The following is a 57,671-nucleotide window of genomic DNA, read 5'->3' on the forward strand; positions in this document are numbered from 1 at the left end:
AGTCCAATCTGGTGTACAACATCGTTCCGTACTTCCAGAAGAGCGGGTTTCAGGCACGCGTGGCCATCAACCGCCGCGGCGACTGCCTCTTGGGGCTGGCGGACAGGCAGGTCAACGACACGTGGGTGAAGGCCCGCACGACGGTGGACATCAACGCCGGCGACCAACTTGAGCACCTTCTCACCCAGCCGGCCCTGATGGTGCAGAACCGGACCAACGCATCGGAGGTCGGATGCGCCGGGGAAATGAGCCTTCCTTTCATCACCTCAGCGGTCATCACCTCAGCGGCCGCCCCGTGTCGGTGGGGCTGCCGATGGGCCCCCAAACGTCATCTCTGAGATTGAGTCGGGCTCCAGCACGCCCCCCCTCCCTTCCCGCCCGGAGGAAAGGGGCAGCGTGTTGTTTTTTCTCTTCACTTTGCCGAAGCAAAGCCCACTTATGCAACGATTCGACGCGCCCCTTCTCGTCTGCGTATTACTCCTGCTGCCGCTGGGCCTGCTGGCGACCGCCTGCTCGACGCCCTCGTCGGGCTCGGCGGCGGAGGCCGAGGACACGACCCAGCCTACGTCGGCAGAGCCGCCCCAGCTGCCCTCGACCCTGCCTGGGCCCTACCCCGACCGCGTCGTGCTGAGCCACGCGGCGGATCCGTCCTCGTCGCTGAGCGTCACCTGGCGCACTGACAGCACCGTCACGGGCGCGAAGGCCCAGGTCGCCCCGGCCACGGGCGGCCCCTCCTTCTATACCCAAGCCCGTACCGTTGAGGCGGAGACCCAGGACCTCCACGCCCACAAGGTGACCGGCGAACACGCAAACGTCAACTACCACTCCGTCACCTTCAAGGGCCTCACGGCCGACACCCTCTACGCGTACCGCGTCGGCGATGGCGAGCGCTGGAGCGAGTGGTTTCACGCCCGCACCGCCAGCCAGCAGCCGGAGCCCTTCTCCTTCGTCTACGTCGGAGATGCGCAGAACAACGTGCGCTCCCACTGGTCCCGCCTCATCCGGCAGGCCTACACCGACGCGCCCGAGATGGCCTTTCTGCTCCACGCCGGCGACCTGGTCGACAACGCCCACCGGAACGTCGAGTGGGGCCACTGGAACGCCGCAGGGGGGTTCATCCAGAGCATGGTCCCAAACATCGCGGTGCCCGGCAACCACGAGTACGCGGGCCACCGCACGTGGCGGGCGCGCGACACTTTCCAGGTCGAGGTGGAGGCCAACGGCCAGGAGATGACCGGCACCATCCTGGAGCCGGACGGCAACCCCGAGCCGCTGGAGGCCACCAACAGCGGGGCCACGCCGTCGAGCGACCGCTCCCCGGCCGGCGACTGGGCCTACAACGTCGACAACGGCGAGTACGTGGGCACCCTCAAGATTGAGAACGGCGGATCCGGCTACAGCGCCTCCCTCGTCAGTGAGTATGGCCAGGAGTTCCCCCTCCGGGACGTGTCCGTCGACGAAACTACGCTGACCGGCCACTTCCTCATGGAGGTCGAGAAGGAAAGCCCGGAGCAGCTCTCGGTCCACTGGCATCCCCAGTTCGCCTTTCCCGAGAACGGGCCGGACGGGGTGAAGGAGACGGTCTACCACCTCGACTATCAGGGCATGCGTGTCGTCGGCCTCAACTCGGAGGCGGCCAAGATGGACGCGGAAGTGCTGCGCACCCAGACCGAGTGGCTGCGGTCGACGCTCCGGGAGGCGGAGCAGGATCCAAGCATCCGTTGGACGGTCGTCACCTTCCACCACCCGATGTTCTCCTCCGGCGAGGGCCGAAACAACAAGCAGCTCCGCGAGGCGTGGCGGCCGCTCTTCGACGCGTACAGCGTGGATCTCGTCCTGCAGGGCCACGACCACACCTACGCCCGCGGCCAGACGAAGAACCTGAAGCAAGGCGTGAGCGCCCGGTCGCCGGAGGGCGGCACCGTGTACGTCAACTCCGTCAGCGGCGCGAAGATGTACGAGATCAAGCCCGACCGGTGGGAGGATTTCGACGGCGTCGAGATGGAGCGCGGCGGGGAAAACACGCAGCTCTACCAGGTGGTGCGCGTCGGGGCGGACACGATCCAGTTCCGTGCCTACACGGCCACCGGCGCGCCCTACGACGCCTTCGACCTCGTGCGGCCCGGCGACGGCGGGCCCAGCCGCATGATCGAGCGGCCGCCGGCCCACCGGCCGGAGCGCACCCACGAGAACACCCTCGACTACACGCGGCCGTAGCCCCAACAGCCCGTCGGCTCTTTCCCCTTCCCGATCGCTTTTCGGGAAAACGCCCTTCTTCGACCCAGCGGCTCCCCTGCGTTCCGGCCAGGCCGTGGCGCCCCCTTCTGAACCGCTCTGCCCCCACCTCCCTCCTTTTCATGACGCCCGCTTCCGCCCATCCCATTGCGACTCTTCTGTGCCCCGCCCTGCTGGGCCTCATCCTCGGGGCGGCGTCTGGCTGCGCGACCAGCGCCGATGCCCCCGGCGAGACGGAGGACACCTCGCCTGCCCGCCAGACCGCCTTCCGGGTGCGCTCGGACATCGGCGCCGGCCTCAACGCCGACCGGGGCTGGGCGGGGCCGACGAACCAGTCCGTGACGCTGCCGGTCGAGGCGCCGTTCCGGCTTCGGTTCGAGGTGGAGACGCCCCCGGACGCGCCGTTCGTGGAGCGCTTTCGCCTCCAGTACCGCCGCAACGGCGGGGCGTGGCGCCCGGTGCCGGCCGCCGACTTTCCCTACGCCCCGTCGGAGGTCACCCCTCGGGTGAGCGTCGTCTCCGCCGCCTACGCCGATCGCGCAGACGCCGCCGACCTGCTCGACGGCTCCACGGCGTCGTACGCGGGTGGAAAAGGCATTGCCCTCTCCGGCACGGGCCCCGCCCTCCCGGATCACGGGGTGCAGAGCGAGTGGGCGTGGCCGCTGGTGATCCGACGCTACGCGGACGGGGCCGTGACCAACGAGCCGGGCGATCGGTTTGAGTTCCGGCTGGTGGACGTGAAGGGGCGTCCGCTGCCCGCCCCCGCAACGCCTGAGGTGACGGCCTCCGTGCCCCCCCGGCTCCTGGGCGGCACGTACCCCGAGACCCCGGGCCGCCTCGGGCCCTGGGAGGCCTCCGACGGCAGCCTGTATTTTCTCATGGAACCGGCGGAGTCCTACAACAAGTTGATGACCGTGAAGTCGACCGACGGCGGGCGGACGTGGCGGGAGGTGGACGGCGCCAACCGCCCCGTGGCGGGCGACCTGGAAGGATTTGCCTCGGCCGTCCACGACGGAACGATTCACATGCTCCACCAGATCGATGCGGGCGTGCTGCACCACGCCTTCCGGACCACGGACCACCCGCGCACTCCGGACGCGTGGGCCGTGCGGGACGACACGGTGGCCACGCCCGGCGCGCCCCCCGTGCAGGTCGCCTCGGTCGCCGCCCGGTCGGACGGCAGCCTCGTCGGGGTGTACGGGGGGCCGGAGCACCTTCACTACAGCATCCGCAGTCCTGAGGGAACGTGGGGCGATCGGAAACCGATCTCTGGCGGGGCGGGCGATGCCCGTTCGGGGCCGCAGCTGGCACGCGGCGCGGACGACACGGTGCACCTCGCGTACACGCGCCGCGACGGGACGGCGTGGTACCGCCGCATTCGGCCCGACGGCCGCCTCACGTCCCCCCAGCGGGTCTCCTCCAGCCTGGGGACGGCCGTGACGGACGTCGGCTCCGTGCTCCCGCTGGTGCACCTCCCGGAGACGAATACGACGGTCCTTCTCTACCGCCGGGCCGACGGCACGCTGTGGGCGCGGCGCGCAGACGCGGAGGGGCGACTCAGCCCGCCGGTGCAGGTCACCGAACGAGCGGTCGCCCAGAGCGCCGCCGACTCCGATCAGGTCGGGGCCGACGCCGTTGCCCTCGGATCATCGGTCCACGTCCTGTTTATCGAAGCGCAAACCGGCTCCCTCTACCACACCCGCAGCGACGAGCGCGGCTCCTGGGCGCCCGCCACGGTACAGGTCGACAGCGTCGACGCGCAGTGGGTCCGGGGGCAGCCGGTCTCGAAAGGGACGTCGTCCCCGACGGCGTACGGGTACGTCTACGACGCGGGGTCGAACGGCGGGTCGGGGATGAACTGGTACAACGAGGTGCCCGTGCGCCGGCGGTGAGACGGCGCCACCAGGGGTGGGCTACAGAGCACTGCCGGGCGCAAGGCACAAGGATCCGGCCGCGTCACTCGGCGGCTGAAGGGCGGGCCGCCGAGAAGGCGAGAATGCAGGCCCTGCTCTCGGATGCGCCCACGGAGGGTGCCTCCGCCCCGACGCACGCCATTCTCACACAAACAATTCTCACACAAACAAAAGCCCGAACGCGCCGAAGTAGAGCACCAGCGCCAGGAAGCTCTCGAATCCGATTCCGAAGGCCCCCCGGCGCTCGCGGCGCAGGAGGCCCATCAGCAAAATGCCCGTCAGGAGAAGCGTGAGGGCAATGATGAACACCTGCTGCTCGGTCATGGCGTGGTAGATCGAGCCCTCCTGGTAGCCAACATCCGAAAAGGCCACGAACAGGACATCGAAGCTGTTGCCGCCAATGATGCCCCCGACGGCGAGGGTCAGCGCCCCACGCCGCACCGCCGCCACCGACGTGACCAGTTCCGGGAGCGAGGTGGACACGGCCGTCATGAGCCCGCCGACGAGCCCTTCGGAGAGGCCCGTCCGGGCGGCCACCTGCCCGCCCGTCTTGGCGATCACGTATCCGGCGGCGCCGACCACGAGGGACAGGGCCACGAACTCCAACCAGAGCGTCGAGAGGGCGGCCGACTCGCGGCCCTCCGCTCCGGTGTCCTGGCGGGTCTTGTCGGTTTGGCGCGCCATCCAGTACGGGGTCGACCGGGCCTCGGCCACGAGGTGAATGCCGTAGAGGTAGCCCGCAACCAGCAGCACGGAGGCAGGGTGGATCCCGAACAGGTCGAGGCGCGGTCCGGCCATTCCGAGCAGGGGAATCGCCAGGAGGGTCGACAGCAGGGCGCCCTGCAGGAGGTTCTCGACAGAGGCGGCAGCGTGTTCGAGATTCGCGGGCCGGTAGGCCATGTCCGCCACCGCAAGGAAAACGGTCTGGGCGGCGATCCCGCCAATGGCGTTGCTGATGGCCAGGGACGGAAGCCCGTCCACCGCGGCCGTCACGGACGTCGTGATGCCGGCAATGGAGGTGGTACTGCCCAGCAGGACGGCCCCGAAGATCGCCTCTCCGAGACCGGTTTCGTCGGCGAGGCGGTCGGCGGCCCGGGTCATCCGCGTTCCGACGACGGCGATGAGTAGGGCCGAGGCCCCGAATGCCGCAGAGACGACCGGAAAGGAGAGGGTCTTCCAGGCAAAAAGGTCCATCAAGCGTCAGGTGCGGGCGGACGGACAGCGTCGAAAACTACGCGTGCATACCCTACACATGGTCCCCCACATGTGGGCTCGGTCTGGTTGTTGAGGCCAGCCCCCGTTTCTGACGCTGGGGCAGACGCGTCCGCCGGTGGAGCGACTCCCTGGGCGTCATCGGCAATGTCCGGCGCCGTGCCCCTCTCGGCCCGCCGGATCATCTCAGAGGCCCACCTCCAGGGCCAGGAGCACCAGATTTGCAAGGCCCGCCTACGGGCCGACCACCGCGAACGCGGGGTACACCCAGCGCCCCATGCCTTCCGGCATGCGGTGACAAGACAGGTCCACCGCTCCCCGAAAGAACTGCCCCAGCGTGACCGCCGTCCCGATGGCGGCAACCGAGAGGCCCCACACCGCCCCCCTTCGGCCCCGGCTTGCCTCCACGGCAGGTGGAAGGCGGCCATTCCCTTCCGGATCAGGGCCTGCGCTACGACACCGACGAACGCGACGAGAACGCCAAGTTGGCCGACAAGCCACTGCTGTGCCTGAGTCATGAGTCCGGGTCAGTTGATTGCCCTTGGGGGTTGAGGACGGGGGATTCGGCGGCCAAGTGCTTGGGGACCGGACAGTGGAACGCCAAGACATTGGACCTTTGACCCTGCGTCGTGTTCGACGGGCCAGGTGGCCGTCGGGTGCACCACGGAAAGGAGAGGACTGCCGAAGGCTGAAGGCCCAAAAGAGAGATCCCCGCCGCCCAGAACAAAACGGAGGCTGGACGACGGGGTCTCTCGTGATGGTACCCGTTCAGGCGCCGGGCCCTCAGGACTAAAGGTTGGGTACTTTCACCCACGAAACGTCCTGTCTTCCGGCGGGTGAGTCAGCTCGGGCCGGGTCGAACCGATCGGGGACGCCAATCGGTTGTCCCCATGTTCGCTTACCGGCTCTTGGAATCAGCGACTTCAGAATCAACTTTGCCAGACTCAAACACCTCTATCTTCTCGGACCCGTCCTCGCTGATGAGGAACTTGCCTTTTTTCGTCTCCTTGAGGCGGTAGATCTCCCCTTCGGCGTCGGCACCACTGACCGGCTTCCAGGCATCCCCCTCTACAGTGATCTTCGAGTAAAATGGGTAACTTGTACCAATGATGCGAGCATTGGTCAAGTACCTCGTATTTGATCCCGCATTTTCAAGCGCATTGTCTACGGCAGTTTTCAGGTCGGGTTGCCCGATGAGAACAGCACCGTCTGATCCTTCCGTCGAACCGACCTTCTGATACTCAGCATTCATATTCACGTTTTTCGTGGAGACCGTTGTGAAGTCCCCAATCCTGCTTGAGCAACCAGCCGCAATGAGAACCGCCAATAGTACCGTGGACAAAACCTTGAAGCGACGTTTCATAGTTTTGCTTATTTACTTACGTTTTTAAGGTTTAACTTCCCGTCCTGCAAGTGTAGAGATGAGAGAAGGTCAACCGAGTGTTTTTGGAAAGAGCTCTTATTTTACTTTTTTACACATTTGGACCGTCTCTTCGGTTGTTCTCTTCTAGGCCACACGTTTCCCGAGCCTTCCTTCCGTTCAGCGGCTGATGAACCGGCCGGTCACGGGAAAGCGACGCCCCCGTTCAAGACGATGGGTGCATGGGTCCTGCTCTCGGATGTAAACCTGTCGGGGCTGCGAAGCGGGGTCTCGGCCTCCCGCTCAAAGACAGCTTCGGAGGCGTCCCGAAGTGATTGTGAGGGGTCGGTCCCCACAACGGCAGCCGGGCTCGGCGGCGGTACACTGACAAGGGACCGGGCGGACGGTTACGGCCCGCAGAGGCACACGGAGCGGACCTGGTCAGCCCCTGGTCTTGGGCGGTCAGGGCTACTGCAGTGAAAATACGGCGACGGGTGTACCGCAGCCGGAATGCCGTCGGGCGTTGCGGTGATCCCCTTGAGGGATGCCGTCGTCTGGTGCACAGGGCCTTCGTTGAGAAGCACCCGATGCAATAATTTCCAGATACCGCCTGGTCTGCCGTGAAACCCACCTTCCGTAGAGGAGTGGGGCAGCCCACCGCCTGCCTGATTGTGGTCCTCGTGCTCCGGGGCTCCGCAAACGGCACGGCGGGCACAGGGCCCCGCAAACAGGAAGCTCGGCAAGCGCTCAAACATTCGTCTACTCGTACACTCATCGCTCCACCCTTCCGATGAAGAAATACGCCTACTGGGGATCGACCGTCCTTTTCGCGCTCATGATGGCCGGCTCCGGCACAATGTACTTCGTGTCCGAGAACATGGCCGCCAAGTTCGCCCAGCTTGGCTTTCCGGACTACTTCCGAATCGAACTCGGCATTGCGAAGCTTCTGGGGGCCGGGGCCCTCGTGACGCCCCTCCCCCGCTCGGTACTCGCCCGCACGGTCAAGGAGTGGACCTACGCCGGCTTCACGATCAGCATCGTCTCGGCGATGATCGCGCATGTGGCGTCGGGCGACCCGGCGACGGCACTCGTCCTCCCTGGGGGGGCGTTTGTGCTGGTGGCCACCTCCTACACGACGTACCATCAGTACTACCGGACGGAGGCCGGCGCGGAGGAGGCAGCCACGGCCCCCGCCACGTCGTAGCAATTTGCCGCGTGGTGGCAATTCCGTCCGCGCGGCGAGGGGTCGTGCCACGACAGATTTCGTAGACTCTGCGTCCCGTGCCTGAATCCAGCCCCACAGGGCCCGATGGCCCCTGCCTCGGAATCCCAACGCGGCTTCACGACGCGCTCGTGGCCCGATATCCCCGGCTCGTGGACACCTACGCCCGAAAGATCGAAACCAAGGGGGCCGAGGGCCACGCCGACTGGAGCGGGTGGTGCTTTGCGGCCGGCGAGATTGCGGCCACGATCGCAAGCAACCGTCACGCCGCAGCCCCGGAGACGGTCGGCGCGGGCCAGGCGTTCGAAGACATCCACCGCATTGCCGCCATCGCGGCGTGGCGCCCCGACCGGTGCGTGCTGGACCTCTCCGACCGCCCGTCGACCGCAACCGAGACGATTCCCGCAAAGGTGTCGCCCCCGCCTCGCCTTCGCCCCGATACGTTTGATCTGGGGGCCTGGTGCCCCTTTGTCTTCCTGGGACGCGGGGCCGACGGCCGGAACCGCGGGCTTTTTGTGTACCTGGATGACCCGGGGACGGACAGCGCCACGGACGGCCCGCCGATGCTCATCGGCGTCGTCGTAAGGGAGGACCTCGCATGCAGAACCGTCGCGGTCGCCTTGGGGCAGGGGAGTCTGGCGAGGGGCATCGAGACCGCGATGGGGGAGATTTCCGAAACGCGGACGGTCGACACGGACGAGGCGGTGGAGGTGGACGCGGAGGACCTCAAGAAAGAAGCTGTGCCCAAGCTCGGGAAGACGACCGATTACGCGAGGGAGGCCCGCATTGCGGCGACGGTTGCGCTGTTTGTCTCCCAGGCCGACTGGACCCCGCCGCCTCCGGAGCGTCCGCGTCGGACCATTGCTAGAGCGGAGGAGCCGACGGTCTGCTCTCTCGCGTAGCCCCCTCCCCTGCGCGGCGCAATCGCCCCGTTGCGCGAACCAGCCGGCCGTTCCGCCGCAGAAGTTCGTTGCGAGAACGCGTCACGGCACACTGGGCCCCGACAGCGGCCGTGCCAGCTCCCCTTCGACGATCGGTGTGCCCCGCATCGGTGCGTGCACGGGCGGCGAGAATCAGAATAGAACGCCCCGCCTGAATCGCCGTCTGTGGGCGTTCAAGCGGGACCAAAGGGTGCCCGAGAGAGGACTCGAACCTCCACGGCCGCAAGGGCCACGTGACCCTGAATCACGCGCGTCTACCAATTCCGCCACTCGGGCATCAAAATGTGGGCCCACCCAACGCCTACGACCGCCTGAAATGTTCCTTGAAATTACCGCGCACCCGACCGCCCCCCAAGACAGCGGCTCGCACTCGCCGCCCCCAGTTCATACATTGCGGGTGCTCATTCCCGTTTCACAACCGGCCCTGCTCTCCCATGCGTGGTGTGCGCCTTCTCGCAGTCATCGGGCTCGTTCTCGGCGGCCTCGCGCTGTCCGGCAGTCCCGCACAGGCCCAGTACGCCCAGGACTCCCTCGCCTTCGACCTGGAGCACGTCTTTGATCTGGAGTACGCGGCGGACCCGCAGATTTCGCCGAGCGGCGACCGGGTGGTGTATGCGCGTACCGTCATGGACAAGATGGACGACCGCCGGGCCTCCCGGCTCTGGATCGTCAACGCAGACGGCTCCGGCCACCGCCCGATCACCGCCCCGGAGACGAACGCGTCGCAGGTCCGGTGGTCCCCCAGCGGCGATCGGGTCGCGTACGTGGCCGGCACGGAGGGCGACGGGGCCGAGGTCTTCATGCGGTGGATGGACACCGGCCAGACCGCCCGGATCACGCAGCTTGAGGAGTCGCCGCGTGGACTCTCGTGGGGGCCGGAGGGGGACCGGCTGGCCTTCTCCATGTTCGTCCCGGCGGAGCCGGAGCCCTTCGCCCGCATGCCCAGCCCGCCGGAGGGGGCCGACTGGGCCGAGCGGCCCGACGTCATCGACCAGACCTACTACCGCTCCGACGGCGGCGGGTACACCGAACGGGGCCACACGCAGCTCTTTGTCGTATCGGCGTCGGGCGGCACCCCGCGACAGATCACAACCGGGCCCTACGACCACGGCGGCGCCCCCACCTGGACGCCCGACGGCGAGACGCTTCTGATCAGCGCCAACCGCCACGCGGACCGGCGCCTCGACCCGCTCAACACGGAGATCTACGCCGTGGACGTGACAAGCGGCGCGGTTACCGCTCTCACCACCCGGCAGGGCCCGGACGGCGATGTGGCCCTCTCCCCGGACGGCTCTACGATCGCCTACACCGGCTTCGACGACCGCGAGCAGGGCTACCAGGTGACCAAGCTGTACGTCATGGACCGCGATGGCACCAACGCCCGCCTCCTCACCGAGGGCTTCGACCGGGACGTCCAGACCCCGACGTTCACCGCCGACGGGGAGCACATCGTCTTCCAGTACGTGGATGAGGGGTCGACCAAGATCGGTAGCATCACGCTCGACGGCGAACGTCGCGTCGTGGCGGAGCACGTGGGCGGCACGTCTATCGGCCGCCCCTACACGAGCGGCTCTTTTAGCCTCGCGTCGAACGGCCGGGTGGCCTTCACGCACGCCACGCCCCAGCGCCCCGCCGACGTGGCGGTGGCCCAGGCCGGGCGCGAGGCACAGGTCCTCACCGCCCTGAATGACGATCTGTTCGATCAGGTCGACCTTGGCTCCGTCGAGCAGATCACGTACGAATCCTCCCACGACGGCCGCACGATCGAGGGCTGGATCGTCACCCCGCCGGGCTTCGATTCATCGGAGGAGTACCCGCTCATCTTGGAGATCCACGGCGGCCCGTTCGCCGCGTACGGCCCCTACTTCTCCGCGGAGGTGCAGCTCTACGCCGCCGCCGGCTACGTGGTGCTCTACACCAACCCCCGCGGATCAACCAGCTACGGCCAGGACTTCGGCAACGCCATCCACCACGACTATCCCGGGCACGACTACGACGACCTGATGTCTGGCGTGGACGCCGTCCTGGAGCGGGGCTACGTGGATCAGGACCGCCTCTACGTGACGGGTGGGAGCGGGGGCGGGGTTCTGACGTCCTGGATTGTGGGCCATACCGATCGCTTCCGGGCCGCCGTGGCCGCCAAGCCGGTGATCAACTGGTACAGCTGGGCGCTGACGGCGGACATGTACCCCTACGGCGTCAAGTACTGGTTCCCCGGCCTGCCGTGGAACCACGAGGAGCACTACATGGACCGCTCGCCCCTCTCGTACGTCGACCACGTGACGACGCCCACCATGCTACTGACCGGCGCCAACGACTACCGCACGCCGATGTCGGAGTCGGAGCAGTTCTACCAGGCCCTGAAGCTGCAAGAGGTGGAGACGGCGCTCGTCCGCGTCCCGGAGGCCTCCCACAGCATCGCCGCCCGCCCGAGCCACCTGGCCGCGAAGGCCGCCCACGTGCTGGAGTGGTTTCGTCGCCACGGGGGCCCCACGCCTGAACAGTAAGGCAGCGCGAGGCCCGCGCCGCCCCCTCGCCCCCGGCAGCGACCACCCCCGTGAAAAGAAAATCAATCCCCTGCCATAGAGGGGCCGAGTCGGGGCCAAAAGCCCAGCAATCACCCGGGAGGGTTGGAACCCGGCCCGGCACCATGCCGTTGCGCAAATCAGATATTTTGGGAGGCGGCTGCCCGCTCCACTTTTGATCCAATTCCTCGGTAGCTCAACGGTAGAGCATGCGGCTGTTAACCGCAGGGCTGCTGGTTCGAATCCAGCCCGGGGAGCCGAAAGCCTGATTGGGCGGTCCAATCGGGCTTTTTCTTTTGCCCCGCCGGATCGGGGGCCTCCTCGCCTGTATTCCCGGCCCCCGACGACCGCAGTCGGTGCCGCCCCGCCGGCCGCGACCGTCCCGATGCCGGCCGCCCTTTCCAATCGTCTTGCTCGGCCCTCAGGGTGTAGGGGCCTCGTTCCCATCCGCCTGCATGAAGCCCGACCCAGGCCGGGACGGTCATGCGTCTCAGATGTTTGCCTAAAGTCCCGATGCCCCCTGTACGGACGGAGACGCTGATCCGATGCGTCCGTCGACGGCCCACAGCGGCCGTCCTGGTCGTCGCGCTTGCGCTGGGCCTCGCGGCGTGTGCCCCGGACGCGACCGATGACTCGACGCCGTCGCCCCCCGCTTCCTCCCGTTCCCCGGGGGCCGACAGCACGACCATCCCCCGCATGCTGACGACCGACGATCGGTTTTCGACCCTGCGCGCCGCCCTCGACTCTACGGGCCTCGATTCCCTTCTGGCCACCAAGGGCCCCTTCACTCTTTTCGCTCCCCCGAACGGCGCGTTTGGGGCGGCCTCCGCCGGCCCCGTCGCGGATGTGCTGACAGGGGATCGGGCCCGCCTTCGCGCCCTCCTTGCCCGCCACGTCGTGGGGAGGCGCGTTGCGGTGGGCGGACGGCCGGGGCCGCGCTCGGTGGTCCCGATGAGCGGCGACACGCTCTCGCTGCGCCCGGCCCCCGACGGCGCCCGGATCGACGGGACCTTAATTCTCGACGCCAACATCGAGGCGGGGAATGGGCGTATCCACGTCGTCGACGCGGTGCTCCGGGCTCCCGGATCCGACGCGCCGTGACGAGGCCCCCACCCGGGGCCGTAACGATCCACGAATATGTATTCGTCCCGTCGAACCTGGGCGGGGAATTGGGTTTGGAGAAGTGTTCGTCTCTTCATAGCTCCCTCTCTAGCCCATGGCTTCTGATTCTCCCGTCTATCTCCTTCTCGGCGCCACCGGCGGCATCGGGTCCGAGGTGGCCCATCGGCTCGCCGACGACGGCGCACAGCTCGTCCTCGGGGCCCGCTCGGAAGACGACCTGGACGACCTGGCGGCCGCCACCGGCGGCGACGCGATGCCCCTCGACGCCACCGAGTTTGAGCAGGTGCAGGCCGCCGTGTCGCATGCCACCGACACGTACGGGGGCCTCGACGGGGTGGTCAACTTCGTCGGCTCGGTTCTCCTCAAGCCCGCCCACCTTACCAGCATCGACGAGTACCGGACCCAGATTGAGAAGAACCTCGATACGGCCTTCAACACCGTGAAGGCGGCCGGCCGTCCCATGATGCGCAGCGGCGGGTCCATCGTGCTCATGGCGTCGGCCGTCTCGCGCACCGGCCTCAAGAACCACGAGGCGATCGCCGCGGCGAAGGGCGGCGTCACGGGCCTCATGCGGGCCGCCGCTGCCACCTACTCCGGCCGCGGCATTCGCGTAAACGCCGTGGCCCCCGGCCTCATCGGCGGCGGTGAGCGGTCGACGAGTCAAATGTCGGAGCAGATCCTCAGCTCCGAGGCGGGCCGGAAGCAGTCCGAGAAGATGCACGCCCTCGGCCGCGTGGGCACGCCCGAGGACGTGGCCCCGGCGGTCACGTGGCTCCTCGACCCCGAAACCGACTGGGTCACCGGGCAGGTCATCGGCGTGGACGGCGGGCTCGGCACCGTGCGGCCCGGATAGGGCGAAGGGACGCGCCCCCGAGACTGCACGCAGGCTTGCCTCACGGCGGGTGCTGCCCTGCAGATTTGACCGGCCGGCCTCCTGTGCTTCTCCCCAGTTCCCCAGCGTTCTCATGCGTACCCTGATTCTCGTCCTCCGGGACCAACTTGACCGCGACGCCACCGTCCTGCACGAGGCCGACCCCGGCCGCGACGCCGTGGCGATGACGGAGGCGGACGTGCACCGGGACCGATACGCGGAGCACAAGCAGCGCCTCGCCCTCGGCTTCGCGGCGATGCGCCACCACCGAGCGGACCTGCGCGACGACGGCTGGACCGTCCACTACCAGCCGGCCGACGCCCCGGCCGCGGCCGAGGACGCCCCCGCCTTTCTGCGGCAGCAGCTCGCCGAGCATCAGCCCGAGCGCGTCGCCATGACCGAACCGGGACGACACGAGTTGTTGGAGGCGATCGAGGCCGTGTGCGAGGACATGGGCGTTCCGCTCCGCGTGCACGCCGACGACCATTTTCTGGCGACCCACGAGACCTTCGAGCAGTGGGCCGACGGCCGGAAGGAGCTCACGCTGGAATACTTCTACCGCGAGCGGCGCCGCGAATACAATGTCCTCGTCACCGACGACGGCGACCCTGTGGGGGGCGACTGGAATTTCGACGACGACAACCAGGAGAGCTTCGGCGCGGACGGGCCGGGCATGGTGCCGGAGGGCCCCACATTCGAGCGCGACGCCATTACCGAAGATGCGCTCGACCTGGTGCGCACCCAGTTTGCCGACGCGCCGGGGGCGCTCGACGCCTTTCGGTGGCCGGTGACGCCCGCCCAGGCCCGGGCCGCCCTCGCGGATTTCGTGGAGCACCGGCTGCCGAACTTTGGCACGTACCAGGACGCGATGTGGACGGGCCGGGCCTTCCTCTACCACTCGCGCCTCTCGTGTGCGCTGAACCTGAAGCTGCTCGACCCCATGACCGCGGTGCGGGCCGCCGAGGAGGCGTACCACGACGGCCACGCCCCCCTCAACGCCGTGGAGGGCTTCGTGCGCCAGATTCTCGGCTGGCGCGAGTTCGTGCGGGGCGTCTACTGGCTGCACGCCCCCGAGTACGTGGACCGCAACGCGCTGGAGGCCACCGAAGACCTTCCGGAGTTCTACTGGACCGGCGACACGGACATGCGGTGTCTGAGCGAGTGCACGGGGCAGGTCCGGGAGCACGCGTACGCCCACCACATCCCCCGCCTCATGGTGATGGGGCTCTTCGGGCTGCTCTACGGCATCGACCCGCAGCAGATGAACGAGTGGCACGAGTCGATGTACATCGACGCCTGGGAGTGGGTCTCCACCCCCAACATGGTCGGGATGGCCCTGTACGCCGACGGGGGCACCGTGGGCACCAAGCCGTACACGGCGTCCGGGAAGTACATCAACCGGATGAGCAACTACTGCTCGCACTGCCGCTACGACCCGGACGAGGCCGTCGGGGACGAGGCCTGCCCCTTCACCTCGCTCTACTGGAACTTCCTGGACCGGCATCAGGAGACCTTCTCGGGCAACCGGCGCATGAACTTTCAGCTCGCCAACGTCCGGCGGAAGTCCGACGCGGAGCTGCAGGACATTGCCGAGCGGGTGGAAGAGGTGCGGGCCCTTACCGAGGCCGGCGAGATTTAACCCCGGGGCCGTCGGGCAGGACCCCCGACCCGCCCGAGAATGTGACGATGCGGGCCGAGTGGCCTCCAGGCCGGAACGCCCGTGCGTGTCGTTAAGTATCAAATTGCGGATTTTCAGCATGACCCTCTCCAGGGAAGCATTCACCATGTACCGACGCGGTCGTCCCATTGCGGTGTACGCGACGATGGCCCCCGAGGCCGTGCGGTGTCGTTGTTGGTGTCGATGTTGTTCTCCCCCGGAGAGGCCGCGTTCTGTCGGCGCCCCGCGTCCCGTCCCTGAGTCCGGACGGTAAGCCCGCGCCCGACATTGTTGCCAGCGCCCGTCGCCTCTCCGGCCCCGCCGCGAGAGGCGTTTTCTATTTGCCCCCTTCCCCACACCAATGAGCACGGCCCCTGCCTCCTCATCCGCGTCGACGGCTGCCCCAGCCGCGTCGTCCCTGGTCGACGACATCGGCCGGACGCCCCTCCTGCGGCTCGACCGCGTGGCCGATGACCTGCCGGACTCCGTGGCCGTCTACGGCAAGGCGGAGCACCTCAACCCTGGCGGCTCGGTGAAGGATCGCCCCGCCCTCCGGATGGTCGAGGCGGGGCTCGACGCCGGCGCGTTCCGCCCCGACCAGACGCTCATCGACGCAACGAGCGGCAACACGGGCATCGCCTACGCGATGATTGGCGCGGCGAAGGGGCTGGACGTGGCCCTCGCCCTGCCCGAGAACGCCTCCGCGGAGCGCAAGAAGGTGCTGCGCGCCTACGGGGCCGAACTCATCCTGACGGACCCGATGGCGGGGACGGACGGCGCCCAGCGGCGCGTGAAGGAGATGGTCGAGGCCCACCCGGACCGCTACTTCTATCCCGACCAGTACAACAACGACGCCAACTGGCGGGCGCACTACGACGGCACCGGCGCGGAAATCGTGGATCAGACGGACGGCGCGGTGTCCCACTTCGTGACGGGCCTCGGCACCACTGGCACCTTCACGGGCGTCACGCGCCGCCTGAAGGCGCACGACGCGTCGATTCGGTGCGTCGCCGTGGAGCCGGAAACGGCCCTGCACGGCCTGGAGGGCCTAAAGCACATGGAGACGGCGATTGTGCCCGGCATCTACGCCCCGGACCTCGCCGACGCCCACCGCACGTGCTCCACCGAGGCGGCCGTCGACATGACGCGCCGGCTGGCCCGGGAGGACGGGCTGCTGGTCGGCCCCTCGGCCGGGGCCAACGTGGCCGCCGCGCTCGACGTGGCCCGGTCGCTCGACGCCGGCACCGTGGTCACGATCCTCTGCGACACCGGCACGCGGTACCTGAGCGACGACCTTTGGAATGAAGAGTGATACGTGAAGAGTGATACGCGAGGCGTGATCGGGATGGAGCAACGGCAGCGTCGTCGTGCCTCACGCGTCATCCCTCACGCGTCACTTCCCCTTTCACCGACCCAGCCCCTGCATGGAAACGACCGAACCGATCCTCGACGCCATCCGTCAGCGCGGCGCCGACGCCTATCCCGAAGAAGGATGCGGCTTTCTGCTCGGCACCGTTACGGACGACGGCGACAACCGCGTGACGGCCCTCCACCGCGCCCCCAACCGCCGCTCCGAGAATCGCGAACGGCGCTACGAGCTGACGGCCGACGACTACCGGACGGCGGACGCGGCGGCGCAGGAGCAGGGCCTCGACGTGGTGGGCGTGTACCACTCCCACCCCGACCATCCGGCCCGCCCCTCAGAGACGGACCTGGAGGAGGCCACCTTTCCCGGCTTCACCTACGTCATCGTCTCCGTCTGCGACGGCGCCCCGGAGGCCCTGACCGCCTGGGCCCTCGCCCCGGACCGCTCCGAATTTCACCGCGAGGACATCGTCCGGCCCGACCCCGAGGCTCTGTAGTCTCGGCAGGCCGGTTCCCAACCGTTCAACGTTCACCCTTCCAACCTTCAACGCCCTACCATGCCCACCACCGACACCACGACCGTCACACTCCGCATTCCGACCCCCCTTCGCTCCGCCACCGACGGGCAGGCGACCGTCGAGGTGGAGGCGGAGACGGTCGACGCGGCCCTTCGCTCCCTCGTCGACCAGCACCCCGGCCTCGCCGACAACCTCTACGACGAGGACGATGAGCTGCGCCAGTTCGTGAACATCTACGTCGGCGACGACGACGTGCGGTTTGGGGAGGGCGTGGACACCCCGCTGGAGCCGGGCGACGAGGTCTCCATCGTGCCCTCGATTGCGGGCGGATGAACGCCTACATCTCACTGCACTGCCACGACCGGGACGAATAGACCTGATTCTGGTTGGTGGTGCGTATTCCGTACTTCGTATCCGCGCCGTGTCGACTTGTGCGCACCACGACGAGACACGCAGTACAGAAATTCCGCTGTCCTGGCACATTACTTCACTCCCCAGATGGCCACCACAACCGCAGCCCCCGACCAGACACACGCTGAATTGTCGCCGGACGAGTTGCAGCGCTACAGCCGCCACCTGACGCTCCCCGAGTTTGGGCGCGAGGGACAGGAGGCACTCAAGAATTCGTCCGTCCTGCTCGTCGGGGCGGGCGGCCTCGGCTCCCCGGCCGCGACCTACCTCGCCGCGGCGGGCGTCGGGCGCATCGGTCTCGTCGACTTCGACAGCGTGGAGGCCTCCAACCTCCAGCGCCAGATCCTCTACGGCACCAGCGACGTGGGCCGGCCCAAGCTGGAGGCCGCGTCCGAGCGCCTGCAGGACCTCAACCCGCACGTCGACGTGGAGACGCACGAGGTGCGCCTCACGAGCGACAACGCGCTCGGCATCATCGACCAGTACGACGTGGTGGCCGACGGGACTGACAACTTCCCCACCCGCTACCTCGTCAACGACGCCTGCGTAATGACGGGCACGCCCAACGTGTACGCGTCCATCTTCCGCTTCGAGGGGCAGGTGTCGGTCTTTGCCACCGAGGACGGCCCCTGCTACCGGTGCCTCTACGAGGAGCCGCCCCCACCCGGCCTGGTGCCCTCCTGCGCCGAGGGCGGCGTGCTCGGCATCCTGCCCGGCTTCATCGGCACGCTGCAGGCCACCGAGGTCATCAAGGTGCTGACCGGCGTCGGCGAGCCGCTGGTCGGGCGCCTGCTGATGTCCGACGCCCTCAACATGGACTTCCGCACCGTCAACGTGCCCACGAACCCCGACTGCCCGGTCTGCGGCGACACCCCGACGGTGACGGAACTGATCGACTACGAGGCCTTTTGCGGCATTCCGCAAAGCGACGAGCCCTCCCCGAACGGAACCGCCGATTCTGACGTGTCCGACCCTGACGACGCCGTCCCCGAAACGTCCGTCCACAACCTCAAGCAGCGCCGCGACGCGGGCGACGCGCCCTTTGTGCTCGACGTGCGCGAGCCCTACGAGGCCGAGATCGCGAGCCTCGACGCCGACCAGCTCATCCCGGTCGACGACCTCGAGGCCCGCCTCGACGAGCTGGACGCCGGCCCAGAGGAAGAGATTGTCGTGCACTGCCGCTCGGGCGCGCGCTCGGCAGAGGCGACCGCGTTCCTGCGCGAGCAGGGCTACGACGCCTCGAACCTGGAGGGCGGCGTGCTTGCCTGGAGCGAGGAGATTGACGACAGCGTGCCGCAGTACTAGCCGCCCCAAGCAGTCCTTACGTGGCACATCCGAGAGAACTCACGGATTGGGCGGCCCCGGGGGCCCGGGGAAGGGGGTGGCTTCTTCATCGTCGGAGGGGGCACTCTCTCCATCGTCGTTGACTGCCGTGACGCGGTAGTAGTACGTCTGGCCGTTCTCGACCGCCCCGTCCGTGAGTCTCGCCTCCGCAATGCCCTGGGCCTGAGGCTCGCTCGGGAGTGTCTCTTGTGGGGTAAGGGTCCGGTAGACGTTGTACGAATCTGCCTCTTCCACCCCGTCCCATCGCACCGACACCTCTCCGGCCCCGGATGTGACCCTGAGCGCGGACGGTGCCTCCGGGGGATCTCCGCCTCCCCCGACCAGGCCACAGCCGCCCAGTGCGAGGACGAATGCCAGTCCCGCGATCCCAAGTATGTTCGACGCGGGCTGCCCCAGAAGGCGCCCTTGCTGAACGAGTCGCAACTGCAAAAGCATGTTCTACCTAGGCTGCGAAAGAAGAATCGGCAGGGAAAGGCGGGCCCACTCAATGCCGAATGCCGAGGCCGACGTGTAGGGTGCCCGTTCCGGGATGGGCCCTGTGAACCGGAATACTGCAGAGAAAGCTCAGGGAGATTCCCTCCTGCATCGGCCGTGCCTCACCGCACGACGGTTATCTTCTGGGTCCGCGTCCCCCCTTCGGTCTGCAAGCGCCCAAAGTACACGCCACTGGACAGCTGCTCCATCGGCAGTGAAAGGCGGTGCCGGCCGGCTTGCCGGGTCCCAGAGGCCAATGTAGCCACCTCTCGCCCGAGGAGGTCGTACACCCGCAGCTCAACCCGCTGCTTCTCCGGGAGCGTATAGTCGATCGTGCCGCGCCGATTTACCGGGTTCGGGTAGACGGTCATGCTCACCTCGTCCGGGCGAACTTCCTTCTCGGAGGCCTCCACGTACTGGTGCGTCCCAATCGAGACCCTGAGCACCGTTCCGTCTTGGGCCCGCGGCCGGATGGATACGTCAGGGTCTCTTTGGAGGTCGTAGCTTCTGTCCCGCGCCGGATGGAGAAGCGAGACGGCCTCGGCGCCCACCTGATTGAGCGAATCGGCCGTGATACGGATCGGCGCCTCCCCCTTCCGTGCACGAAGCCGTAGGGAAAAGGTCCGTCCCTCCCCCGTCATCGTGCGGGATGCCGCCATGAGAGACGACGCCCGCTCCGTTTGCTGCGCGTCCTGTGCCTGAATGCGAAGACTAATCGGCTCGAACCGTCCCGGGGGCGCCACCACAGTGCGCTCCGCCTCTTCATTTTTCGCGAGACCAAGCCGCACGGACGAAGAGAGGGCGGGCGCGCGCGGAGAGGTCGCACGCACGATCATGGTGCCGGGGGACTGTCGTTCCTTCTTCTGGGCTGTCGTTGTGATCGAAGTGGGGGCATCAGGATGGGGCACGAAAAGAGTGTCCTGATCCGTCCTGTTGAAAAAGTAAAACGCCTCCCCTGCTCGGGCGGAGCGAAATACGGCCCGGCGTTCAAAGGACTGGTCAAACCCCCAGAGCGGTGTCGACACGCCGTCGTTCATGCCCTGGACGTCGGCCCAGGACACGTCCGTCCCCAGCGGGTTGGCAATTACGTTCCAGCCCTTTCGCAGGGGAACCGCCGAAGCCGTGTCGCCCCGCAGTTTGATCGTGGAAACCGTTGCGTTGTAGGACCAGTCGTCGGTGCTCGTTAACCACAGCCCCGCCCCGGCCTCGAACGAAAACGGATCGGAGGGATCATACTTTTTGAACCCACTCCCATCGTCTTTATAGGCCTGCCAGTCTACGCCGGGCTCCCCCTCGATGGCCGCCGAGAGCGGCGTCGACTCTCCCCCGGGCAGGGCCACCAGGCGGTAGTCCGCCGGCTCGTTCGCCCCGTCGAACGACCGCGCGATGTCCGCCGTCACCGTTTCCGGGTAGAGGAAGTGCAATGCCCGGGCAGAGAGAGCGCCCTCCCCCCCGGCCCGGTCGACGGCCGTGATCCTGTAGTAGTACGTGGTGCCCTCCTCGGCCTCCGCGTCGACGAACGACGCCTCCTCCGCCGTGCTGCTGCCGTGCGGGGTCAACCCGGAGGCCTGATCCGCAGCAAGGGGCTTCGTGTCCCGGTACACGCGGTAGCGTTGCACGTCCGCCGCGTCGACCGGCGTCCAGGACACCTTGATTCCCGTGCCGGCCTCGGTCTCGGCGGCCGTCACACCGCCGGGACGGCCCGGAATGGGATTCGAGGGCGTTGCCTCCACTGTGCCCGACGCCTCGCTCTCCCGCCCGTCAGCGGCCTGCGCAGTGATCGTGTAGTAGTAGGTCGTGCCCATCGTCCCCCCCGCGTCCGTGTACGCGGCGGTGCCGATTGGCTCCTCGGTCACTTCGGTCGCGCTCGCCGGCGTCACGGACGGGGAGCGGGACCGGTACACGCGGTAGCCGCTGGGGCCACGGCCCTCGGGCGCCGACCACTCGAGACGCACCGCTTCCGTCGCGTCGTCCACCGCTTGGGTCGTTGCCGTCACCCCGGACGGTGGGGGCGGCAGCAGTGTCTCACTGGTTTCGGCCGACAGCCGCCCCGAATCCCCGAAGTCGTCTACGGGCACCACCCGGTAGTGGTAGGTCTCGCCCCCCTGAAGGCCCTGGTCGGTGTAGGTGCCCGTCGACGCATCCAGTCGAGCATCGGTGACGCGTGTCGCCGACGTGGTATCCGTGAACGACGAGGTCGACCGGTAGAGGTGGTACCCGGAAAGCCGGTTCGCCCCGAGCCCGTCCCAGACGATCGTCGCGTCGTCGCTGCCGACCGCCGCGACCTCTACCCCCGTCGGGGCGTTTAGTGGCGGGGCATGCGCCGCTGCCTCCCCGGAGAGCGCACGTTCGCCGCCGTTTCCGTACCGGGCGACCAGGCGGTAGTAGTAGGCCGATCCGTCCGTGACGCCCGAGTCGACGTAGCTCGTTTTGGTGCTGTCGATGGGCGCCCCTCCGTTCACCTTCGTCGCGTTCGAGACATCGTCGAAGGGCGAGGGCGAACGGTAGAGGTCGTACCCCTCCGGACTGGCCGCAGGCCGATCCCAGGTGAGGGCCACCTCCCCGTCCCCCGTAGGGGCCGCCGCAAATTCTTCCGGCGGGGGCACGGCCGCATCCGGCACGCCCCCGGTGAGGGCAATCGACAGGTCCTGTGCCCCGCCCTTCAGGGCCCCATCGTGCGAGACCCGAACGATATACTGGCCCGCCTGCGCATTCTCCACGAGCACCTGCTCGACGTTGTCGCGCTCGTTGTCCCCCGTCGACGCCGCCCGGTCCGGATTGGCCGGGTCCATGACGTACGGCCGGTGCACGGTGCCATCGGGGCCCTCGACGTGTACGTTGAGGTCGTTTACCAGCATCCGGTCCCGCGGGTCGAGCCGCCGCGACGGGACGGTGCCGGCCGGGTCCGTCCAGGCGATGCTGGTCCGAAGCGGCTCGCTCCCGTCGCTCGACACGCGGTACGCGAGCGTCTCGCCCTCCGAAAGGGTGCGCTCCTGCACGTAGACGCCGCCCCCGAGACGTCCATCCCTGCTCATTAGCTCGGCCGCCCGCTCCACGTTCATCAGGCCCCACCCAAACTTGTAGTCCGGACCCGCATTCCCGGCCTCGTCGGCGGTGTGAATCAGGACCGACTTGATCGTCGACGCCCACGGGTCCTGGCCGTGAATCGACCGGTAGTGCTCCTGCAACAGCGCCACCGACCCGCTCACCATGGGGGACGACATGGACGTTCCCGGAATGGATCGGTAGTCGGTGTCGCTCCCGCTCCACGACGAGAGCACGCTTACCCCCTTCGCCACGAGGTCGGGCTTGAGGCGGCCGTCGTCCGTGGGGCCCCAGCTGCTGAACGACGACATCTGCACGTCGCTCGGCGCCGCGTAGCCGCCCTCGATGCCCTCCACCGCACCGACGGTGAGGATGTTCTTGGCGGTCGCGGCATTGCCCAGCGACTCGTAGCCGTCCGCTCCGCCATCCGGGGCCCGTTCCTGCTGGGACGTCGTGCAGTTCCCATTCTCATCAAAGATGAAGTGTTCGGTGGGCTGGGAGGGCGGCCTATCATTGCGCTCGTTCCCCGCGGACTTCACGATTACGTAGCGGCGCGAGGTCCGGACGTATTCGTCCCAGGTCTTCGCGTTGCGCCCGTAGAACCCAAATCGGTAGTCCTCCGTGGGGCTAATGTCGGGGTTTCCAAACCACGTCCAGTCGGAGCGGCTGCCACAGAAAGTACCGCGGTGCCATCCCGTAATTCGCCCGTACGAGTGGTTCGACACCCGGAGGCCCGCGGCCGCCGCGTTGGCCATCTCTGCGTTGTCGTTGCCGAAGCTGTACGCGTCGAGGCGGGCTTTGTAGGCCATTCCCTTCGCCTCGGCCCGCACGCCGGCCGCCACCATCGTGCCGCCCACGTGGGTCGCGTGCCCGCTCAGCGCGGCCGGATCGTCCTGCTGCTCCACCCGGCCTCCAAACTCCTGGTGCGTCGCCCGCACCCGTCCCCCGTCCCAGATGCCGAGGCGCCGGGCCTCGCCGGTCAGGGCCAGCCCAAGATTTCCGCCGGGCCGCACCGCGTCGACCGACGAGGTGATGGCGCCGCCGCGGTTGTACGTGGTGTAGAAGACCGGGCGCCCGTTCTCGATGCGTTGCAGGGCCGCGACGCCCCCGTCCTCAAATTCCGTCCGGACGGGAATGCCGGCCGCCTCCGCGTAGGCGCGGACCTCCGCCCGCTGGGCCCGCCACGCCCGATCGGCCTCCGCCGCCATGGCGCGGAGCCGTTGCTGCCGCTCGTCGTCCTGTGCCGCGGCCCCTCCGGGCCACAGGGCAGCGGCCAGGAGCGCGACCACGCCGAAAAGGAGAAGGAACCGGTTCATGTCGTGCGGGGCAGGATGCAAAACGCGAAGAGGAGAGACAACCATGCTACGAGCCGGACGCCTCCGGGAGCATCGTCGAGTCGAGAAGCCGGTTCAACGCCGAGTGGAGACGCAGGAACGACGAGGGGTAGTGCTCCCGGTCCGCCCCCATGTTCGCCCGCACCGACACCCGGTCGGCGGCGGGGGCGGGCCGGGCCTTCAACACGACGGACGAGGCCGGCGTCCGAACCGAAACATCGTGAGGATTCACTGCCGGAAGCCGGGCAGGAATCGAGTCGGATGCCAGGGCGCCCACGCGCACCCGCAAGGTGTCAAAGCCGGGCGGAGACAGACGATCGCGGCCGATCTCCATGGTATCCAGGGTGTATCCGTCGTCCGTCGTGCGGTAGACGAGCCGGGACAGCACGTAGCGGCGATCAAATGCGATGCGCACCCGATGCCCGTAGGCGTCGCCGTCGGAGTAGAGGTCCTGCTCCCCTCCGACCTCGTAGGTCACCAGCGTGGGGGCGGCGTCCTCGCCGTTGGGCCCGGCACAGGCGCCCCCCACGAGCAGGCCCACGAGCCCCAGGGCCCACACGAGGCCGAGAGACGGCGAACGGATCGCGCCGGGCCGGGCGGTCGACGACGCAGTGTGTGTCGGCTCGCGATTTGGCCTCATTCGGTGTTGGCAACATGGGAAAAATTTGGGGGCGTCCGTAGTTTCGCCCCTCGGCCGATTCCATGAAGGCATTGACGCACAGTTTGTTTTCGGCGCGTCCCCCCAGTCCCTTCACCAAAAAAGCGGCCCGCCCGTGCCCCGCGGAGCGCCACGGGGCTGTCGCCGGCTGGGCCGGGCCGCCGGGCTCACGGCCCCGCCGCCGTTCGCCCCGCACGCCCCACATACAGAAAGGGCCCGAGCCGTCGCCGGCCCGGACCCTTTCTCGTTGTGCGCTACTGAGCGGAAAGGCCGCTCAGATGCCAGGACGCCTGCCGTTAGAGGCTGGTCGTATTGGCGTCGCTTTCGACCTTGATCGGGTTGCCGGCAAGGTCGGTCACGAAGTTGTCCGATCCCGCTTCCCTGACCGTCAACTCGTCGTTGGCGGTGTTGCTGCCGTCGTCACCAAGCTCGACGACAACCCTCGCAGTTGCCGGATTGATGCTGTTGTTGACCTCCGCAACCTCACCAAGGGCGGTCGGATCGTTAGAACCGTCCTCGATGATGAAGTAGTCCGTACCGGCGTCGCCGGCGCTGATGTCCGAAACCGGCTCACTGAACGTGACCTCCAGCTCATCATCGCCGTCGCTGTCAACATCGGCGTATTGGGCGCCGCTGAGGTCGAGCGAGTCGTTGTCGGCAATCTCCTGGGTCTCGGAGAAGTCGCCCTCGACGTTGTTGATGCTCACGGCCCGGATTTTCCACTCGATGGGGCCGTACGTGCCCTCAACATTCGTGCGGAGCGGGTTGCCACTGAACGTGACAGATCCACTAGTCTCGCCGAACTCGACGTTCTCGGCGGAGATCGTCTCCTTCAGCTCGAACTGAGGCGCCTGTCCACGGTCTTCGGTGTCCTCAACAGTGCGGGCGAAGACCTGGTACTCCTTCACCGGCGCCCCACTGTTGTCCACGTTGATCGTGAGGTTCGGGCTAACGCCGGGCACGTCGTAGTCGATGGTCTCGGGGACATTGCTCACCTGCACGTTGCCGTCCTCGCCGATGGCCGGCGTGGCGGGCGCGTTCGTGTTGGCGCCAATCGAGTAGTTCAGCAGAGCCGGGAGTCTCCGCACACGGGTATCGTTTACCTCTGAGAGGCCCACGCCGTACTGCGCACCGACGATATCGTCGAAGAGGTTTCCATACCCGACCCGGAACTCAATGCCATCGCTGAGCGGCTCGGCGACGCTCCAGCTCACGCTTTCGATCGCGCCGCTCTCGGTCGTCGTGGCACTCACGTCCAGCTCCACGTTGCCACTCTCATCGACGGCTTTCGTGCTTATACTGGACTCGTCGATGGAAAGCGCCTCCGCAACGTCGTCCGTGGTCACGCCCGCCACCGGACGGTTAAACGTCAGCGTCCATTCCGGCTCGGTCGTGCCGAAGTCCGTACCGGGGGCCGGGTCCAGCGTCGCGGTGAGGGCCGGAGCAGAGACGGACGCCTCAACCGGAGCCGCGCTGCCCTCGTCCGGGATGGACTTTTGGGTTGCAACAGTCGACTCTGTATTGTTGTCAAACCGCGCGTACAGGTCGACATTTTCACCTACTACGAGGTTCTCGAACGTGAAGGATCCCTGCTCGTCGGTCGTGGTGGTCGTGGTTACCGTGAGGATGCCGGACGTCGCATCGCCCTCGGCGGTAAATCCTGTTTTGATCGTCTGCGACGCGCGCAGCTCCGTGTTGCGGAGCGGTGCGTCGGAACCAGTCACGCCGAGCTGCCCGGACAGCGAGCCGTTGTTCTTCTGAAGCGGGAAGGTGATGTTCGCGCCCAGCTCAACCGCGCCGGTCTCGTTGTTGCCGTAGGCGAGCTCAACCTGGCCGCGGTAGGCGTCCCGGTAGTTGCTGCCATCGGGCGTCTCCACGCGGATTCCGTATTTGGCAGACGGGTCTTCGCCCGTGTTCGACCCATCGTCCGCGGTGGTCGCGGGCAGGTCCGTGATGGCGAATCGACCTTCTGCGCCCGTCGTCGCGCTGAAGGACTCTCCGTCGGCATCCAGGGACCCGACGGCCACGACGACCTTCGCCCCTTCAATGGGAGTGGAGCTTGCGTTGTCGATGACCTGGCCGGTAATGGCCCCGCTCACGTCACCAAGGTTGTTTGAGTCCGGGGAGGTGCCGCCGGAGTCACACCCACTCACGACGAGCCCAACCCCCAGGGTTGCAATGAGAAGTACTAATGTATTTGACCAGTTTTGTAGCTTGCTCATACGTACAGCGTTTGTGCTAAAAAAGCGATGGATGATGTGGTAGTGGCCACCGGCGAACCGCCTTCGTCCGCCTCACAGAATAGGGCAGCAAAACGCGTGCCCGTCGTGTCCATCCCCGGAAGCGACCACTGTTTGCCGCTGCACACCGGTGTGCGCCGGGCGAGCGGGGGAAGTTTAAAGGCAAATAGCGGGACTTGCGCTATTCGCACAGAGATGTATTCAGCTTTGGAACCGCTAAAAAGGAAACATCATTGGGCGCCTATTTCAAGCCCGGAACATGAGCATTGAGTAAAGGCTGACCCGGGCAGCAAACCGTCTTCTTTTGAATTTTCGGCACGCGCATCGGGGCCATCTGCTGTTTCAAAATGCCCTATATAAAACTATATCTCGCAAGTGCCATTCCTTATTGATTAATTTATTTTTTTGTATTCGGTATTCAATAAATAACCCATTTGAGAGTCCTGAAGGGGTGTCGTTTGTGCTTCGGCGTCGTTCTTTCTGTTCGGTTCGGCCCGCTGGCCGGGAACGGCCGCCCGTGCCGGAAGGCGCCTGGCCGGCGTGGGTGGGTCGGCGGGGCACGAAGGGAAGTGGGGCCCGCCGCGCCTGCGGCGCTGCTTGGCTGGTGTGCGCGCCTGCGGTCTCAGAGGGCGGCCCCAGAGAAGAGCGCCCCCGTTGATGTGACTAGCGCGCCTCGCGGCCTGGGCGGGTGGGTTTCAGATCTGCCCATGTCGACCGGTTCTGCGTAGAAATGCCCGGTTCGTCGGCCAGGCGGGTCGCCGTCCAGGCGGGCGGCCGTTCGGGACGGGCGCGCGGATGTGACAGTGCTGTGGCAGTGCAGGGGGCTCGCCGCGACGTACTGTGTCACCGCGGATCGGGGTTCGCCGTCGCCGCCCCTACCGGTCAGTGGCCCCCATGCCCCCGGGACGGGCCCCGCCGGCGTGCAGGCAGCCCGACGGGCCTACGGACTGAGAATGCTTTGCACCTGCGCCTGCTGGATGGGCCGGTCCGAGTCGACGGTCTGGTTGAACGCGGCCGAGTCACCGGGGGGCACGTCCTGCACCTGGATCCGCATCGTCTCGATGCGGGAGCCCTCGCCGTCGTAGAGCGCCACCTCCACCTCCGCGATGCCGATGGTGGCGCGGCCCTGGTTGACGAGCGTGCCCGCAAAGATCCGCTCGCCCGTTTCGGTCTGCAGAAGGCGGGGCTCAACCACGGTCGCGTCGGTGGTCTCGCCTCCATTCCCCCCGCACGCCCCGAGGACGGCCATCCCCGCAACGGCGGCAACGAGCAGCATCAGCGAACGCACGGACGAGCCGGAAGCGAGAGGCATAGGAGCAGCGGGGCCAGTCGGAGAACAGCGAGGCGGAAATGGTTGCGTTCTGGCGCTGACCGTGGAGGAAAACCACACGGCCTCCCACAGATCCCCGGGCCCCTCCGCCGAGCGCGGGGTTTACAAAACAATCATGCGGCCGCTACACGGCCTCCAGGTCGGCGAGGTTGTCCTGCAGCCGCTCCAGCTCGGCGGTCGCGTCCTTCTTCTTCTGGCGCTCGCGCTCCACAACCTCGTCCGGCGCCTTGTTGACGAACTGGGGGTTGTTGAGCTTCTGCTCCACGCCCTCCAGAAAGGTTTTCTTTTCTTCGATCTCGCCCCGGAGCCGCTCGCGCTCCTGGTCCAGGTCGATCATGCCGGCCAGCGGCACGAACACCTCGCACCGCCCCACGACGACCGAGGCGCTCGCCCTGGGCTTCTCGGCCCCGGTTTCCACCGTCAGGTCCGTCACGCTCGCCAGCTTGTCAAAGTAGTCGGCGTACCGCCGCACGGTGTCCGCGAGGGCCTCGTCGCCGACGGGCACGCTGACCGTGGCCTCAATCTCCTGCCCCAGGCCCACGCCGTAGTCGCTCTTGATGCCGCGCACGCCGGAGATCATCTCCTGGATGAGCTCGAACGTCTCGGCGGCGGCCGCGTCCATCTGCTCGTCGTCGGCAGTCGGCCAGTCGGCGGCGATGCAGGCCTCGTGCTCGTCCCGCGGCCGCACCTTCCACCACAGTTCTTCGGTGATAAACGGCATCAGCGGGTGCAGGAGCGCGAGCAGCGTCTCGTAGATCTCGGCCGCGAGGGCGATCTTGTCCGCCTCCATCTCCGCCCCGTACGGCGGCTTGATCAGCTCCAGGTACCAGTCGCAGTAGTCGCGCCAAAACACGTCGTAGACGCGCTCGGCCACCTCGTTGAGGCGGTAGCGGTCGAGCGAGTCGTCGACGTCCTGGATCGCCGTGTGGAGGCGGTGCAGCATCCACTGCTCCACCAGCTCCAGCTCGTCGAAGGAGCGCTCCCGCTGGTAGTCGCGGACGGGCACGCCGGCGTCGTCCCGGTCCATGAACTGCCCAAAGACGTTAAACGCGTTCCAGATCTTGTTGGCGAAGTTGCGGCCCATCTCGAACTTCGAGGGGGCGAGCTTGATGTCCTGCCCCTGTGCGCAAAGGAGCGTGAGGGTGAAGCGCGTGGCGTCGGCGCCGTACTGGTCCACCATCTCCAGCGGGTCGATGCCGTTGCCCAGGCTCTTGGACATCCACCGGCCCTGCGCGTCCTTCACCATGCCGGTGATGAAGACGTTCTTGAACGGCGGCTCGCCGGTAAACTCGTACCCCGCCATGATCATGCGGGCGATCCAGAAGAAGAGAATGTCGTACCCGCTGACGAGCACGTCGGTCGGGTAGAATTTCTCCAGGTCGTCCGTCTCTTCCGGCCAACCGAGCGTGGCGAACGGCCAGAGCCAGGACGAGAACCACGTGTCGAGCACGTCGGTCTCCTGCACCATCCCCTCCTCCGGCTGGTCGATGCTCACGACGTAGCCCTGGTCGGGGTCCGGCTCGCCCTCCTCGTCGGTGTGGTACCAGACGGGGATGCGGTGGCCCCACCACAGCTGGCGGCTGATGCACCAGTCGCGGATGTTTTCCATCCAGCGGAAGTACTCGTTGGCCCAGCGGTCGGGGAAGAACTCGATCTCGCCCTCGCGCACCGCCTCGATGGCCGGCTCGGCCAGCGGCTCCATCTCCACGAACCACTGCCGCGAGATGAGCGGCTCGATCACTGCCTCCGAGCGCTCGGAGAGGGGGACGTTCATCATGTAGTCTTCCGTCTTCACCAGGAGGCCCTCCCCCTCCAGGTCCTCCACGATCCGGTCGCGGGCGTCGAACCGGTCCATGCCCTCGTAGGGGCCGCCGTGTTCGTTAATCGCGCCCGTCGGGCTCATGATGGTGATTTTCTCGAGGCCGTGGTCCTCTCCAATCTCAAAGTCGGTCTCGTCGTGGGCCGGCGTCACCTTGAGCGCCCCGGTGCCGAAGTCGCTGTCGATCCGCTCGTCGGCGATGATGGGAATTTCGCGCCCCAGGAGCGGCAGAATCGCGGTTTCGCCCACGAGGTGCTCGTACCGCTCGTCGTCGGGGTGCACGGCGATGGCCGTGTCGCCGAGCATCGTCTCGGGGCGGGTCGTGGCGATCGTCAGGGACTCGTCCTCGGCGTCCGCGAGCGGGTACTGGACGTGCCACAGGTGGCCCTCCCGCTCTTCGTTCTCGACCTCCTCGTCGGAGAGGGCGGTTTCGTTCTCGGGGTCCCAGTTGACCAGGTAGTCGCCGCGGTAGATGAGCCCCTCCTCGTGGAGCTGCACGAAGACCTCCTGCACGGCCCGCGTAAAGCCCTCGTCCATCGTGAAGCGCTGGCGGTCCCAGTCGCAGGAGTCGCCGAGCGTGCGCTTCTGGTCCAGGATGAGGTCGCCGTACTCCTCCTTCCAGGCCCGCACCCGCTCCACGAACGCCTCGCGGCCGAGGTCGTGGCGCGTCTTGCCCTCCGCCTCGCGGAGGTCGTCCTCCACGGCATTCTGCGTGGCGATGCCCGCGTGGTCGAGGCCCGGCATCCAGAGGGTCTCGTCCCCCTTCATGCGGTGGATGCGCGTGAGGGCGTCCTGGATCGAGTCCTGCAGCGCGTGGCCGATGTGCAGCCGCCCGGTGACGTTGGGCGGCGGCATCATGATGACGTGCGACGCGGCGTCGCCGTCGGCGTCGGCCGCGAAGAAGCCGTGCTCCTCCCAGTAGTCGTACCACTTGTCTTCGATGTCGGACGGGTCGTAGGCTTTGCTCATCGAAGCCAGGGACGGGGCGTCGTCGGGCATGGTGGAATGCAAACACGTGAATCAGCAAGCGCGCACGACGTCCCCCGCCACGCCACGGCGCTGGGGCCGGGCCGTCGTCCGTGGCAGAGGGACGCAAATACGTTAGGCAACGTAGGGGGCCAGAGCGAGGGATGCCGGACGCATGTCGGGTATTTCATTGAATTTGGGAGCGGCCCGTCGGATCCGTTTCGCTCGATTTTCCCAGTCGCCCCGTCCGCTCGGTAACATCTCTTCCCTCTGGGCGTATCTATTTCTGTCTTTCTCGTTTGTCTCGACACCCGCTCTCCTCCCATGCGGAGCCCGTCCATCGAGGACTATCTCAAAGCCCTCTACAAACTCGAAGACGACGAGGGGGCTCCCGTATCGACCGGTGCCCTCGCGGAGGCGATGGACGTCTCGTCGGCCTCGGCGTCGAACATGATCAAACGCCTCGGCGAGCTCGAGTTTTTAACGTACGAGGCCTACGAGGGGGCCACGCTCACCGATCCGGGACGCACCGTAGCGCTGGAGGTGCTCCGTCACCACCGCCTGCTGGAGCTCTACCTGAAGGAGGTGATGGGCTTCTCGTGGGACGAGATTCACGAGGAGGCCGAAATTCTGGAGCACCACATCTCCGAACGGTTCGAGGACCGCATCGAGGAAATGCTGGGCCACCCGGAGCGCGACCCCCACGGCCACCCCATTCCCGCCCGGGACGGCTCCGTGGACGCCCTCCCCACCCGGTCGCTCGCCGACCTCCCCAAGGGGGACGCCGCCTCCATCGACCACGTCGCCGACGAGGACGGCGAGCTGCTGGACCTGCTCGAACAGCGCGGCCTCCTCCCCGGCGCCACCGTCGAGGTCGCCGACACGCGCCCGCTCGACGGCCTGCTCGTGGTGGCGGTCGACGGGACCGAGCAGCTCATCGGCCGCCCGGTCGCAAAGAAGGTCGTCGTCGAGGCGTAGCCGAACGGGAACCGGCCGGTGCGACGGGTCTGGCGCCCCCACCGAGGGGCACGCGGAACGATTTAGCCACAACTAAATTATTGTATTGCCCCTGACAACTCGAGGCCCGTTCCCACGCGCACAAGACGGTGCGCACCGCCGACTCGTTCGCGTCCGCCCCTTCCCCGCCTCATGCCTGCTCAAGACGCTCTCGACATTCTGATCGTCTCGATACGGGACGGGTTTGTGCAGGTGAGCGCGTTCGTCGCGGTGACCGTTCTGCTGTTTAGTTACCTCCAGTACCGGACCAGCGGCCGCATCGTCACCTTTCTCCGAAACCACCGGCGCATGCAGCCCGTCGCCGGGGCCCTGCTCGGGCTGACCCCGGGCTGCGGCGGGGCCATCGTGGCGATGCCCCTCTACATCCGCGGCACCATCAGCTTCGGGTCCGTCGTGGCCACCCTCGGGGCCACGGCCGGGGACTCGGCCTTCGTGATTCTCGCCATTGCGCCCGGGGCTGGGGTGTACGCCTACGGACTGGCCTTCATCGCGAGCGTGGCGTTTGGCTACGCCATCGACCACTGGGGGCTGGGCGTCCGCCGCATCGACGCGGCCGTCGAGCGCGTTGCGGCCGTGATGCGTCCGGGGGAGGTCGCGGCCTCCAGCGTGGTCGCCGGGGGGCACGGCGCGGCGGCGGGGTCCCCGCAGGCGCCCCGCCCCGGGGATGCCGGCTCGGCGGCCGTTGCGCGGTCCGGCCCGGCCCGCCTCGACGGTGCCCTCCCGGCCCCAGACGCCGCCCCCGCCGGCACGGCCTCCTCCTGCCCGCCCCCGGCCGACGCCTCCGGCCCCTCCGGCGCGACGAGTGGGGCATCCGGCGTACTGACCACCGTTAGCCACGTCGTGCACCTCCTCTGGTGGGGCGTGGCGGCCGCAGGGCTCGTGGCGGGCGTGATGTACCTGGCCCGAGGGGCCCCGGAGGTGGCCATCGAGGTCGCCCCGACCTTCTTCGGGCTCTTCACCGTCGCCGGGGTGACGGGCACGGTGCTCTCGTTCTACCTCTACTTCGTCGGCCGCCACTACATGGACGAAGCGGGGGCCGGTCGCCTCCGCGACCGCTTCGGGAGCACGTACGAGACGTTCCAGCACGCCGCGATGGAGACGTCCATGGTGACGGTGTGGGTGCTCGCGGGCTATCTCCTCTACGAATACACCATGGGCCTTTTCGCCCTCGACCTCAGGGCCCTCTCCACGATGGCCGGCGTGTTTGCGCCGGCGGCGGGGGCGGCACTCGGGCTCGTGCCCGGCTGCACCCCCCAGATCATCTTTGCGCAGCTCTACGCCGTCGAGGAGGTGATCCCATTTTCCGCGCTGGCGGCCAACGCCATCAGCCAGGACGGCGACGCCCTGTTTCCACTCATGGCCATCGACATGAAGGCGGCACTCATTGCGACGATCTACACGACCATCCCGGCGCTGGTCGTTGGGGCCCTCGTGTATTCCCTCTGGCCGTTCGCCCGCTTCGGCTTCGGCGTGCTCGGGTAGGGCGCCTCCGCATCACTCCGCCGGCTGCAGTTCGCGGAGCCGGTCCCACCGGTAGATGCCGCCGCGGTGGCCGTCGTCCCAGGTGATGCGCAGCCCCACGCTGCCCGCCTTCTCGATCCGGACGTCTTTCCAGCGGTTCGTCTGGCGGAAGATGTGAAGGAACCCCGGCTTGGGGATGCGCTCGACCTTCTGCCCCTCACATTCCGCACACGGACACGCCTCCCGCAGCCCGTCGAGCGGAAAGACAGACGCGTGCCCGTCGGCCCACTCAATGTTGAGCCGCTGCATCTTGACGTCGAGCGAGACGCGTTCGGGCGGCGGGATGTCCACGGCGGGGCCAGGGGCGAGAAGCAGAAACGCGCGACACGCCGGATCGGGCGTCGGATCGGGCGCCGCGTCGGCAACGCGCCCATCGCGGGCGCCCCCAATTCCGGACAAAACCCCACAGACGCCTGCCGGGGATGATCCCCGGGCCCGCACTACCCCTCCCCCGGCGAAGGCGCGTCGTTCGCGGGCTCCATTCCCGGTAGGACCACCGTCACACACGTCCCCTCTCCCTCCTCCGTCGCCACGTCGACGGTTCCCCCCATCCGGTCGACCGCCCGCTGCACGACGGCCAGCCCCAGCCCGGTGCCCTCGTATTCACGGTCCAGGCCCTCCGAGGCCTGCCGAAACGGCTCGAACAGCGCCGGCACCTCGTCCGGGTCCATGCCGATGCCCGTGTCCTCAACCTCCACGACCACGTCGCCGCCGGCCCGACCGACGCGCAGCCACACGGTGCCGCCCGCCTCGGTGTACGTAATCGCATTGGAAAGGAGGTGACGCAGCACAATCGGGACCTGATCCGCGGGGGCCCGGGTCCGCAGCGTCGCGTTCCCCTCTTCTCTCCGGAGCGCAATGTCGTCCGCTTCGGCCTGATCTCGAACCTCGTCGGCGACGGAGCGGGCCGCGGCCGCCACGTCGACCGGCTCGGCCGGTTCGTTCTGCTGCTCCGCCTCCAGCCGGGACAGGTTGAGTATATTGTCGAACGTGCGGAGCAGCCGCTCGCCGCTTTTCGCGATCAGCGATGCGAAGCGGGGCACGGGGCCCGCGTCGTCGGAGGCCTCGTCGGCGATGGCCTCGGCAAACCCGAGGATGGAGGTGAGCGGGGTTCGCAGCTCGTGGCTCATGTTCGCCAGGACCGCCGACTTGAGCCGGCTCGCCTCTTCGGCCTCTTCCTTGGCCGCCCGGAGGGTCTCCTCGCGCCGCTTGCGCTCCGTGATGTCGCGGGCCTCCGGAATCAGCAGCTCCACCTGCCCGTCCGCGTCGGTCACCGGGCGGATGGAAAAGTCGATGATGCGCTCTTCGTCGCCCCCCTGAATCGGCCGCTCGTAGCGGATGAATTCCCCCTCGGCCGCCCGCTCGACGGCCTCCCGGAGGCGCTGCTTCGAGTCCTCACTGGTTTGGGCCCAGTGGGTCTCCCAGATCGGCGTGCCGACGATGTCCGCCCGGTCGAGCCCCCCAAACCGAAGGGCCGTGTCGTTGGCCTCGATCATCGTCCCGTCCGGCTCCATGAGGCCGGTGAACTGGTAGGTATGGTTGAAGACGGCGTCGAGGCGACGCTCCCGCTGCCTGCGCTCCGTAATGTCGGTGTAGATGGCGTAGATCTCCGGCGGCCCCTCGTCGGGACGGCGGGCGATCGCCTGAACCTGAAACTCGCGCCTCCCCTCGGCGGTCGCGCGCTGCACCTCGGCCTGGACTTCGCCGCCCTCCAGCACCCGACGATCAAAGTCTCGCGCCCGGTCGTGCTCCTTCTCCGGGACGAGCATACGGTTGATTTCCGCCCCCACGGCCTCTGTGGTCGCGAGGCCGAACGTGTCCTCGAACGCGGGGTTGGCGTCCGTGACGAAGACCCCGTCGTCCTGGGCCACGCAGCGCACCACCGGCGTGGGCAGCGACTCGAACAGCGTTTCGAAGCGGTCGCGCTCCTCGCGCAGGGCCTGCTCGGCGTTCTTCCGCTCGGTAATGTCCCGGATGATGGCCCCGAAGAACCGCTCCCGGTCGGCCTCCCAGCTCGAGAGGGCCAGCTCCACCGGCACCTCGTGCCCCTCCTGGTGGAGCCCTTCCAGCTCTACCGTTTCGCCCAGGAAGCGCCCACGGCCCGTTTCCCGGACCCGCTCCATGCCGCGGCGGTGCGGCGCCCGGTGGCGGTCCGGCATGATCGTCTCGATGGGGCGCCCGACGATGGCCGCCTTCTCGTACCCAAACATCGCCTCGGCCCCGGGATTCCAGTCGATGATGTCGCCGTTCGCATCGGCGATCACAATTCCGTCTTCCGCGCTCTCCTTCAGCTCCTCGTAGGTCCGTCGGCGCCGCTCGGCCTCTTTCCGCTCGGTGATGTCGAGGATGACCCCGTTGAACACGGTCTCCCCCTCCCGCTGCTCCGGGGTCGACGCCCCAAGCGCCCAAATGCGCTCCCCATCCGGACGCTCGAACGGGGTCTCGAATTCCCAGTCCGCCTGTTCGTCGATGGCCGTATTGATGGACCGCTCTATCTCTTGTCGGTGCGGCTCGGGGATGCAGTTCATGCACCGCTCGTGGAACGTGTCCGGGTCGGCCGTCACCCCGAGCACGTCCTCCGCGTGCTCACTGACGAAGTGGCACCCGATGGTGTCGTCCTCCCGCACGAAAAATTGAAAGATCACGCCGGGGAGGCTATTGGTGAGGCCGCGCAGCCGGGCCTCTTGCTCGTGGACGGTCTCTCGGATCCACAACCAGCCCTGCGCGAGCACCGTCTCCACCACGGCGACGGTGCCCATGCTCGCAAGTAGGATGAGCGGGCTGGTCTCCGGGCGCGGCTCCAGGAACGCCCCCAGCCCGGTTAGCCCTCCCCCGTAGCCCAGAAACGCGAGAACCGCCCGGACCGACTCCGCCCCGAACGCAAGGGTTCCGGCCAGCACCGCGTACACGAGCAGCAGGCCCACGGCATACTCGCCGGCAAACTGGTTTAGGGTCGTAATGACGGCGAACCATCCCACGATGACGTACAGCACGCCCCACATGCAGGTCACGTAGACGGCCCGGACGCGGGCCGATCGGTACGACGCCCCGAAGAGTGCCAGGAGGAGACCGGCGATGATTAGGCGGGCCCACAACGGGTCAACCGCCTCGGGGATGGCAATGGCGTACAGCGGCGCGAAGCCGACCACAAGCCCCGCGCCGAGCAGGCTCAGCAGGCGGTGCACCTGCACCTGCAGCCGCGCTTCTTCGGGGCGGTGGTCGTCTCGGGGACGGAGGCGGGAGAGGAGATCACGTACGGCGGACGTCATGGAGGATAGCGATTCTGCACGATCGGGTCGGGACGTCGATCAAGGATTGTCCCCGACAACACACGCCGCGGGACGCTGAGGCGTGGTCGGTCCACGCGGGTCGGGTGTAGAGCACCTGCAAAAACCATTCGTACGCCTTTTTCTCCCCGTCCCTCGCCTGAGCCTCCCTTCCAACCGCCAACGCGTTGGGGCTTCCCCCGGCCGGAACGCAGTGCCCGCAGCACGGATGCCCGACCCGTCGCCGGGGCGGCCCGGCCGTCCGCCCCTACTTGGCGTGGTGCCCACCGAGAACGCGTCGTGCTGGACGTCGACCACGGGTTCTTTCCCCTCGACACGTCCGCAATGAATTCGACTCTCGTCCCGGACGTGATGTCCTACAGGGCCGCCGTGCGGGCACGGCCGTCGGCCGTCACTTCGATCATGCAGGAGCGATCCAGACAGGCGGAAGCGCCCCTCACTCCAGCAGAAGCGCGTCGAGCCACCGGATCATCACGGCCTCCTGCTGATACATCCGCAGGTCGGCAAACACCTGCCGGAGCGAGACCTCAATCAGCCGCCGCTTGGGAAAGCCCTTCTCGTAGCGGGCGTCCAGGGCGGCGGCGGCCTTGTTCAGGTAGGCAACCAGATCGGCGTGCATCTGATCGACCGGGATGGGCTGCAGGTCCGGGTCCGCCGGCGCCGCGTCCCTCGCCATCGAAATGGAATCGAGTTGTTGCATCAGGGGGCTGTCCTTGCCGTGCATGTGGAAATCCAGCAGCGACTGTCGCAGCGACGTTTCGAGCAGAAGCCTGTTGGTCAGCGCCCCGTCGTAGTTTTTGTTGAGGTCCGAGGCAATCTGCTTAAAATAGTCTACGACCGTGCCCTCCAATGCCTCTACGGGCACCGGGCGCAGTTCCGGCTCCGGCGGGCGGCGCCCGTCTTCGTCCGCCCCCGCTTCGTCCGCCCCTTCGTCGTCCGCTTCCGGACCGGGCGTCTCGACCTCCTCCTCCACGTCCGATCGCTCCAGGTAGAAGGAGGTCTGGGTGGCCCCGTATTCCGTGCGGTACCGGCCGCTCTCCTCCAATTTTCGGCGGTCCAGCACGTAGGTCCCTCCCTGCCGGGTTTTGTAGAACCCCATCACGTTCCCGCTTCGGGGCTTCTGGTGCACGTACACCTTCGTCGGGGTCACCTTCTGAATGTCGTGCTCGTGGATCATGCTCTTGCCATCGAGCCCGCTGACGGTGCGGAAGACCGTCTCGTGATCGTCGGCGTCGCGCTGAATGTCATCGCCCATGGGGTTGAGACCGCTCGTCCGAGAAATGCAGGCACGGCACCGGCACTTGGGGGTGCCATTCGCGTTCTATGGAAGACGACCAAGACACGTTCTCCTGGTGGGGCACACTGGCCCGCGTCGTGTCTGGAAGCATCCGGGGCGTGCGCGTGGGTCATGACGGCACGGACGGCCCTAAACGCGCGGCGTGAGGCCCGGCGGCCGGTCGTGCGGCTCGCGGAGGACGCCGACCAGCCCCTGCTTGTGGATTGTGCGCTCATCTGCATCGAGATCTTCGCCACGGCGCTCTTTCTTGAGCACGTTGTAGAGCGCGGTCATTGTGAGGTCGTCGTGGGCGTCGAGGCGCTCTTTGCGGTGCGCGTCCAACTGCGCCCCGAGGTCGCGGATCGTGGCCTTCTGTGACTCCGTGGCTGCCGGGAAGGGGAAGGGGTCGAAGCACTGCGTATTGTTGTACTGCGGATCGTTGCCTACCCCTAGGTTTCCTCCTGCTCGTAGCGCCCAAGTTTCATGGATTCGACTCGACAAGACACCAAGGTGAAAGGCATCATCTGATGCGATTACTACCAATGCATCATCTGGTAGCATCGAGTGCTCCAGAAACTGAAAGAAGTGGTGCTTAGATACGTACGGGGTCGCGATGTATCGACTCAGTTCCTGCAATGCCTTCCGCATATCCGGTCGAGGCCAACCAAACTCCCACCACCTTTCTCTGAAACGCTCACGATCCTTCTGGTCACGCTCTGGTTTGACATGGTCCAGGATATGCTGATACACCTTCGGAAATCTCTCTCTGACCTCATCAACCTCTAACCCAAAGAGGTCGATCACCATTTTCCCGCGGGGAAATTGCGTCAGATCACGGCCATGACGATACTCACGAATGTGTTTTTGGAGTCCATCTTTCCTGTCAAGCCCCAATTCTTCCGCTTTTTCCCTCGACACGACAAATCCTCGCCCGACAATGCTTACGCCTCGGTAGCTGAGATCCTCATTCGATAATAGATCATCGGTGCCTGTAACATTCGCTCCGACAGTCAGGTCTGCGAGTATATTTCCAGTTCGTTCGGCAAGCTCCACCTCCCAGTGAATACCCTTCGACTGCTCCTCCCGCGTCACCGTCTGCAGCGTGCCGGGCTGATCGGTCACTGCGCCTGCCGTCATCGCAATCCGTACGTCGGAGCCGTCCGCGGAAGCCACCCACGGGTGATCAGGAATCGCGAAGGCGAGGCTCACCGGAGGGCTGCCCTTCATCTGCTTCTCTAAAACCCTCCGGTTAAAGTCCTGGCGAATGCTGTTCGTGGAGATGAGACCAAACCGCTCCGCAGCCTCGCCCCAGCCGTCAAGCTTGCCGCGAACCGCCTTCGCCGCCTTGTACCACCAGTACATCACGAAGTCGACGCTCTTCGGCACCTTGTAGAGGTAGGCGTCGCGCACTGCTTCGGTGTAGCCGCTCCCGAGTGCGTCCCGCATCCGCTTGTTTCCAATGAACGGCGGGTTGCCGATAATGAAGTCGGCCTCGGGCCACGCGGCGGGCTCGGGGTTTTCGTAGTCGTAGACGGGCACCTGTGCGGACTCGTCCGGCACCATTTCGCCGGTGGTGGGGTCTTCTGTGTAGGTGCGGCGGTCCCACATCGTCACCGGGTCGCCGTCCTCGTCGGTGCGCGGTTCTTTGCTGTCATAGGCCAGCACCGCGTCGCGCGTCTGGATGTTGTCGATGTCGTCGAGCAGGGGCGGGTCGAGGCGGTCCGCGTCGCCGTGGGTGCGAAAGTGCCACTGTAGGTAGCCAATCCAGAGCACCACGTCGGCAATCTGGGCGGCGCGGGGGTTCACCTCCAGCCCCATCAGCTGCTCGGGCGAGACGCGGTAGCCGCCCTCCATGTCGAGCGCCTGCTGCCCGCCGTAGTCCTCCAGCACGGAGAGCACCTCGGCCTCCAGGCGCTTCAGGTGCTCCAGGGTGACGTAGAGGAAGTTGCCGGAGCCGCAGGCGGGGTCGAGCACCCGCACGTCGCAGAGGCGGCGGTGAAACGCCACGATCTCCTCGCGGGCCGCCTCGTCGTCGCCGTCCGCCTCCCGCTTGGTGGCGGCGGCCTGGGCGGCGTCCCACTCCTCGCGCAGCGGCTCGATGACGGTGGGCACCACCAGGCGCTCCACGTAGGCGCGGGGCGTAAAGTGGGCGCCCAGCTTGTGCCGCTCGCGGGGGTCGAGCGCCCGCTCCAGGAGCGTCCCAAAGATGGCCGGCTCCACGTCCGACCAGTCCGCCTCCGCGGCCTTGATCAACAGCTCCAGCTGCGCCTCGGAGACGGGCAGGGCGTCGTGGTCTTCAAAGAGCGACCCGTTGAACGCGCGCACATCCTCCATGAGGGCGGCATCGAACCCGCCCGCGTCCATCGTGGCCCACAGGCTGTCGAGGATCTTGGGGACGGCGTCGAGGGTGCCGCGGCAGCGCTCCAGGAGCTCCGTAAACGAGCGGGGCGGCAGCAGCTCCACGTCCTCCGCGAACATGGTAAAGAGGCACCGCATGAGGAAGCCCGCGACGCGATCCGGGTCGTGGTCCTCTTCGAGCGAGGCGGCCACCTGGGCCAGGTGTTCGGCGAGCTGGCGCGTGACGGCGGTGGAGCGGCGGGTGGGGTCGAGCGAGAGGGGATCGGCAAAGACGGCGCGCAGCCGCTCGCGGACGGCCTCGTCGCGCAGGTCCTCCAGGAAGATCCGGTGCGCGTTGGCGTCGGGGAAGGGGACGTAGTTTTTGCCCTGCCGCGCGAAGTCGGCGTAGAGGTCGATGCAGTAGCCCACGTCGACGGCCACGAGGAACGGGGGCCAGCCCTCCTCGTCGGGGAGGCCGCGGGCGTAGCGGTAGGCCTGGTTCTTGGCCCGCTGCATCGCGCGTTCCCACTCGCGTCGGTCGCGGCGGGCGGTGCCGTAGCGGCGGGTCGGCTCCTCCACCCCGAGGCGCTCGCCTTCCGTTTCGGAGGGCGCGTCGCTCCCCTGCTTCGCCTCCAGCACGAAGCAGCCGCGCTTGTAGAGGTCGATGAAGCCGCGCTCGCGGTCCGCCTGGTCGGGGTAGTCCACGCGGCGCTCGAAGACGTACTGGTTCTTGCGGGTCTCGGCCCGTGGGGGATCGGGGCGGGGCACGTCGAGCACGGCGCAGAGGTCGCCCAAGAACATCTGCGCGGCGCCCCGCTCGGAGGCCTCGGTCTCTTGGTAGCGCTCAATGAAGGCGTCGACGGTCATGCGGACGGGCGGTGGGCGGCGAAGGCGTACAGGCGTTTGTGAATGTACAAATCGACGGCGAGAGTCGAAACGGCCCGGTGGGGCTGAGGCCCTGGGCGGACGACCGGAGGCTCCCCTCCGTCGCTACGGCCTCCCTCGGAGGTAAAAAGGGGGTTATGCCTTTTCGTGCATCCTCCGGTCCCGGACCGTCGGGCGGGCGGTCCGCGTGGTTGTTTGTCCACGATCTGTCAACCGCTTCCTTCACGCCATGCGTTCTCTCTTGCGCGCCGCCGTCCCACTGCTGGTGTTCGTCGGCGGTCTTCTCGGGCTCGGCAGCATGTCGGCCCACGCCCAGCAGGTCGCCGCGACGGTCGACTCGACCGCGAGCGTCGTCCACTACACCGGCACGGCCCCCCTCCACGACTGGCGGGGCACCAGCCGGAGCGTCCAGGGGGAGTTCATCCTGCGGCCCAATCGGCCCGACAGCAGCCGCGCCGTTGTCCGCATTCCGGTGGCCACCTTCGACAGCGGCAACAGCACGCGGGACAGCGGCATGCGCGACGTGACCGAGGCGGACGCGTACCCGTTCGTCACCTTTCGGGGCACGGACTTCTCGCCCCTGACGTGGGGCCGCGGCGCCTCGGGCTACCGGGGCGGATGGGCCGTCTCGGGGGAGCTGACCTTCCACGGCCGCACCCATCCGCTGCGCGACACGGTGTCGGTGGAAGTGGACGGCGACACGGTGCGGGCACGGGCCGAGTTTGACGTGTCCCTGACCCGGTTCGACGTCGAGCGCCCCGGCTTCATGGGCTTTACCGTCGGCGACACAATTCGCATCGACGCCCAACTCGCCGGCCCCATCGCGCCGGACACGCTCGCCTCGCGGTAATGCGGATCGGCGAGCGCGGTGCGCCGCAGGCCAACCTCTGAATCAGGCCTGCATCAGCGATTCGGGCTGGGCCCGGCTCTTGCCCGACGCCACTACGCGCCCTCGGCCTGGGTGCGCACCCGCTCCGCGATGTCGTCGATCTGATCCTGTGCGCGGGCCAGGAGCATCGGCACGGTGCGGCGGCGCACCTCATCCTTGTGGGCAAGGTAGGTGTCCAGCTCATCCTGGGTAAGGTGCCCCACCACCATGCCGAGGAGCGTCCGCTTCAGGCGGCCGTCCTCCTTCATGAGATTGCGGAGGCGGTCGCGCTGGTCGACCCGGTCCATCGCCGCGAAGCCGACGCCGTAGCGCGCCAGCCGCTCGGCCACGAGGCGCAGGATCGTCGGGTTCAACAGCTTCAGGATGGGGCGCAGCGTTTCGTTCTGGAACTGCTCGACGGGGCGCGACTCGGCGGTGTCGAGGTCGAGCACGGGCCGCACCCGCCGCAGCCGCTCGGCGCGGGTCGTGGTGCTCCAGAGCGAGTCGCTCACCAGCTCCACGCTGTTGCCGGCGGGGTCGCGGACGTACAGCGACCGCTTCCCGTCGTCCCACTGCGCGGTGTCCTCCACCGCCACGTCGTGCCGATTGAAGTGGCGCCGCCACGCGGCCAGCTGGTCGGTCGGCACCCCGAACGCGACGTGCACCGGCCCGTCGGCGCCGTGGGCCGGCAAGGTCTCCCGGTCTCGGCTCGCGGCCGGATCAAAGACGTGGACCACGCCCGGCCCGCACCGGAAGGTGATGTGGTTGCCCTCCGTGCGAAGCATCACGTCCAGCCCCAGCACGTCGCCGTAAAACTGCTCGGCGGCCGCCAGGTCGTCGGCGTAGAGGCTCGTTTCGAGGGCGAGGCGGGGCGGGGTCGGCATCGCGTATCGACGGCGTGGGGCTAGGGGTGGGCACGGAGGCGCGGCGCCCGCATTTTCGGACACTGGCCTTCCAAACGCCCGCCGGCCTAGCGCGTTGCCCGCACAATCTCTTCGAGTTGGAGATTGTTGTACGTTACCGTTGCGGGGGCGAAGAGCTGGGTGCCGTAGGCCGTGCGCCAGTCGCTATGGGTGGCCAGCTCGAGCGTCTGCGGGGGGTGCACCTCGAAGGCCACCGTGTAGGGGTCGTCGGGCGCGCCGGGCAGGGCGATGTTGCGGGCGTAGTGGAAGTTGTCCGTCTGGTTCACGTGGGGCACCAGCGTCGCCTTCTTCACCTGGCCCGTCTCCTCGTTCGTGACGGTCGCGAAGAGGCGCAGGTACGGCACGAAGCCGCCCGCGGGCGCCCCCACCTCGTCGCTCGCCGCCTCGGTCCAGCCCGACAGCACCTCCAGGTGCAGGTCCGAGCGCGACTCCGACAGGTTCTGGGCCGCCGGCTCCACGTCCCCGGCCGGCGCGACCAGGAAGGTCATCTTCACCCCGGGACCGAGCACCTCCTCGCCAAAGACCTGTTCCTGGGCCTGGGCGGGGGCGGCCTGCAGCAGCAGGCCCGCGACAACGAGCGACAGCAGGACACGAAGGGACGTCATGGCAGAACAGACAGGTTGGTGACGTAGGCTCGATGCAGTCGGCGAACCGTCGGTGGCGGCGGCCTCCAATTTAAAACGGTTCTAAATAGTAGAGGAAGGGTACCTCACAGTCCGCCCTGTATCAAGGGCCGGCGGGCGAAGATCGGTCAAAAGTTGTCCTCCCACATCCGGACCGGACGCGCTCAGTCCTCCTGCTGGAATTTGTCGAGCCGGACGACCTGGGTGTCGGAGACAAACATCACGCCCGAGCTCTTCTCGAAGAGGGGCGTGAGGCCGTCCACGATGGTTTGGATCGCCTCCTCCTGGCCGACGGCAAAGAACATGACCAGCCCGTCCCGATCGTTGAAGAGCAGGCGGCCTTCGTGGAAGCCGTGCTCGCCGCGGCCGGTCACGTTGTGGTGGATCGTGTACCCGCTCACCGTCGACTCGTCGAGGAGGTCTTTCACGAAGGGCTCTTTCTCCCCCCGCACGATGATTTCGATTTTTTTGAGGGGGTGCAGCGTATGCTGCGTGTCCGCGTGGTTCGTGTCGTCGCTCATGGGACTGTGCGGTCTCAATTCGACTCTGGGTGCGATGTGCGTCTCCCCGCCTCAGGACGGCCTCCCGGCGGACGCCGGCGCCCTCGTTGCCGTCGACGCGTCGGGGGCGGGCCGTGCGTGCCAGCCCCCGCCCGGCTGATAGTGCACGAACGCGTCGTCCTGCTCCGGATCCATGACCGTGAGGTGCATCCACTCGTGATCGAAGAGGTGGGCCACGGCGGCGTGGCGGTCGAGGATGGCCTCCACCCGGTCCGTGGGCGCCTGGATGAGGGCCATGAGGCGGAGCGGCCGGTGGTGGACGTGCTCGTCGTCGGCCTTCAGCGACTGCAGGGGCAGGCCGCTCATCAGGTCGCCCCCGTTGCCCTGCACCACGCCCAGCTTGCCCACCACGTTCTGGGTTACCTTCGACCCGCTGCCATAGGCGGCGTTGTCGACCGTCGAGAAGTAGTACTGCGTATTGATCCACTCCCCTACCACCAGCGGGCCGGTCATGATGTTTTCCAGCGCCGTGCCGTCGTCGTCCGTCGCCCAGTCGTAGGAGTGCAGGAAGCACCGCCCGTCGAGGTCGAGCCCGCGCGTCAGCGCGCGGGGGCCCACGATGAAGGCGGCGTTGCCGGCCAGGCCCCACTCCGGCCGCGTCTCCGCCCAGTCGGCCGCCCGGCGCTCCGTCTCCCGCACGGCCGCCGCCGGGCGCCCCTCGTCGACGGACGTGTTCAGGGTGCGGACCCGCTCGGTGGCCGCGTCGGCCTGGGCCGCGTGCAGGTCGCGCCGCAGGCGATCGAGCGCGTCGGGGGCGACGGGCGGGTCGTCCGCGTCCACGAAAAGAGCAATCTCGTCGGTCGTGGTGTTGTGCTGCCCGGCGAGAAAGACGGTGTCGTCCGGAATGGCGATCCCGCGCTCCCGCAGGGCCTCCTGCACGGCGTCCTCGTTGCAGATCGCAGCGAGCACGCGGGCGTTGGGCCCGCCCGGGTTGCCCGCGCACGCCCCACAGTCGAGGCTCGCCTTGTACGGGTTGTTGGGGGTTTGGCTGCCGTGCCCGGTGAACACGACGACCGGCGCGAAGGAGTCCGTCCAGCCCATCAGGCGGAAGGCGGCCTCGGCGTAGAGCACCTTCGCCTCGTCGGCGAGGCCCACGGGCAGGCCCTCCTCCGCCTCCGCGTCGGCGGGGGGCGCCCGGTCCACGGTCGGCTCGCAGAAGGACGCCGGGCCCGGCAGCCAATCGTCCAGTGCCTCGTCAAGGCGGGACAGCCCGGACGGGGCGAGCGTCCGCGCCGCCATGGCCGCCCCGAAGAAGCCGCCACTTCCCTCCACGAAGCCGAACACCGCCGCGACGTTCTTCTTGAGCGTCTTCAGGAGCGTGGTTCCCGCCTTCTGCAGCCGGGCCCACCAGTCGTAGCGGTCGGCCTGGGCCCGATGCGGCTCGGCGGGCCGCTCCAGAATTCGGTGCTTCGGGTCCACGATCGGCGGGCAGGACTTCACCCGCGCCTCCGTGCCGTAGGGCTGATGCTGCATGGGCACCCCAAAGAACCCCGCGTAGCCGTGCGTCTCGTAGGGGCCCTGCTGCTCGATGTGGCGCCGAATGACCTCCGACCGCGTGTCGATGCAGAACACCAGCTGGGCATCCGGGCGGCCCGCGTCCACCGCCGACGGGGGCGTTTGCTGCGTCTGCCGCAGGTCGTCCAGCAGGCGCGTGCGGTAGCTCTCCTCCCAGGCCCGCAGCCAGATGCGGGGCAGGACGGGCTGGTCGGTGCCGTTCGTCGGCAGCTCGTCGGTCCGGTCCGGCGCGATGGCCGCCCCCATCCGATCGGCGAGGGTGAGGCGCACCGCCAGGTACTCGGTCAGGGAGATGGGGTGGGCCGCCTGCCACGCCGTGTCGGCGCGGCGCGACCGCCACTTGATGAAGCCCGTCCACCCCGGCAGCGCCGTCAGGTGGTGCACGAAGATCGGCTCCCAGCGCGCCTCCGGGTAGCTTTCCAGGACCGCCTCGAACGCCTCGACCACGGTGCCGGGCAGGTCCGACGGGCGGTCGACGCCGGGGATGTCGCCGTCGTACGGGGCCACCGTCCGCCAGGCCGCGTAGAAGCCGTCCGCCCGGTTCGGCATGGGCCAGGCGGCCTGCCCCTGGTCCAGGAAGGCCGCGAGCCACTTCGTCAGCACGCGGTCGAGGGGCTGGTCGGCGGGCACCGCGTCGCGGCCCGCAGCGTCGGCGTCCATCCGGTCCAGCAGGACCTCGGGGCGCTCCGTAATGCCGTGTTCGGCGAGGTGGCGGGTCAGCACGTCGGCGTCGATCTCGCCGTTCTCCCACGCCTGCCGGAACACCGTCGGGCCCGGGTAGCCCCGCCCCCCAAAGAGCTGGCCGGCCTTCTGGACCGCCCGGTCGAAGGGCTGGTCCTCGAAGCCCAGGAGCGGATTGGCCGCGTTGAAGGTCTGTAGGGGCCAGAGCGGGCCCACGTATTCGGCGGCGTTCTCGATGCGGGCCCGCACGACCGATCGGTCAATGGGCATTGTACTGGTCGCGGTTGTTGAGAAGCGTGGTCGACAGGGGCTGGGCGGTGTTGCGGAGCGTCACGTAGAGGCGCGTGCTGGCCCGGTGCCACCCGCGGTCCACGGCGATGTAGGCCCCGACAAAGACGGCCAGAAGCGCGCCGTGCAGCGGCGTGAGCGCCGTCGGGGCCACGGCGGAGGGCACGTCCGCAAAGAGCGCCCCCACGCCCTTGTAGACGCCGGCGTACAGCACGAGGGCGGGCAGCAGGACGGCCGGGACGAGCGCGGTGCGCACGGCCGGGGAGAGCGACGTGCGCCGCACGAGCGTGCGGGTGGCGTGCAGAACCGCCAGCACCACAAAGAGCGTGAGGACGGTCCCGCTGTTGAGGGCGGTCAGCGACTTGCCGGTGAGGACGGCGAACAGGGCGCCCCCGCCAACCGCCGCGGCCGCCGTGACGAGTCCCCCGAGCGCGCCCGCTCCCGAGGCCTCGGGCCGGTCCGGTGTCGTGTGCTCCACCGCCGACCCGGCCGCGAGGAAGAGGTAGGCCTTGTAGAACCCGTGCAGGATCAGGTGGGCGATGGCGGCGGGCACAAAGCCCAGCCCGCACTGCAGCACCATAAACCCCATCTGGGCCACCGTGGACGCCCCCAGCTGCCGCTTCACGTCGGTCTGCACGAGCATCCAGGCCTGCCCCAGCAGCGCACTGACGCCCCCGGCGAGGACGATGGCCCACATCACGGCGGGGGCCTCGAACACAACGGGCGCAAACCGCGCGAGGAGCACGCCGCCCGCGTTTACGAGGCCCGCGTGCATGAACCCGGAGACCGGGGTCGGGGCCGTCATTGAGGACAGCAGCCACCGGTGGAACGGCACCAGGGCCGACTGCACCATCGCGGCGAGGAGCAGCAGGCCGGCGGCCCCCGCCACGACGAGCGTCGGGAGGGCCTCCGTGGCCGCCAGCACGCCGCTGATGGTCCACGCCCCCGCGCTGCCCCCCAGCAGCCCGAGCGCGCCCGCCAGCAGGGCGCTGCCCCCCAGGAAGTGCTGCCGCGCGTACCGCGACGCCGCCCGCGCCTGCGGCCAGCCCCGGACGTGCCCGATCAGATCGGCCAGCACCCAGCCCATCGCCGCCCACGCCCCCGCAAACAGCACGAGGTGGTTGGCGGCCGTCAGCACCAGCACGATCAGCGTCAGCCCGAAGAGGCGGCCGTAAAACGCGTTCAGGCGCTTCGCTCCCGCCATGTAGCGGCGCGAGAAGCTGTGCACGATGCCGCTCACGAAGGTCGTCACGAGCGCCATCACACGCGTGAGGCCGTCGGCCCGCAGGAGCCCCTCCCCGGCCCACTCCGGATCGGGGGACCAGACGAGCAGGCCCAGGCTCAGGGCAAAGAGGCCCCACGTGAGGCGCGTGTACACGAGCGGCAGGCGCGAGGCGGTGGATCGGGACATCCAGGGTCGACGGTCAATGCAAACAATGTCGTTCGGAGACTGCTCCGTGCGCCCGGGGCGCCCCACAAACAAACCCACAAACAAAAAAGACCGACACGCAGCGCGACCGGGGCGCTGAATGTCGGCCTACAGTCGTTGCACCCGCTCGGGACGAACGTGTGCGCGGCTTGCATGCCGGAGCAGAATGAAGGAGCTGAGGAGCCGGCTCGCCCCACGGGCGTTTCGTCTCATCAGCCGAACGCAAACATAGGACCCGTCTGTGAACGGAGCAAGGAGGCCTCCCCACTCTCACCGAAACTTTACGGGGGGTTCTTATCGGTTTTGCAGGGCCGCCTCCAGGTCCGCGTCGAGGCTGAACACAAAAACGCGCTCGCCGGTCCGGGCGCTGATGTCGGTGTGCATGCTCACGACGTCGATTCCGGTCTCGTCCGCCACGAGGCCGGACAGGTCCTCGCTGGAGCTTTCAATCAGGCGGGTGCGCATCTTCTTGATGAGCTCGACCCCTCCGTTCTCGTGGCTCAACTGGCGCTCCGCGGGACTCAGAATGCCCTGCAGCTTGACGACGACCAGGTTCTCGACGACAAAGGACTTCGCCTGCTTCGGCCCTCGGCCCAGATAATCCCGCTCGAACTGCGTAATGGCCTCGGTGACCGCGGCCTCGATTTGGCCTTTCGTTTTGTCGGACGGAACGGACGAATGCGCCATCGGACCGGGCGCCAGCGATGGAACGGAGCACGACGGTATTTCACCGAAAGGATACGGGCTGCCCGTGAGTTTGTCCAGCCTGGGCGCGGTCCGGATGCCCTCGGGGCGGTCTATTCGTCCGGTGGGGGCGCCGGAATCGGATCGGTGGCCCGCAAAAACGAGACGAGAACAGGCTGCGGGACGTCGGTTTCCGACAGGTCGAATCGCAGCAGCGCGCTGTCGCGGCGGTCGTCGACGGCCGTGAGGACGGGCGGCACCGGGTGAAGCCCCTGTGCGGCGGCCGGATCCACCCACATCACCATCTGCCCCCCGTTCCGGACCTCCACCCGGCCCACGCGATCCCATCCCACGCGGAGGACAGTCCGGCCGTCGGCCCGCATCCGGACGCGCTGGGCGTCGAGGCGAACGGAGATGTCCGTGGCCTCGTCCGGAAAGTGGCGGGCCACGAGGGCCGTGACGAGGCCCGCCACGAGCGCCCCGCCGCCGACGGCCAACGAGAGGGTCCACACGTCGGCGGCCCACACGCCCAGGGCCTCGAGCACGAAGAACACCCCGACCGCGGCGAGGCCGGCGAAGACCCGCCAGAGGTACCCCCCACAGCCCGCCGGGGCCTGCTGCGTGATCCGGAGCACCTCCGGCACCCGTGGCGACTTTCGGGCGCGGTCGTAGGACTTGCGACGCTCCGGGTCGCCCAGCACCTGATACGCCTCCTTGATCGTGCGGAACCGCTCGGCGGCCTTCGGGTCGTCCGGGTTCTGGTCCGGGTGCGTCTCTCGCGCCTTTTTCCGGTACGCCGCACGAATCTCGTCGGCCGAGGCCGAGGGCCGCACCCCGAGCCGCGCGTAGTGGTCGGGCGGCGATGCGTCGTCGGAGCGGGGCATGGGACCACGTTACGCGACCGGCTCCGGGTGTGCTCCGGCGCCGTTCTGCGGAACAGACACATCGAACGCGTCCGGGGCCGGCACGATCGTGTCCAGCACGCGGGCCGACGAGAGCACGCCCGGCAGGCCGGCCCCCGGATGGGTGCCGGCACCGGCGAAGTAGAGGTGGTCCACGTCCTCGCTCTGGTTGTGGGGCCGGAACCAGGCACTCTGGGTGAGCTTCGGCTCCACGCTAAACGCCGCCCCCTTGAGCGACTTGTAGTCCGTCTTAAATTCGCGGGGCGTGAGCATGCGGCTCGTGACGAGGTGCTCCCCGAGGTCCGGCAGCACCGTGTCGGCGAGGTACTCCTCCACGGCCTGCCGGTACGGCTCGGCCTGCTGGCGCCAGTCCACCCCGCTCTCCAGGTGCGGCACCGGCGACAGGACGTAAAACGCGTCGTGTCCGTCGGGCGCCATCGACGGGTCTGTCTTCGTGGGGCGGTGCAGGTAGAGACTGAAGTCGTCGGCCAGCTCCTTGTGGTCGAAGATGTCGTCCAGCAGCCCCTTGTACCGCGGCCCCAGCAGGATGGAGTGGTGCTCCACGTCCTCGTAGGTGCGGTCCGTCCCGAAGTACCAGACAAACAGGCTCATCGAGTAGTCCATGTCCTCCACCTTGCGGTCCGTCCACGTGTCGCGGTGCTCGGGCGCCACGAGGTGCCGGTAGGTCCAGCCCACGTCGGCGTTGGAGACCACGAGGTCGGCGGGTATTTCCTCGCCCGAGGAGAGGCGCACCCCGCTGGCCGTCTCGTCCTCCACCAGAATCTGATCGACCTCCGCGCCGTAGCGCTGCGTGACGTCGAGGTCCGCAAGGAGGTCCGACAGGCCCTGCACGAGCGAGCCGGTGCCGCCCATGGCGTACCACACGCCCCACTTGCGCTCCAGATGGGCGATGAGCGTGTAGATGGAGGTCGTGCTGAACGGGTTTCCCCCCACCAGCAGCGGGTGGAAGGACAGCACCTTCCGAATCTTGGGGTGGGAGATGTACTTGGAGACGAGGCTGTGCACCGTGCGGTGGCTCTCCAGCTTCATCATCGCCGGCACGATGCGGAGCATGTCCGTCACGTTGTCGAACGGCACGTGGCCGAGCTCCTCGAAGCCGACCTCGAAGATCTCTTCGCTTTTTTCCAGAAAGCGCCGGTACCCGTCCACGTCCTCCGGCGCGAAGCGGCGAATTTCCTCCACCATTTCTTCGGTGTCGCCCGTGTAGTTGAAGGCGGTCCCGTCGTCGAAGCGGATGCGGTAGAACGGGTCGACGGGCACGAGCTCCACGTCGTCCTCCAGGTCGCGCCCGCAGAGGGACCAGAGCTCCTCGAACAGAAACGGCGCGGTGATGACGGTGGGCCCGGCGTCGAACGTAAAGCCGTCCTGCTCGAAGACGCGCGCCCGGCCGCCGGGCTGGTCGAGGCGGTCGAGAAGCGTCACCCGAAAGCCACGCGCCCGCAGCCGGACGGCGGACGCGAGCCCGCCCATCCCGGCCCCAACGACGACGGCGTGGGGCGCGTCGGGCCCGGCCGGGGCCGGTTCGGTGCGCGTGTTGAGGGTGGCGTCGTCGCGGTGGGCGAGGCGGGTGAGCCAACTCATGCGTCTGGATCGGCGGGGTGATGAAGATACGGACGAACCGAACGGCGCCGTGGCAGAGGGAGTTCGCCGGCCATCACCACGGTTTGGTTACGTGTGCGTCGCCGTGGCGACGCCGGCACAATGCGGACGGGGCCACAACTACCGCACGACGGTAATGCGACGCGTCCGGGTGTCGCCCTCCGACCGCAGCCGCAGGAAATAGGCCCCGCTGGCCAGTCCCGACAGGTCGGCCTGGACTTCGTGGCGGCCTTTCACCCTTCCGCTCCCGAAGGTCCAGACGACCCGCCCCAACATGTCGTATAGCTTCAATTTGACTGTTTGGCGCTCGGGCGTCGCGAAGCGGATGCGCACCGCGTCCCGCACCGGATTGGGGGATGGCGCCGCGAGGCGAAGGGCCTGCACGCGAGGCGCCTCGTTCGGCGATGGGGGGCCGAGGCGCAGCGTGCGCAGGACATAGATCGCGTCGTCCTCGTAGCGCCCGTCGTCGCGGCAAAAGGCCCGGAGCGCCTTTCCGACCCGCGTGCACGCCACGAACGTTGCGGTTCCGTCCCGGTGCTGCTCCCCACGAGCGCCGTACAGCCGGAGGCGAAACGAACTCTCGTCGCTCAACCCCTCCCCCTCGAAGGGGCCCCGTCCCGCCACCGCCATCGCCGTCTGTTGGGCCTGTCGCCACGACTCGGCCCCGACGCACGTATCATCCGGTGAGAGAACGGCGAGGGAGTCGGGACTAAAGAAGGGCGCGGCGTCCCCCTCAACGGAGACGGTATCGGGAATGAGAACGGTCGCATTGTCGATCGCCGTGACGCAGGAGGCGGGCTGTGCCCGGCCCCGCCCGCACGCAAGCAGAAGCAGGCCCACCGCGAGGAAAATGGAAACGATGCCCGTGTTTGAGGCACGCCGACGCGCCGGGGGCAGACTAGCAGACGGGGGGCTCGGGGTCATCGAAACGCCCTGATCGGGGGGTCTGGAGACATCCCCCTCGGCGAAAATACGCGGAGGGGTTGGGGGACGGTCGGTGTGGGTAGGCGCAGTCGCCCGCTAACGGGCGCTTGGGGGTCGGCCTGCGGATCCTTGGGGCTTGTGCGTTGGCAGTCCCCCCGCCTTGGTCGATCGGAGAGGGTGAAGTCCGGTCGGCTCCTCCTCGTCGAGTCGGCACGCATTGTTTGTGTCACGCCGCGGCTTCCTCGGTGGTGTGGAGGGCCTCCTGCAGGGCGGCTTCGAGCTTCTCCGCGGTAAAAGGCTTGGCGAGAAAGGTCTGTGCCCCGGCGTCGAGGGCCTCTTCGGTCCGCCCGTCGGCCACCCCGCTCGCGGCCACAATGGGCAGGTCCGGGTGTCGCTCCTGGAGCCGCCGGATCAGGTCCAGCCCGCTCATCTCCGGCATGCGGAGGTCCGTGATGACGAGGTCAATCGCCTCCTTCTCCATTACCCGCAGGGCCGCCGCCGCGTCGAGGGCCGTGCGGACCTCGTACCCGGCCGCCTCCAGCGTCTGCTGGGCCGACTCCAGCACGAACTCCTCGTCGTCCACCACCAGCACCTGCGTTCCCTCCCCGTCGAACGACGGGCGCTCGTGCCCCGCCTCCCCGTTGGTCGCGGACGGGGCCTCCACGGTCGCCTCCTCGTCGGCGGCGGGCAGATAGATCCAGAAGGTCGTGCCCACCCCCTCCTCGCTCTCCACGTCCATGAACCCGTCGTGGCTCTGGATGATGCTGTAGGCGGTGGACAGGCCCAGGCCGGTGCCCTCGCCCTCCTCCTTCGTCGTAAAGAAGGGCTCGAAGATCTTGTCGGCCACGTCGTCGGGCATGCCGGTGCCGGTGTCGCGCACCTCAATGCAGACGTAGCCGCCCGGCTCCGCCTCGATGTTGCGACGGGCCTCTCGTTCGGTGAAGTCGACGTTGCGGGCCTCAACGGTGAGCGTGCCGCCGTCGGGCATGGCGTCCCGCGCGTTGACGCACAGGTTCATGAGCACCTGCTGGATCTGCGTCGCGTCCCCCACGACCGGGCGCAGGTCCGCGTCGGTCTGAATTTGCACCTCCACGTCCTCCGGGAAGGTCTCCGTCGTCATTTCCTCCACCTCCTCGACGATCAGTTCCGGCTGGAGGGCCACCCGCTCGCCCTCCACCCCGCGGGCAAAGGCCAGCACCTGCTCCACCATGTCGGAGCCGCGCTCGGCACTCTTCTGAATCATCGAGAGCGTCTGGTCCACCTTGTCGTCGGTGTCGTCCACGCGGCGCTTGAGCACCTTCACGCCGAGGGTGATGGGCACCAGCAGGTTGCCCAGGTCGTGCGCGATTCCGCCCACGAGCCGCCCGAGGCTTTCCATGCGCTGAGACCGGAGGAATTGCGACTCCAGACGCTTCCGCTCGGTGATGTCGGTATTGATGACGAGCACGTGCTTCGGCTTCCCCGTGCTGTCGCGCACGAGGGACCACCGGCTCTCGACGATGCGCTCCTCGTCGTCCTTCGTGCGCATGTGAAGCTCGCCCGTCCATTCGCCCTCCGCCATCATCGTCTCGTGGCACTGCTGGAGCGTGTCCTCCTCGTTGGGGGCGTAGAGGCAGTCGTGCGCCTGTGCGCCCAGGACCTCCTCCTTCGACCAGCCGGTGAGGCGCTCGGCGCTCTTGTTCCAGTAGACGATCCGTCCGTCCAGGTCGTGGGCCAGAATCGCGTCGCGGGCCTTGTCGAGGAGCTGGGCCTGTTCGCGGATTTGCCGTTCGGCCTCCTTGCGGTCGGTGATGTCGCGGTAGGTGACGGCCACGCCGTTTTCCACCTTGACGGCCATCACCTGAAACCAGACGTCCTGCCCGTCGGTGTCGTAGTGGACTTCCATCTCGGCCGGCTCGCCGGTCTCGACGACCTCGCAGTACGTGTCGAACAGGCCCTTGTCCTCCTGCCGGGGCATGTCCTCCCGCAATCGCATGCCGACAATGTCCTCGGCCGTGCTCTCGAAGAGCTTCTCCGCCTGCGGGTTGACCAGCACACACTCAAAGTCGGCGATGGCGTCGCCCGCGTTCCGGAGGGCCGAGAAGACAATGATCCCGTCGAGCGAGCTGCTGAGGACGCTCGACAGAAGGTCGCGCGAGGTTTGGAGGGCCTCCTCCTTCAGCCGCTCGTCGGTGATGTCGTCGAACGAAACGAGAACAGCGTACGGGGCCTCCTGGCCGCTTCGGAACAGCGGCTGGGCGTTGACCCGGATCCATCGCGGCGGCGCATCGGGGGGGTACACGCCCATCACCTCCTCCTGGACCGGCTCCCGCTCGACGTAGGCGCGCCAGAACGGAAACTCGACGTTGGGGAGCGGGCTGCCGTCCTCCCGCAGGCCGTTCCAGATGTCGTCGTCGAACCGGCTGCCGATAATCTCGTCGAGGGGGCGGCCCAGGATGTTCTGGGCGGCCTCGTTCCCGTCCCGGAACACGCCGGTGTCGTCCATGAGGAGCACCCCCTCACTGATCGTGCCGACGAGCTTGTCGAAGCGGTGGTCCACCTGGCGCCGCAGGCCCTTGGCGTGCCGCTCCTCGGTGCGGTCGATGACGGAGAGGAGCACGCCCCGCTCCGACCCGTTTTTGGTCTGCCACGGCCGCACCTCCCAGTCCACCCGATACGTGGGCCCGTCCGGCTGGGAGAGCCGTTGCCCGTAGCCGCGCCGGCTGCCCTTCTCCTCAAGGCTGCGCAGAAACGCGGTCCGCCACTCGTCGTCCGGGTCGGCAAACACCTCGAAGAACGTCCGCTGGTCCGTCGGGGCGGGAAGGGCCTCGCGGGGGGACAGCGCCGGGCCGGTGGACTCGATGCGGTCGAGGGCGATGGGGGTGCGGGTTTCGTCGCCCTCGTTCTGGAAGACCTCCAGCCACGCCCGGCTGTGCGTGACGATGCGCCAGTCGTCGTCGAGCATGGCGACCGGGGCCGGCGTCGCCTCCACGAATTCCTTCAGCGCACCGGGCCGCTCAACAAGGGGACCTGTGGAGCACTGCTCCACGTCGGACGGAGAATCAGGGGGCATGGGCGACCTTATCTCGCAATGTCTGCGTCTTGGTGGGCGGTTCTCTACTCACTCCCGTGATTCGGTGTTCGGCCGCATCGCCGCAGGCGGGCCGTCCACGGCCCGGTTCTACTCGTTCGGGGCCGCGCGGTCGGCCTCAACGTGGCGCCGGATCGCGGGCACGGAGTCGCCCCCGTACTTCCGCAGGAACGCGTTGGCCACGGTGTAGGCGACGGTGGCCTCGGCCACGGTGGACGCGGCCGGCACGCTCGTGATGTCGCTCCGCTCGTAGCGGGTCGGCTCGGGCTCGCCCGTCGCCGTGTCGACCGAGTCGAGCGGCTTGATGAGGGTGGGGATCGGTTTCATGTAGCCCCGCACGACGAGCGGCATGCCGGTGGTTGTGCCCCCTTCCGTGCCGCCCGCGTGGTTGGTGCGGCGGGGGTAGGCCTGCGCGCCGTCCTCGCGGGGCTCGATGGGATCGTGCACCTGCGAGCCGGGACGGTGGGCGTTGAAGAAGCCGTCGCCGACCTCGGCGGCCTTCTGGGCCTGGATCGAGCAGATGGCCTGCACGAGCTGGCCGTCGAGGCGCCGGTCCCAGTGAACGTACGACCCGAGGCCGGGCGGCACGCCGGTCACGACCACCTCGTAGACGCCCCCGAGCGAATCGCGGTCCTTCTTCGTCTGGTCGATGTGCTCCACGCAGCGCTCCGTCATGCCGTCGTCGATCATGCGCGTGGCGCTCTCGTCGGCCGTCTCGTAAAGGGCACTCGCCCCGCCGCCCTCCTCGAGGAGCGCGTTGCGACGATCGGCCCACTCCTCGGGCTCGTCGAACCCCACGTCCCCGATGCGCACCACGTGGCTGCCCACCTCGATGCCGAACTCGTTCAGTAGGCGCCGCGCCACCGAGCAGCAGGCCACCCGCATGGCCGTCTCGCGGGCGCTCGACCGGTCGATCACGGGCCGCATGTCGTCGTGCTCGTACTTCTGCTTGCCCGCCAGGTCGGCGTGGCCGGGCCGGGGCATCGTCACCTTCTCCATGTCCTCCGGCGGCTCGCCCTCGATGGCCATCTTCTCGGGCCAGCCGGCCTTGTCCTTCTCGTAGGCCCCGTTGTCGATGCGGAAGGAGATGGGACTCCCGAGCGTCTGGCCGAAGCGCACGCCCGAGTAGATGTGCACCGTGTCGTTCTCGATTTTCGACCGCCCCCCGCGCCCATAGCCGAGCCAGCGCCGGGCCAGGTGCTCGTTGATGTCGTCGGGCGTAAGCGGCAGTTGGGCCGGGGCGCCCTCGAGAACGCCGATGATGGCCTCGCCGTGCGACTCGCCGGCGGTCAGGTATCGGAGCATACTGTGGTCGTTAAACATCGGAATGAGAATAGGGGACAGAACGAGAACGCGCCCGTCTGGGGGAGGGCGCTCCAAACGTGCTACTCAATCTCGTAGAAGGCCGGCGTGCCGTCGCGGCGCTGCACCTCCACGAGCACCGGCCCGCTGGCCGCCGACAGATGCTGGACGACATCGGCGGGGGACTCAATGCGGGCGTCGTCGAGGCGGGTCATCACCACGTTGCGGGGCAGGCCGGCGGCCGCCGCCCGTCCGCCGCTTTCCACGTACGCGACGTACGCCCCGGCCTCCGCGTCGAAGACGGAGGCCTCCGTGTCCGTCAGTGGACGCAGTCCGACGTCCCATCCGTCCACCTCGGTTACGGCCGCGTCCGCCCCTCCGTCGTCGGGCGGCTGGTATTCCGGCGGATCTGAATTGGGGCTCCCCCCCGACTGAAGGTCGCTCAGCCACTCCTGATACACCGGCGTGTCCTCGCCCATCAGCTCCACACCGAACGTGCGTGCCGTCCCGTCCCGCCACACCTCCACCGCGACCGTGTCGCCGGGGCGCTGGCGGGCAATCAGGCTCTGAAGGTCGTTGGGCGCGTTCACCGGCTCCCCCATGATGGAGGTCACCACGTCGCCCCCCTCCAGGCCGGCCCGGTCCGCCGCACTTCCCGACTGCACCTCCTCCAGGTACACCCCGCGGATGTCGCGCAGGCCGATCTCCTCGGCCCGGTCCGCGTCCACCGGCAGAATGCTGACGCCCAGGTACCCGCGTCGCACCTCGCCGTACGCGATGAGGTCGGTGACCACCCGCTCCACGAGGGCCGACGGAATCGCGAAGCCGTAGCCCTCCGTCCGCCGGCTCCGGCTGGCGATGGCGGTGTTGATGCCCACGAGCTCCCCCTTCAGGTTGACGAGGGCCCCGCCCGAGTTGCCCGGGTTGATGGCCGCGTCGGTCTGAATGAAATTCTCGATCCGGAACTGGTCCTCGATGATTCGCAACTGGCGGCCCAGCGCGCTTACAATTCCGGCCGTGACGGTCGAGGTGAGTTGGAGGGGATTGCCGACCGCCACCACCCAGTCGCCCACCTGCACCTGGTCCGAGTTGCCGAACGGCACCACCGAAAAGTCCTCCCCGCCCACCTTGATCACCGCAAGGTCGGTGGACGCGTCCGTGCCCACCACTCGGGCCTCGAACTGGCGCTTGTCGGTCAGTCGCACCTGGATGCGCTCCGCCCCCTCCACCACGTGACTGTTCGTCACGATGTAGCCCTCCGGACTGATCACCACCCCGCTTCCAAGGTTCTGTGCCGGCTGCCCGAGGGGATTCTCCCCGCTCCCCTCCGCGCTGGACGCGACCCGGATGGAGACCACCCCCTCGGTCACCTCCTCAGCAACGTCCCGAAAGAGCCG

General features: G+C 67.9%; 41 protein-coding genes and 2 tRNA genes (2 of these 43 only partly in view). 17 read left to right on the forward strand and 26 right to left on the reverse strand.

Annotated features, from left to right (window positions below):
* The 3 genes from OJA40_RS03670 to OJA40_RS03680 all read left to right on the forward strand — a co-directional run.
* On the forward strand, window positions 1-338 hold the 3' end of the coding sequence (locus OJA40_RS03670; RefSeq protein WP_263809962.1) for a TonB-dependent receptor. Its footprint begins 340 nt before the window's first position; 338 of the gene's 678 nt are visible here — the last part of the coding sequence; its start codon lies off the left edge, out of view; the stop codon is at window positions 336-338.
* A 100-nt stretch (window positions 339-438) separates the two neighbouring features.
* A complete protein-coding gene (locus OJA40_RS03675) occupies window positions 439-2,217 on the forward strand; it encodes a fibronectin type III domain-containing protein (protein ID WP_208427724.1) in 1,779 nt (592 codons plus the stop codon).
* A 140-nt stretch (window positions 2,218-2,357) separates the two neighbouring features.
* Window positions 2,358-4,127 carry a sialidase family protein gene (locus OJA40_RS03680; RefSeq protein ID WP_208427320.1) on the forward strand — a complete coding sequence of 590 codons (1,770 nt, stop codon included), beginning with the start codon at window positions 2,358-2,360 and terminating at the stop codon, window positions 4,125-4,127.
* 180 nt (window positions 4,128-4,307) lie between these two features.
* Here OJA40_RS03680 and OJA40_RS03685 read toward each other — a convergent pair whose 3' ends face one another.
* The 3 genes from OJA40_RS03685 to OJA40_RS03695 form a co-directional block, all read right to left on the reverse strand.
* Window positions 4,308-5,342: a sodium:calcium antiporter gene (locus OJA40_RS03685; RefSeq protein ID WP_208427321.1), complete on the reverse strand. Its 1,035-nt coding sequence runs from the start codon at window positions 5,340-5,342 to the stop codon at window positions 4,308-4,310.
* A gap of 252 nt (window positions 5,343-5,594) precedes the next feature.
* Window positions 5,595-5,768: a hypothetical protein gene (locus OJA40_RS03690; RefSeq protein ID WP_208427322.1), complete on the reverse strand. Its 174-nt coding sequence runs from the start codon at window positions 5,766-5,768 to the stop codon at window positions 5,595-5,597.
* A gap of 490 nt (window positions 5,769-6,258) precedes the next feature.
* The gene (locus OJA40_RS03695; RefSeq protein ID WP_208427323.1) at window positions 6,259-6,723 is read right to left on the reverse strand and encodes a hypothetical protein; all 465 of its coding nucleotides are present in this window, start codon (window positions 6,721-6,723) and stop codon (window positions 6,259-6,261) included.
* A 787-nt stretch (window positions 6,724-7,510) separates the two neighbouring features.
* Between OJA40_RS03695 and OJA40_RS03700 the strand changes: the two genes are divergently transcribed.
* Window positions 7,511-7,924 (forward strand): DoxX family protein, encoded by a 414-nt coding sequence (locus tag OJA40_RS03700; protein WP_208427324.1) that lies wholly within the window; start codon window positions 7,511-7,513, stop codon window positions 7,922-7,924.
* Window positions 7,925-8,073: 149 nt separating this feature from the next.
* Window positions 8,074-8,844 (forward strand): hypothetical protein, encoded by a 771-nt coding sequence (locus OJA40_RS03705; protein ID WP_263809963.1) that lies wholly within the window; start codon window positions 8,074-8,076, stop codon window positions 8,842-8,844.
* A gap of 230 nt (window positions 8,845-9,074) precedes the next feature.
* Here OJA40_RS03705 and OJA40_RS03710 read toward each other — a convergent pair.
* Window positions 9,075-9,159, reverse strand: a tRNA-Leu gene (locus tag OJA40_RS03710).
* Between the two features lie 158 nt (window positions 9,160-9,317).
* Here OJA40_RS03710 and OJA40_RS03715 point away from each other — a divergent pair.
* From OJA40_RS03715 to moeB, 9 genes are all read left to right on the forward strand, one after another.
* Window positions 9,318-11,390, forward strand: a complete 2,073-nt coding sequence (locus tag OJA40_RS03715; RefSeq protein WP_263809964.1) for a prolyl oligopeptidase family serine peptidase — start codon at window positions 9,318-9,320, stop codon at window positions 11,388-11,390.
* Window positions 11,391-11,593: 203 nt separating this feature from the next.
* A tRNA-Asn gene (locus OJA40_RS03720) sits at window positions 11,594-11,665 on the forward strand.
* Between the two features lie 256 nt (window positions 11,666-11,921).
* Window positions 11,922-12,509, forward strand: coding sequence for a fasciclin domain-containing protein (locus OJA40_RS03725; RefSeq protein ID WP_263809965.1), 588 nt, complete (start codon window positions 11,922-11,924; stop codon window positions 12,507-12,509).
* A gap of 115 nt (window positions 12,510-12,624) precedes the next feature.
* A complete protein-coding gene (locus OJA40_RS03730) occupies window positions 12,625-13,383 on the forward strand; it encodes an SDR family NAD(P)-dependent oxidoreductase (protein WP_263809331.1) in 759 nt (252 codons plus the stop codon).
* A 112-nt stretch (window positions 13,384-13,495) separates the two neighbouring features.
* The gene (locus OJA40_RS03735) at window positions 13,496-15,040 is read left to right on the forward strand and encodes a cryptochrome/photolyase family protein (protein WP_263809966.1); all 1,545 of its coding nucleotides are present in this window, start codon (window positions 13,496-13,498) and stop codon (window positions 15,038-15,040) included.
* 379 nt (window positions 15,041-15,419) lie between these two features.
* The gene (locus OJA40_RS03740; RefSeq protein WP_263809967.1) at window positions 15,420-16,370 is read left to right on the forward strand and encodes a PLP-dependent cysteine synthase family protein; all 951 of its coding nucleotides are present in this window, start codon (window positions 15,420-15,422) and stop codon (window positions 16,368-16,370) included.
* A 112-nt stretch (window positions 16,371-16,482) separates the two neighbouring features.
* Window positions 16,483-16,920 (forward strand): M67 family metallopeptidase, encoded by a 438-nt coding sequence (locus tag OJA40_RS03745; RefSeq protein ID WP_263809968.1) that lies wholly within the window; start codon window positions 16,483-16,485, stop codon window positions 16,918-16,920.
* 60 nt (window positions 16,921-16,980) lie between these two features.
* Entirely contained in the window at window positions 16,981-17,274 is a 294-nt protein-coding gene (locus OJA40_RS03750; RefSeq protein ID WP_208427647.1) for a ubiquitin-like small modifier protein 1, read from the forward strand.
* Between the two features lie 165 nt (window positions 17,275-17,439).
* The gene (gene moeB, locus OJA40_RS03755) at window positions 17,440-18,657 is read left to right on the forward strand and encodes a molybdopterin-synthase adenylyltransferase MoeB (RefSeq protein ID WP_263809969.1); all 1,218 of its coding nucleotides are present in this window, start codon (window positions 17,440-17,442) and stop codon (window positions 18,655-18,657) included.
* Between the two features lie 39 nt (window positions 18,658-18,696).
* Here moeB and OJA40_RS03760 read toward each other — a convergent pair whose 3' ends face one another.
* The 6 genes from OJA40_RS03760 to OJA40_RS03785 form a co-directional block, all read right to left on the reverse strand.
* On the reverse strand, window positions 18,697-19,131 hold the full coding sequence (locus tag OJA40_RS03760; RefSeq protein ID WP_263809336.1) for a fibronectin type III domain-containing protein: 435 nt from the start codon (window positions 19,129-19,131) through the stop codon (window positions 18,697-18,699).
* Between the two features lie 161 nt (window positions 19,132-19,292).
* Entirely contained in the window at window positions 19,293-23,531 is a 4,239-nt protein-coding gene (locus tag OJA40_RS03765; RefSeq protein WP_263809970.1) for a S8 family serine peptidase, read from the reverse strand.
* Window positions 23,532-23,577: 46 nt separating this feature from the next.
* A complete protein-coding gene (locus OJA40_RS03770; protein ID WP_208427240.1) occupies window positions 23,578-24,189 on the reverse strand; it encodes a hypothetical protein in 612 nt (203 codons plus the stop codon).
* A gap of 314 nt (window positions 24,190-24,503) precedes the next feature.
* Window positions 24,504-26,429, reverse strand: coding sequence for a carboxypeptidase-like regulatory domain-containing protein (locus OJA40_RS03775; RefSeq protein ID WP_208427239.1), 1,926 nt, complete (start codon window positions 26,427-26,429; stop codon window positions 24,504-24,506).
* A gap of 958 nt (window positions 26,430-27,387) precedes the next feature.
* The gene (locus OJA40_RS03780; RefSeq protein ID WP_263809340.1) at window positions 27,388-27,759 is read right to left on the reverse strand and encodes an FxLYD domain-containing protein; all 372 of its coding nucleotides are present in this window, start codon (window positions 27,757-27,759) and stop codon (window positions 27,388-27,390) included.
* A 142-nt stretch (window positions 27,760-27,901) separates the two neighbouring features.
* Window positions 27,902-30,595 carry a valine--tRNA ligase gene (locus tag OJA40_RS03785; RefSeq protein WP_263809971.1) on the reverse strand — a complete coding sequence of 898 codons (2,694 nt, stop codon included), beginning with the start codon at window positions 30,593-30,595 and terminating at the stop codon, window positions 27,902-27,904.
* 291 nt (window positions 30,596-30,886) lie between these two features.
* Here OJA40_RS03785 and OJA40_RS03790 point away from each other — a divergent pair, with 291 nt between their 5' ends.
* Both OJA40_RS03790 and OJA40_RS03795 read left to right on the forward strand, forming a co-directional pair.
* Window positions 30,887-31,540, forward strand: coding sequence for a metal-dependent transcriptional regulator (locus OJA40_RS03790; RefSeq protein WP_263792115.1), 654 nt, complete (start codon window positions 30,887-30,889; stop codon window positions 31,538-31,540).
* 171 nt (window positions 31,541-31,711) lie between these two features.
* On the forward strand, window positions 31,712-33,061 hold the full coding sequence (locus OJA40_RS03795) for a putative manganese transporter (protein ID WP_263809972.1): 1,350 nt from the start codon (window positions 31,712-31,714) through the stop codon (window positions 33,059-33,061).
* Between the two features lie 12 nt (window positions 33,062-33,073).
* Here OJA40_RS03795 and OJA40_RS03800 read toward each other — a convergent pair whose 3' ends face one another.
* From OJA40_RS03800 to OJA40_RS03815, 4 genes are all read right to left on the reverse strand, one after another.
* Window positions 33,074-33,391 (reverse strand): DUF971 domain-containing protein, encoded by a 318-nt coding sequence (locus tag OJA40_RS03800; protein WP_263809973.1) that lies wholly within the window; start codon window positions 33,389-33,391, stop codon window positions 33,074-33,076.
* Between the two features lie 149 nt (window positions 33,392-33,540).
* Window positions 33,541-36,369, reverse strand: a complete 2,829-nt coding sequence (locus OJA40_RS03805; RefSeq protein WP_208427270.1) for a PAS domain-containing sensor histidine kinase — start codon at window positions 36,367-36,369, stop codon at window positions 33,541-33,543.
* Between the two features lie 454 nt (window positions 36,370-36,823).
* On the reverse strand, window positions 36,824-37,642 hold the full coding sequence (locus tag OJA40_RS03810) for a hypothetical protein (protein WP_208427271.1): 819 nt from the start codon (window positions 37,640-37,642) through the stop codon (window positions 36,824-36,826).
* A 171-nt stretch (window positions 37,643-37,813) separates the two neighbouring features.
* Window positions 37,814-40,867, reverse strand: a complete 3,054-nt coding sequence (locus OJA40_RS03815; RefSeq protein ID WP_208427272.1) for a class I SAM-dependent DNA methyltransferase — start codon at window positions 40,865-40,867, stop codon at window positions 37,814-37,816.
* A 247-nt stretch (window positions 40,868-41,114) separates the two neighbouring features.
* Between OJA40_RS03815 and OJA40_RS03820 the strand changes: the two genes are divergently transcribed.
* Window positions 41,115-41,735, forward strand: a complete 621-nt coding sequence (locus OJA40_RS03820; RefSeq protein ID WP_208427273.1) for a YceI family protein — start codon at window positions 41,115-41,117, stop codon at window positions 41,733-41,735.
* A 92-nt stretch (window positions 41,736-41,827) separates the two neighbouring features.
* Here OJA40_RS03820 and OJA40_RS03825 read toward each other — a convergent pair whose 3' ends face one another.
* From OJA40_RS03825 to OJA40_RS03880, 12 genes are all read right to left on the reverse strand, one after another.
* Window positions 41,828-42,637 (reverse strand): VOC family protein, encoded by an 810-nt coding sequence (locus OJA40_RS03825; RefSeq protein WP_208427274.1) that lies wholly within the window; start codon window positions 42,635-42,637, stop codon window positions 41,828-41,830.
* A gap of 86 nt (window positions 42,638-42,723) precedes the next feature.
* The gene (locus OJA40_RS03830; protein ID WP_263790859.1) at window positions 42,724-43,281 is read right to left on the reverse strand and encodes an iron transporter; all 558 of its coding nucleotides are present in this window, start codon (window positions 43,279-43,281) and stop codon (window positions 42,724-42,726) included.
* 182 nt (window positions 43,282-43,463) lie between these two features.
* Window positions 43,464-43,820 carry a P-II family nitrogen regulator gene (locus OJA40_RS03835; protein WP_011404784.1) on the reverse strand — a complete coding sequence of 119 codons (357 nt, stop codon included), beginning with the start codon at window positions 43,818-43,820 and terminating at the stop codon, window positions 43,464-43,466.
* Window positions 43,821-43,871: 51 nt separating this feature from the next.
* Window positions 43,872-46,325 (reverse strand): DUF2309 domain-containing protein, encoded by a 2,454-nt coding sequence (locus OJA40_RS03840; protein WP_263809974.1) that lies wholly within the window; start codon window positions 46,323-46,325, stop codon window positions 43,872-43,874.
* Entirely contained in the window at window positions 46,315-47,754 is a 1,440-nt protein-coding gene (locus tag OJA40_RS03845) for a proton-conducting transporter transmembrane domain-containing protein (RefSeq protein ID WP_263809975.1), read from the reverse strand. Before OJA40_RS03845 ends, OJA40_RS03840 begins: the two co-directional genes overlap by 11 nt.
* 312 nt (window positions 47,755-48,066) lie before the next feature.
* A complete protein-coding gene (locus OJA40_RS03850) occupies window positions 48,067-48,459 on the reverse strand; it encodes a Na-translocating system protein MpsC family protein (protein ID WP_263790869.1) in 393 nt (130 codons plus the stop codon).
* A gap of 110 nt (window positions 48,460-48,569) precedes the next feature.
* Window positions 48,570-49,340: a J domain-containing protein gene (locus OJA40_RS15370; RefSeq protein WP_208425910.1), complete on the reverse strand. Its 771-nt coding sequence runs from the start codon at window positions 49,338-49,340 to the stop codon at window positions 48,570-48,572.
* Window positions 49,341-49,349: 9 nt separating this feature from the next.
* Window positions 49,350-50,960, reverse strand: a complete 1,611-nt coding sequence (locus OJA40_RS03860) for a phytoene desaturase (protein WP_263809976.1) — start codon at window positions 50,958-50,960, stop codon at window positions 49,350-49,352.
* A gap of 138 nt (window positions 50,961-51,098) precedes the next feature.
* Window positions 51,099-51,902, reverse strand: a complete 804-nt coding sequence (locus tag OJA40_RS03865) for a T9SS type A sorting domain-containing protein (protein WP_263809977.1) — start codon at window positions 51,900-51,902, stop codon at window positions 51,099-51,101.
* Window positions 51,903-52,128: 226 nt separating this feature from the next.
* Window positions 52,129-54,954 (reverse strand): hybrid sensor histidine kinase/response regulator, encoded by a 2,826-nt coding sequence (locus OJA40_RS03870; protein WP_263809978.1) that lies wholly within the window; start codon window positions 54,952-54,954, stop codon window positions 52,129-52,131.
* 108 nt (window positions 54,955-55,062) lie between these two features.
* Complete coding sequence (gene aroC / locus OJA40_RS03875) at window positions 55,063-56,277, reverse strand: chorismate synthase (RefSeq protein WP_208425906.1); 1,215 nt, start codon at window positions 56,275-56,277, stop codon at window positions 55,063-55,065.
* An 80-nt stretch (window positions 56,278-56,357) separates the two neighbouring features.
* Window positions 56,358-57,671, reverse strand: the 3' portion of a protein-coding gene (locus OJA40_RS03880; RefSeq protein WP_208425905.1) for a trypsin-like peptidase domain-containing protein. Its footprint extends 231 nt past the window's final position; the window shows 1,314 of its 1,545 coding nt (coding positions 232-1,545); its start codon lies beyond the right edge, outside the window; it ends in the stop codon at window positions 56,358-56,360.

The organism is Salinibacter pepae, assembly GCF_947077775.1.
GTDB lineage: Bacteria > Bacteroidota > Rhodothermia > Rhodothermales > Salinibacteraceae > Salinibacter > Salinibacter pepae.

Bases quoted from the DNA above. Each gene is read 5' to 3' on its own strand.
- OJA40_RS03675 (WP_208427724.1), top strand. From the start codon at position 439: ATGCAACGATTCGACGCGCCCCTTCTCGTCTGCGTATTACTCCTGCTG.
- OJA40_RS03680 (WP_208427320.1), top strand. From the start codon at position 2,358: ATGACGCCCGCTTCCGCCCATCCCATTGCGACTCTTCTGTGCCCCGCC.
- OJA40_RS03685 (WP_208427321.1), bottom strand. From the start codon at position 5,342: ATGGACCTTTTTGCCTGGAAGACCCTCTCCTTTCCGGTCGTCTCTGCG.
- OJA40_RS03695 (WP_208427323.1), bottom strand. From the start codon at position 6,723: ATGAAACGTCGCTTCAAGGTTTTGTCCACGGTACTATTGGCGGTTCTC.
- OJA40_RS03700 (WP_208427324.1), top strand. From the start codon at position 7,511: ATGAAGAAATACGCCTACTGGGGATCGACCGTCCTTTTCGCGCTCATG.
- OJA40_RS03715 (WP_263809964.1), top strand. From the start codon at position 9,318: ATGCGTGGTGTGCGCCTTCTCGCAGTCATCGGGCTCGTTCTCGGCGGC.
- OJA40_RS03725 (WP_263809965.1), top strand. From the start codon at position 11,922: ATGCCCCCTGTACGGACGGAGACGCTGATCCGATGCGTCCGTCGACGG.
- OJA40_RS03730 (WP_263809331.1), top strand. From the start codon at position 12,625: ATGGCTTCTGATTCTCCCGTCTATCTCCTTCTCGGCGCCACCGGCGGC.
- OJA40_RS03735 (WP_263809966.1), top strand. From the start codon at position 13,496: ATGCGTACCCTGATTCTCGTCCTCCGGGACCAACTTGACCGCGACGCC.
- OJA40_RS03740 (WP_263809967.1), top strand. From the start codon at position 15,420: ATGAGCACGGCCCCTGCCTCCTCATCCGCGTCGACGGCTGCCCCAGCC.
- OJA40_RS03745 (WP_263809968.1), top strand. From the start codon at position 16,483: ATGGAAACGACCGAACCGATCCTCGACGCCATCCGTCAGCGCGGCGCC.
- OJA40_RS03750 (WP_208427647.1), top strand. From the start codon at position 16,981: ATGCCCACCACCGACACCACGACCGTCACACTCCGCATTCCGACCCCC.
- moeB (WP_263809969.1), top strand. From the start codon at position 17,440: ATGGCCACCACAACCGCAGCCCCCGACCAGACACACGCTGAATTGTCG.
- OJA40_RS03760 (WP_263809336.1), bottom strand. From the start codon at position 19,131: ATGCTTTTGCAGTTGCGACTCGTTCAGCAAGGGCGCCTTCTGGGGCAG.
- OJA40_RS03765 (WP_263809970.1), bottom strand. From the start codon at position 23,531: ATGAACCGGTTCCTTCTCCTTTTCGGCGTGGTCGCGCTCCTGGCCGCT.
- OJA40_RS03770 (WP_208427240.1), bottom strand. From the start codon at position 24,189: ATGAGGCCAAATCGCGAGCCGACACACACTGCGTCGTCGACCGCCCGG.
- OJA40_RS03775 (WP_208427239.1), bottom strand. From the start codon at position 26,429: ATGAGCAAGCTACAAAACTGGTCAAATACATTAGTACTTCTCATTGCA.
- OJA40_RS03780 (WP_263809340.1), bottom strand. From the start codon at position 27,759: ATGCCTCTCGCTTCCGGCTCGTCCGTGCGTTCGCTGATGCTGCTCGTT.
- OJA40_RS03785 (WP_263809971.1), bottom strand. From the start codon at position 30,595: ATGCCCGACGACGCCCCGTCCCTGGCTTCGATGAGCAAAGCCTACGAC.
- OJA40_RS03790 (WP_263792115.1), top strand. From the start codon at position 30,887: ATGCGGAGCCCGTCCATCGAGGACTATCTCAAAGCCCTCTACAAACTC.
- OJA40_RS03795 (WP_263809972.1), top strand. From the start codon at position 31,712: ATGCCTGCTCAAGACGCTCTCGACATTCTGATCGTCTCGATACGGGAC.
- OJA40_RS03805 (WP_208427270.1), bottom strand. From the start codon at position 36,369: ATGACGTCCGCCGTACGTGATCTCCTCTCCCGCCTCCGTCCCCGAGAC.
- OJA40_RS03810 (WP_208427271.1), bottom strand. From the start codon at position 37,642: ATGGGCGATGACATTCAGCGCGACGCCGACGATCACGAGACGGTCTTC.
- OJA40_RS03815 (WP_208427272.1), bottom strand. From the start codon at position 40,867: ATGACCGTCGACGCCTTCATTGAGCGCTACCAAGAGACCGAGGCCTCC.
- OJA40_RS03820 (WP_208427273.1), top strand. From the start codon at position 41,115: ATGCGTTCTCTCTTGCGCGCCGCCGTCCCACTGCTGGTGTTCGTCGGC.
- OJA40_RS03825 (WP_208427274.1), bottom strand. From the start codon at position 42,637: ATGCCGACCCCGCCCCGCCTCGCCCTCGAAACGAGCCTCTACGCCGAC.
- OJA40_RS03830 (WP_263790859.1), bottom strand. From the start codon at position 43,281: ATGACGTCCCTTCGTGTCCTGCTGTCGCTCGTTGTCGCGGGCCTGCTG.
- OJA40_RS03835 (WP_011404784.1), bottom strand. From the start codon at position 43,820: ATGAGCGACGACACGAACCACGCGGACACGCAGCATACGCTGCACCCC.
- OJA40_RS03840 (WP_263809974.1), bottom strand. From the start codon at position 46,325: ATGCCCATTGACCGATCGGTCGTGCGGGCCCGCATCGAGAACGCCGCC.
- OJA40_RS03845 (WP_263809975.1), bottom strand. From the start codon at position 47,754: ATGTCCCGATCCACCGCCTCGCGCCTGCCGCTCGTGTACACGCGCCTC.
- OJA40_RS03850 (WP_263790869.1), bottom strand. From the start codon at position 48,459: ATGGCGCATTCGTCCGTTCCGTCCGACAAAACGAAAGGCCAAATCGAG.
- OJA40_RS15370 (WP_208425910.1), bottom strand. From the start codon at position 49,340: ATGCCCCGCTCCGACGACGCATCGCCGCCCGACCACTACGCGCGGCTC.
- OJA40_RS03860 (WP_263809976.1), bottom strand. From the start codon at position 50,960: ATGAGTTGGCTCACCCGCCTCGCCCACCGCGACGACGCCACCCTCAAC.
- OJA40_RS03865 (WP_263809977.1), bottom strand. From the start codon at position 51,902: ATGACCCCGAGCCCCCCGTCTGCTAGTCTGCCCCCGGCGCGTCGGCGT.
- OJA40_RS03870 (WP_263809978.1), bottom strand. From the start codon at position 54,954: ATGCCCCCTGATTCTCCGTCCGACGTGGAGCAGTGCTCCACAGGTCCC.
- aroC (WP_208425906.1), bottom strand. From the start codon at position 56,277: ATGCTCCGATACCTGACCGCCGGCGAGTCGCACGGCGAGGCCATCATC.